This is a genomic window from Thermanaerothrix sp., from assembly GCA_026417795.1.
Taxonomy (GTDB): domain Bacteria; phylum Synergistota; class Synergistia; order Synergistales; family Synergistaceae; genus Thermanaerovibrio.
Window position 1 is genome coordinate 1 of record JAOACP010000016.1, and the last position, 43,675, is coordinate 43,675.

Annotated in this window: 36 protein-coding genes, 1 pseudogene and 1 riboswitch; of the genes and pseudogenes, 15 read left to right on the top strand and 22 right to left on the bottom strand. The window is 62.6% G+C overall.

Going from position 1 to position 43,675, the window contains the following annotated elements; all coding sequences use genetic code 11:
• The 5 genes from N2315_04835 to nadA all read right to left on the bottom strand — a co-directional run.
• Positions 1 to 279: hypothetical protein (locus tag N2315_04835; GenBank protein MCX7828520.1), on the bottom strand; the 279-nt coding region annotated here is incomplete at its 3' end.
• A 310-nt stretch (positions 280 to 589) separates the two neighbouring features.
• A complete protein-coding gene (locus tag N2315_04840) occupies positions 590 to 1,057 on the bottom strand; it encodes a YbjN domain-containing protein (GenBank protein MCX7828521.1) in 468 nt (155 codons plus the stop codon).
• A gap of 138 nt (positions 1,058 to 1,195) precedes the next feature.
• Entirely contained in the window at positions 1,196 to 2,059 is an 864-nt protein-coding gene (nadC, locus tag N2315_04845) for a carboxylating nicotinate-nucleotide diphosphorylase (protein MCX7828522.1), read from the bottom strand.
• Positions 2,060 to 2,078: 19 nt separating this feature from the next.
• Positions 2,079 to 3,605, bottom strand: coding sequence for an L-aspartate oxidase (gene nadB, locus N2315_04850; protein ID MCX7828523.1), 1,527 nt, complete (start codon positions 3,603 to 3,605; stop codon positions 2,079 to 2,081).
• 1 nt (position 3,606) lies between these two features.
• Positions 3,607 to 4,605 carry a quinolinate synthase NadA gene (gene nadA / locus N2315_04855; GenBank protein ID MCX7828524.1) on the bottom strand — a complete coding sequence of 333 codons (999 nt, stop codon included), beginning with the start codon at positions 4,603 to 4,605 and terminating at the stop codon, positions 3,607 to 3,609.
• Between the two features lie 184 nt (positions 4,606 to 4,789).
• On the opposite strand from nadA, the gene N2315_04860 reads away from it, so the two are divergent.
• Positions 4,790 to 6,013 carry an iron-containing alcohol dehydrogenase gene (locus N2315_04860; GenBank protein MCX7828525.1) on the top strand — a complete coding sequence of 408 codons (1,224 nt, stop codon included), beginning with the start codon at positions 4,790 to 4,792 and terminating at the stop codon, positions 6,011 to 6,013.
• 101 nt (positions 6,014 to 6,114) lie between these two features.
• Here N2315_04860 and N2315_04865 read toward each other — a convergent pair whose 3' ends face one another.
• From N2315_04865 to thiD, 10 genes are all read right to left on the bottom strand, one after another.
• A complete protein-coding gene (locus N2315_04865; protein ID MCX7828526.1) occupies positions 6,115 to 7,497 on the bottom strand; it encodes a fructose-specific PTS transporter subunit EIIC in 1,383 nt (460 codons plus the stop codon).
• Between the two features lie 150 nt (positions 7,498 to 7,647).
• On the bottom strand, positions 7,648 to 8,109 hold the full coding sequence (locus tag N2315_04870) for a PTS sugar transporter subunit IIA (GenBank protein MCX7828527.1): 462 nt from the start codon (positions 8,107 to 8,109) through the stop codon (positions 7,648 to 7,650).
• Positions 8,106 to 9,047, bottom strand: a complete 942-nt coding sequence (locus tag N2315_04875; GenBank protein MCX7828528.1) for a 1-phosphofructokinase family hexose kinase — start codon at positions 9,045 to 9,047, stop codon at positions 8,106 to 8,108. Before N2315_04875 ends, N2315_04870 begins: the two co-directional genes overlap by 4 nt.
• On the bottom strand, positions 9,029 to 9,808 hold the full coding sequence (locus tag N2315_04880) for a DeoR/GlpR family DNA-binding transcription regulator (protein ID MCX7828529.1): 780 nt from the start codon (positions 9,806 to 9,808) through the stop codon (positions 9,029 to 9,031). The genes N2315_04875 and N2315_04880 overlap by 19 nt, the downstream gene beginning before the upstream one ends.
• 179 nt (positions 9,809 to 9,987) lie before the next feature.
• A complete protein-coding gene (locus tag N2315_04885) occupies positions 9,988 to 10,851 on the bottom strand; it encodes a DMT family transporter (protein MCX7828530.1) in 864 nt (287 codons plus the stop codon).
• Between the two features lie 101 nt (positions 10,852 to 10,952).
• Positions 10,953 to 12,122 (bottom strand): putative DNA modification/repair radical SAM protein, encoded by a 1,170-nt coding sequence (locus N2315_04890; protein ID MCX7828531.1) that lies wholly within the window; start codon positions 12,120 to 12,122, stop codon positions 10,953 to 10,955.
• Between the two features lie 70 nt (positions 12,123 to 12,192).
• Positions 12,193 to 12,744: an energy coupling factor transporter S component ThiW gene (gene thiW, locus N2315_04895; GenBank protein ID MCX7828532.1), complete on the bottom strand. Its 552-nt coding sequence runs from the start codon at positions 12,742 to 12,744 to the stop codon at positions 12,193 to 12,195.
• A gap of 96 nt (positions 12,745 to 12,840) precedes the next feature.
• On the bottom strand, positions 12,841 to 13,482 hold the full coding sequence (gene thiE, locus N2315_04900; GenBank protein MCX7828533.1) for a thiamine phosphate synthase: 642 nt from the start codon (positions 13,480 to 13,482) through the stop codon (positions 12,841 to 12,843).
• Positions 13,476 to 14,315, bottom strand: a complete 840-nt coding sequence (locus N2315_04905; protein MCX7828534.1) for a hydroxyethylthiazole kinase — start codon at positions 14,313 to 14,315, stop codon at positions 13,476 to 13,478. The genes thiE and N2315_04905 overlap by 7 nt, the downstream gene beginning before the upstream one ends.
• Positions 14,288 to 15,106, bottom strand: coding sequence for a bifunctional hydroxymethylpyrimidine kinase/phosphomethylpyrimidine kinase (thiD, locus tag N2315_04910; protein ID MCX7828535.1), 819 nt, complete (start codon positions 15,104 to 15,106; stop codon positions 14,288 to 14,290). The genes N2315_04905 and thiD overlap by 28 nt, the downstream gene beginning before the upstream one ends.
• A gap of 129 nt (positions 15,107 to 15,235) precedes the next feature.
• Positions 15,236 to 15,341: riboswitch (TPP riboswitch) on the bottom strand.
• Positions 15,342 to 15,503: 162 nt separating this feature from the next.
• Here thiD and gmd point away from each other — a divergent pair.
• The 6 genes from gmd (at position 15,504) to N2315_04940 (ending at position 21,187) form a co-directional block, all read left to right on the top strand.
• Positions 15,504 to 16,604, top strand: coding sequence for a GDP-mannose 4,6-dehydratase (gene gmd, locus N2315_04915; GenBank protein ID MCX7828536.1), 1,101 nt, complete (start codon positions 15,504 to 15,506; stop codon positions 16,602 to 16,604).
• Positions 16,605 to 16,609: 5 nt separating this feature from the next.
• Positions 16,610 to 17,554 carry a GDP-L-fucose synthase gene (locus N2315_04920; protein MCX7828537.1) on the top strand — a complete coding sequence of 315 codons (945 nt, stop codon included), beginning with the start codon at positions 16,610 to 16,612 and terminating at the stop codon, positions 17,552 to 17,554.
• Between the two features lies 1 nt (position 17,555).
• Complete coding sequence (locus N2315_04925) at positions 17,556 to 18,554, top strand: glycosyltransferase family 10 (GenBank protein ID MCX7828538.1); 999 nt, start codon at positions 17,556 to 17,558, stop codon at positions 18,552 to 18,554.
• On the top strand, positions 18,551 to 19,570 hold the full coding sequence (locus N2315_04930; GenBank protein MCX7828539.1) for a glycosyltransferase family 4 protein: 1,020 nt from the start codon (positions 18,551 to 18,553) through the stop codon (positions 19,568 to 19,570). Before N2315_04925 ends, N2315_04930 begins: the two co-directional genes overlap by 4 nt.
• A 115-nt stretch (positions 19,571 to 19,685) precedes the next feature.
• Positions 19,686 to 20,663 (top strand): glycosyltransferase family 9 protein, encoded by a 978-nt coding sequence (locus N2315_04935; GenBank protein MCX7828540.1) that lies wholly within the window; start codon positions 19,686 to 19,688, stop codon positions 20,661 to 20,663.
• Positions 20,660 to 21,187, top strand: a complete 528-nt coding sequence (locus tag N2315_04940) for an HAD family hydrolase (protein ID MCX7828541.1) — start codon at positions 20,660 to 20,662, stop codon at positions 21,185 to 21,187. Before N2315_04935 ends, N2315_04940 begins: the two co-directional genes overlap by 4 nt.
• A gap of 79 nt (positions 21,188 to 21,266) precedes the next feature.
• On the opposite strand, the gene rfaD is transcribed toward N2315_04940, so the two are convergent.
• Positions 21,267 to 22,226, bottom strand: coding sequence for an ADP-glyceromanno-heptose 6-epimerase (rfaD, locus tag N2315_04945; GenBank protein ID MCX7828542.1), 960 nt, complete (start codon positions 22,224 to 22,226; stop codon positions 21,267 to 21,269).
• A 213-nt stretch (positions 22,227 to 22,439) separates the two neighbouring features.
• Between rfaD and N2315_04950 the strand changes: the two genes are divergently transcribed.
• The 3 genes from N2315_04950 to N2315_04960 are packed head-to-tail and all read left to right on the top strand — an operon-like array spanning position 22,440 to position 25,456.
• Positions 22,440 to 23,042: an SIS domain-containing protein gene (locus N2315_04950; GenBank protein MCX7828543.1), complete on the top strand. Its 603-nt coding sequence runs from the start codon at positions 22,440 to 22,442 to the stop codon at positions 23,040 to 23,042.
• Positions 23,026 to 24,489, top strand: a complete 1,464-nt coding sequence (rfaE2, locus tag N2315_04955) for a D-glycero-beta-D-manno-heptose 1-phosphate adenylyltransferase (protein ID MCX7828544.1) — start codon at positions 23,026 to 23,028, stop codon at positions 24,487 to 24,489. Before N2315_04950 ends, rfaE2 begins: the two co-directional genes overlap by 17 nt.
• Positions 24,482 to 25,456 (top strand): glycosyltransferase family 9 protein, encoded by a 975-nt coding sequence (locus N2315_04960; GenBank protein MCX7828545.1) that lies wholly within the window; start codon positions 24,482 to 24,484, stop codon positions 25,454 to 25,456. Before rfaE2 ends, N2315_04960 begins: the two co-directional genes overlap by 8 nt.
• A gap of 73 nt (positions 25,457 to 25,529) precedes the next feature.
• Here N2315_04960 and N2315_04965 read toward each other — a convergent pair whose 3' ends face one another.
• Positions 25,530 to 26,627, bottom strand: a complete 1,098-nt coding sequence (locus tag N2315_04965) for an aminotransferase class V-fold PLP-dependent enzyme (GenBank protein ID MCX7828546.1) — start codon at positions 26,625 to 26,627, stop codon at positions 25,530 to 25,532.
• Between the two features lie 177 nt (positions 26,628 to 26,804).
• Positions 26,805 to 28,238 (bottom strand): hypothetical protein, encoded by a 1,434-nt coding sequence (locus tag N2315_04970; protein ID MCX7828547.1) that lies wholly within the window; start codon positions 28,236 to 28,238, stop codon positions 26,805 to 26,807.
• Positions 28,239 to 28,356: 118 nt separating this feature from the next.
• Here N2315_04970 and N2315_04975 point away from each other — a divergent pair, with 118 nt between their 5' ends.
• The 5 genes and pseudogenes from N2315_04975 to N2315_04995 all read left to right on the top strand — a co-directional run bounded on the left by N2315_04975 (position 28,357) and on the right by N2315_04995 (position 35,427).
• Positions 28,357 to 31,125, top strand: coding sequence for a UPF0182 family protein (locus tag N2315_04975; GenBank protein ID MCX7828548.1), 2,769 nt, complete (start codon positions 28,357 to 28,359; stop codon positions 31,123 to 31,125).
• Positions 31,126 to 31,145: 20 nt separating this feature from the next.
• Positions 31,146 to 31,808, top strand: a complete 663-nt coding sequence (locus N2315_04980) for a protein phosphatase 2C domain-containing protein (GenBank protein MCX7828549.1) — start codon at positions 31,146 to 31,148, stop codon at positions 31,806 to 31,808.
• 92 nt (positions 31,809 to 31,900) lie between these two features.
• A pseudogene (locus tag N2315_04985) lies at positions 31,901 to 32,659 on the top strand (serine/threonine protein kinase).
• Between the two features lie 610 nt (positions 32,660 to 33,269).
• Positions 33,270 to 34,481 (top strand): hypothetical protein, encoded by a 1,212-nt coding sequence (locus N2315_04990; GenBank protein ID MCX7828550.1) that lies wholly within the window; start codon positions 33,270 to 33,272, stop codon positions 34,479 to 34,481.
• Positions 34,482 to 34,554: 73 nt separating this feature from the next.
• Positions 34,555 to 35,427, top strand: coding sequence for a hypothetical protein (locus N2315_04995; protein ID MCX7828551.1), 873 nt, complete (start codon positions 34,555 to 34,557; stop codon positions 35,425 to 35,427).
• Between the two features lie 109 nt (positions 35,428 to 35,536).
• Here N2315_04995 and N2315_05000 read toward each other — a convergent pair whose 3' ends face one another.
• From N2315_05000 to N2315_05015, 4 genes are all read right to left on the bottom strand, one after another.
• Positions 35,537 to 36,454, bottom strand: a complete 918-nt coding sequence (locus N2315_05000) for a hypothetical protein (protein MCX7828552.1) — start codon at positions 36,452 to 36,454, stop codon at positions 35,537 to 35,539.
• A gap of 34 nt (positions 36,455 to 36,488) precedes the next feature.
• Entirely contained in the window at positions 36,489 to 38,228 is a 1,740-nt protein-coding gene (locus N2315_05005) for a diguanylate cyclase (GenBank protein MCX7828553.1), read from the bottom strand.
• Between the two features lie 36 nt (positions 38,229 to 38,264).
• On the bottom strand, positions 38,265 to 41,684 hold the full coding sequence (locus N2315_05010; protein ID MCX7828554.1) for a UvrD-helicase domain-containing protein: 3,420 nt from the start codon (positions 41,682 to 41,684) through the stop codon (positions 38,265 to 38,267).
• The coding region (locus N2315_05015; GenBank protein MCX7828555.1) for a PD-(D/E)XK nuclease family protein at positions 41,674 to 43,675 on the bottom strand (2,002 nt) is incomplete at its 5' end. The genes N2315_05010 and N2315_05015, both read right to left, overlap by 11 nt.

Here is a 43,675-nt window from a genome sequence, read left to right on the forward strand (position 1 = left end):
GGTGTGGTTGAGGTCCTCCCGCTTGAGGTACATCCTACCTCCTCCCGGCGAGAGCCTTGATAGGTTCCGGCATATGGTGAGCGCCGAAGGACGCCCCACGTAGTGCTTGAGCAGCTCCCGGTACTCCCGCTGGAATCCTAGGTCGCCCACCGCCTCCTTGAAGGCCTCCTCCAGCTCCCCAAGACGCTCCGCCACCGACGGGTCCACGAAGGCCCCTCCGTAAGGGCCGAAGTACCCGTCCAAAACCCTGGTCTCCTCCGCCTGGTTCGTCTTCCTCATCTTGCCTTCCTCCTCTCGAACTGGTTTGTTTCCCCGTGGAATCCCTAAAAAAGAGGGGGCCGCCGGGATCTTCCCCCGCGGCCCCCTACTCGAATGAGCTGTTCCTTGGAGCTCAAAAAAGAGGAGGACCGCGGGATCGCCGCGGCCCCCCTCAAGGATTTGCTGGAGCAAAACCCAAGGTGGACGGCGGCCTTAAGGCCACCGCCACCAAAGGGAGTTATTGTCGATGAGAATCAGGTTAAGAGATCTGCGCAACGTGATCATGGGTCGATGATATGCCCCCCTTGGCGTCGTGTCAAGCCTTGAGGGGTTACATTAAAACCTCCTTGTACCAGGTTACGAAGGACTCCCTGCAGGTCTTGAGGAAGTCCCTGATGCGGTCCCTGGTGACCCCTCCCTCCAGGTCCAGGTCGAGCTCAAGGCAGGCCTGTTTCTTTTCGTCCATGTAGCTCCTTGAGTACCGTCGGTTCATGTTCCAGGCGTTTATCTTCTCCATGGTGGCCTTGCTCTCCGCGAAGGCTATGTAGAACTCTATGCTGCTGTCGTTGGGCGTGAGCACCAGGGCGTTGTACCCCTCCAGCTTCCAGATGATGTCCCCGTCCTTGTCGAGGTCCGCGGAGTATCCGTCCTGCTTCATTATCTTGACGAGCTCCTCCCTGGTTATCTTGTAAACCAGGTCCTGGGGGCCGCTCCCCGCCCTGGCGGTGCACGGGATGAGGATTGAAGCCGCCGAAACCAGCAACGCGAGCAAGACCATCGGATAGCGGAGATTTCTCACGTTAAATCGCCCCCCCTGCCGGCGGAACCCATGGGGCTGCCCTTGGGAATCGCCGGGTAGAATGTGTTCCCTGTGGGGCATGATAGCACGTTCCAGCGCTTGGGGATAGGAGGAGTCCTCGTAATGCCGTGAAGCGCCTTAAGGGTTGCCTTGTATTATGCCGGTGATGTTCATGCTTATGTCCATGGCGGCGACCGAGTGGGTGAGGGAGCCTACGGAGATCACGTCCACCCCCGCCATGGCGGCCTTAAGGGCCCTCTCCGCGGTCATGTTCCCCGACGCTTCGATGACGGCCCTGCCCTTGGCGAGCTTCACCGCCTCTGCCATGTCCTCGGGGGTCATGTTGTCCAGCATGATGATGTCCGCCTTGGCCCTTAGGGCCTCCTCCACCTGGGAAAGGGTCTTGACCTCCACCTCTATGGTCATGGTGTGGGGTATCCGTTCCCTTGCCATCCTCACGGCGTTCTCGATCCCCCCCGCCAGGGCTATGTGGTTGTCCTTCAGCATCACCCCGTCGGACAGGGAGAACCGGTGGTTCCGCCCTCCGCCGATCAGCACCGCCGCCTTGTCAAGGCTCCTTAGGCCCGGGGCGGTCTTGCGGGTGTCCGTCACCCTGACGGGGAATCCCGAAAGGGCCTCCACGAAGCGCCTTACCGCGGTGGCTATGCCGCTCATCCGCTGGAGCAGGTTGAGGGCGGTCCTCTCGGCGGATAGCATGGCCCCCCCATGTCCTACGACCTCCATCAGGTCCGTGCCGGGGTTCACGGCGTCCCCGTCGTTCACGAGGAAGCGGATCTTAACGCCCTCGTCCAGGGTTGAGAAGACCCTGGCGGCCACCTCAAGGCCCGCCACCACCCCCTGGGCCTTGGCGGTGAGAAGCGCCCTTGCGGACAGCGGGCCCGTGATCACGCAGGCGGTGCTTATGTCCCCGTTGGGCATGTCCTCCATTAGGGCCCGCCGGATTATACGGTCGACTTCAAACCAGTTGTAATGCGGCTTCAAGGTTTTTATCACTTATCCATCACCCCTCCATCCAGTGGCTTCCAAGGGACTTGGGCCTGCTTAAGGCTCCCTCCACCACCGAAAGGGCCACCTGGATCATGTTCACCACCTCGAAGTGGTCCGTTGAGGACAGCTCCGACCCCATGGCGGAGCTCAGCATCCCCTCCAGCTCCTTGCGGGCTTGGGTAAGCCCTTGGGCGGTGCGTATCACGAAGGCCCCTTCGGTCATGATGCGCCGTATACGCTCCATCGCCTCCTTGGGGTCCCACGGGAAGTCCTTGCCCTGGCAGGCGGCCGCCTTGCCGATGTAGCGGGGAAGGAGGCCCGGCCTTGGGGTGTTGGGTATCACCTCGGCTATTCGTTTGGCGAACACCAGGGCCTCAAGGAGCGAGTTGCTGGCCAGGCGGTTTGCCCCGTGGACGCCGGTCCTGGCGGCCTCTCCGCAGGCGTAGAGGCCTTCCACGGAGGTCCTGCCCCATAGGTCCGTGGATATGCCCCCCATGAGGTAGTGGGCCACGGGACGCACCGGTATCCAGTCCCTCGTCATGTCCACGCCCTCTTCGAGGCATCGGCGGTAGATGTTGGGGAAGCGGGCCTTTATGAATTCAGCCCCCAGGTGGGTGACGTCCAGGTAAACGAAGGGGGAGCGGTGTTTCATCATCTGCCTTGTCACCGCCCGGGCCACTATGTCCCTGGGCGCCAGGTCCTTAAGGGGGTGTTCGTCCCTCATGAAGGGCTCCCCCTTTGGGGATCGCAGTATGCCCCCTTCCCCCCTCACCGCCTCGGATATGAGGAAGCTTTGCTGGGATGAGGGGGAGTAGAGGCCCGTTGGGTGGAACTGGACGAACTCCATGTCCTCCACAAGGGCGCCGGCCCTCATGGCCATGGCTATGCCGTCCCCGGAGGAGTAGCGCATGTTGGTGGTGCGCTCGTAGAGCCTGCCTATGCCGCCGGTGGCCACCACCACGTGCCTTGCGAAGAGGCACCCGGCATTTCCCCCCAGCAGTACCGCCACCCCGGCGCACCCCCACTGGTCGGTGATTATGTCCACCGCGAAGGCGTTGCCGAAGAAGGTGAGGTTCTCCCGGCCCTCCGCGGCCTTGGCCAGGGCCCGCACGATCTCAGCGCCGGTGGAGTCCTTGGCGTGGAGGATCCGGTTTCTTGAGTGCCCCCCTTCCCGGGTGAGCTTCAGGGAGCCGTCGGGGGCCCGGTCGAACTGGACCCCCAAAGCCACGAGATCCTGGGCTATCCGGGAGCTCTCCCGAATCATGAGACGCACCGCCTCAGGGTCGTTGTGGCCGCACCCGGCCCTTAGGGTGTCCTGCACGTGGGACTCCTCGTCCTCTGGGCCCTGGCATATGGCGATGCCCCCCTGGGCTAAGCCGCTGTTGGTGTCCTTCGGCAGGTCGCTCATGACCACCGCGGTCTTCAGGGAGGAAGGCAGGTTCAGGGCGGCGAACAGACCCCCCACGCCGGCGCCTATGACGATGACGTCGAAGCGGTTGCGGTCCGTGGGTTCCCCCTCGAAGGGGGAGAGGTATCTCACGTCATACCACCTCCAGCATCCGCTCCAGCGAGGCCCTGGCCCGGTCTATGGTGTCCTGGGGCAGGATTATCTCCTGGGTCTCCTCCTTGAGGGAACGGAGTATGGAGGAAAGGGTGGTGCGCTTCATGTTGGGGCACACCGGGGCGGGGGAGAGGGTGTGGAAGGTCTTGTGGGGGCAGCGTTTTTTAAGCCCGTGCAGCATCCCCTCCTCGGTGCCCACGATGAACTCCATGGCGTCGGAGGAGGCGGCGAAGTCAAGCATCTGGGATGTGCTTCCCACGAAGTGGGCCATCTGCACCACCTCTTCGGGGCACTCCGGGTGGGCCATGAACAGCGCGGAAGGGTGCTCCGAAAGGGCCGCCTCCACCTGCTCCCGGGTCATGCGCTCATGGGTGGGGCAGAAGCCCTCCCAGGGGATTATCCGCACCTCCGGCACCGCTTTTTGCACGTACCGGGCCAGGTTTCGGTCCGGGGCGAATATGACCTCTCTTGCGTTGAGGGAGCGCACCACCTTGGAGGCGTTGGAGGAGGTGCAGCATACGTGGCACTCCCCCTTGACCTCCGCGGAGGTGTTGACGTAACAGACCACCGGCACGCCGGGGTGTTTCTCCTTGAGGCGCCGCAGGTCCTCTGGCGCCACCATGTCCGCCATGGGGCATCCCGCCGCAGGTTCCGGCAGGAGCACCTTTTTGTTGGGGGAGAGGATCTTGGCGCTCTCCGCCATGAACCTTACGCCGCAGAAGACGATGATCCGGTGGTCCGTTCTGGCGGCCGCCCGGCTCAGCTGAAAGGAATCCCCCACCAGATCCGCCACGTCCTGCACCTGTGGGATCTGATAGTTGTGGGCCAGGATTACAGCCCCCTTCGCCTCCTTGAGGCGAAGGATTTCGGACCTTACTTCGTTGAGATCCATTTCCTCCGGTCTCCTTTTGGATTTTTGAGTTTGAGGCTTTTCCCCCCGCCGCCGCGGTTTCAGCTGCGAGGAGCTTGTGATTTGCATTACAAATGCTAAAAAAAGGCCCATTTTTGCTACATAATAGCACACCCGCCGGGATTGTCGGATACCCCAGGGTGCCCCGGGTGGGATTGACATATTTGAGAAACGGAGTAGAGTATGGCCCGAAGAGAGAGTGAAAAAAGGAACAATGCTTACTATATAAACCAAAAGTTTGGGGGTGTCCGAGTTGTGGGAGAAGAACAACTCCATATATGACGTGAAGGAGATAAGGACCAGGACCACCTGTTACCTGGGCGTGGGGGCCATAGATAAGGTGGACCCCATAATGGAGAGTCTTTCGTCCATGGGGCACCGGAAGGTGCTGGTGGTGTCCGGCAGGTCCTCCTACAGGACCTGTTGGGGGAAGGTGCTCAAGGCCTTTGAGAAGCACGGGATGACCTACGTGCACTACGACCGCATAACCCCCAACCCCACCGTGGACTCGGTGGACGAGGCGGCCCGGATGGCCAGGGAGTTCGGGGCCACCGCGGTGGTGGCCATAGGTGGAGGGAGCCCCATAGACTCCGCCAAGAGCGCCGCCATACTGATGGAGTACAAGGACAGGACCGCTAGGGACCTGTACGAGCTCAAGTTCACCCCGCTGAAGGCGGCGCCGGTGGTGGCCATAAACCTCACCCACGGCACCGGCACCGAGGTGGACCGCTTCGCGGTGGTGAGCATTCCGGAGAAGGAGTACAAGCCCGCCATCGCCTACGACTGCATATATCCCCTGTTCGCCATCGACGACCCGTCCCTCATGACCGGCCTTCCGGAGGACCAGACCCGGTACGTGTCCATCGACGCCCTAAACCACGTGATAGAGGCCTGCACCACCGTGGCGGCGAGCCCTTACTCCATCCTCCTGGCCAAGGAGACCGTGCGGCTGGTGGCGGAGTACCTGCCCAAGGCTCTTGAGGACCCTAAGGACTTGGAGGCTCGCTACTACCTGCTTTACGCCTCCATGATAGCCGGCGTGGCCTTCGACAACGGGCTTCTGCACTACACCCACGCCCTTGAGCATCCCCTGTCGGCGGTGAAGCCGGAGCTTCCCCACGGGCTTGGGCTTGCCATGATAGTGCCCGGGGTGGTGAAGAACATCTACCCCGTAAGGGCCCAGGTGTTGGCGGAGGTGCTCGCCCCCATAGTGCCGGGCCTTGAGGGCGACCCAAGCGAGGCCGTGAAGGCCGCGGAGGGGCTGGAGGAGTGGCTCTTCTCCGTGGGCGTGACCCACAAACTCTCGGACCAGGGATTCGGGGAGGAGCACGTGTCCAAGCTGGTCCACCTGGCCAAGACCACCCCGTCCCTTGATACCCTGCTGAGCCTTGCGCCGGTGAAGGCCACGGACCAGGTGATCGAGGACATCTACCGGTGCTCCTTGAGCCCCTTAAGGTCCTCCTCTGTCTTAAGGTAGCGCAAAAAACGCAAAAAACGCTTAAAGCTCCCTCGTCTCCTCCTTAAAACGCCCAGGGCCCCCGGTCGTCCCGGAGGCCCTGGGCTGTCCTCACCTTTGGGCTACTCCTTTGGGGACTTGAGGACCCCAAGCATCACCGCGGTGAGGCCTGCGCCCAAGGCTATGGAAAGGGCGTACATACCGAGGTTCCCAACCGCTCCTGGTATGGGGAGGACGAAGACGCCTCCGTGGGGGGCCCTCAGCGTGCAGTGGAAGCCCATGGAAAGCGCCCCCGCCAGGGCGGAACCCGCCATTATTGAGGGGATGACCCTTATGGGGTCCGCCGCGGCGAAGGGTATGGCCCCCTCGGTGATGAACGACAGGCCCAGCACCCCCGAGGCCTTCGCGGCCTCCCGCTCCTCCCCCGAGAACTTGCCGGGGAAGATCATGGAGGCCAAGGCTATCCCAAGCGGAGGGGTCATACCCGCCGCCATCACCGCCGCCATGGGCTCGAAGGAGCCGCTCCCTAGAAGCCCCACCGCGAAGGTGTACGCCGCCTTGTTTATGGGGCCCCCCATGTCAAAGGCCATCATGGCCCCAAGGAGCAGTCCCAGCAAGGCGGCGTTGGAGGCGCTCATGCCCTTTAAAGCCCCGGTGGTGGCGTCCATGAGGGCCTTTACGGGGGTCCCAACCACGTAGAGCATGAGCAGTCCGGTGATGAGGGAGGAAATAAGGGGTATCACCAGAACCGGCATCAGCCCCTGAAGACCCTTGGGCAGCCGTACCTTTTGGGATATGAACAGGGCGCTGTAGCCCGCGATGAACCCCGAGGCTATGCCCCCAAGGAAGCCTGAGCCTATCTGGCTTGCCAGCATGCCGCCTATGAAGCCGGGGGCCAGGCCGGGACGGTCCGCGATCGAGTAGGCCATGTACGCGGAGAGCACCGGAACCATGAGGGCGAAGGCCGCGCCGCCGCCTATCTTCATCAGCGCCCACGCCAACGTGCCCTCCTGCTCGAAGGCCTTTATGCCGAAGGCGAACGAAACGGCTATGGAGAGCCCGCCGGCCACCACCAGGGGTATCATGTAGGAAACCCCCGTCATGAGGTGCTTGTATACCCCCTTGGCTGGAGCTTTCGCCGGGGTCTGGGCTTGGGGGGCCTCCTTATGCCCCGCGCCGCCTTTGGCCTTCTCCTCCGGGACCGGTTCCTTCAACAGCCGCTCTATGAGCCCCTTGGAGTCCTTTATGGCCTCCCCGGTTGATACCGACAGCACCCGCTTGCCGTGGAAGCGGTCCTTCTCAACCTTGGTGTCCGCCGCTATGATCACCCCGTCCGACAGGGCTATGTCCTCGGCGCTTAGAAGGTTCTCCGCTCCTGCGGATCCCCGGGTCTCCACCTTTATCTCGTGTCCCATCTCCCTGGCGGCCAGTTTTAACGCCTCCGCCGCCATGTAGGTGTGGGCTATGCCGGTGGGGCAGGAAGTTACCGCCACTATCTTAGCCATGAAAGCCACCTCCCGTTCGTCTTGGGGCTGATAAACAGCCATCTAGTTTGTATTTTTGTATCTTGCGGGCGCCAACCCGGAGGGACTCATGAAACTTAAAGGCCTCGTCCAACCATCGGCTTCGCCGGCGTGGGGCATCTGCCCCTTCCCCTAGTCCAGCTCTCCCTCCATCTGGCAGATCAAACCGTAAGCCTCCTCCGAGGAAGAGGCGGACAGAAGCCCCTCCCGGAAGCGTTGGTGCATGAGAAGCCTTGCTATGCTGGAAAGCGCTTTGAGGTGTTCCCCGTGGTCTTCCTTAGGCACCGCGATGAGGAAGAATATCCTGGCCTTCGTGCCGTCCAGGGATCCCACGTCGACGCCCTCAATGGTTCTGCCCATGGCGATCCCAGGACGCGCCACGTGGGAGGATTTGGCGTGGGGGATAGCCACCCCGTGCCCTACCCCGGTGGTGCCCAGTGCCTCCCGATCTGCCACGTCCGCAAGATACCCCTTAAGATCCGTGACGATCCCGTCCCTCCGCAACGCCTGGCCAAGACGCTCCAGGATCAGGTCCTTCCGGTTCTCCCTAAGGTCCAGGAGAACCCTGCCCGCAGTTAACAGCTCCCCAATCATGCTCCCACCTCCGATATCTTTATCCGCCTTGCGAGCTCCATGGCCCTATGGGGCTCCACCCTCGGCGGGTCCAGCTTGGTTATGGCGCAGATGGCGAAGGCGGCCCCAAGGGAGGCGGTCTCCCTTAAGGTCATCCCCCCAGCCATCCCCAGCGCCATGGCGGCCACCATGGCGTCCCCCGCCCCCACGGTGGTGAGGGCCTCCACCTTGGGGGGCCTTGCGAGCAGGGTCTCGTCCTTTGAGAAGAACAACGCCCCCTCCGCCCCAAGGGACAGGGCCCCCACCGAGATCCCCGCCTCCCGGAGCTCCACCGCCGCCTCCAGGATTTCGCCGGGGCCCTCCTTGAGGCTTAAGACCTCCGACAGCTCCTTAAGGTTGGGCTTTATCCCGTGGGGACGGGCCTCAAGGGCAAGCCGCAGGGGTTCCCCGCTGGTGTCCACGATCACCCTTTTGCCCAGATCCTTTGCGAACCTGGTAAGGTGCGCCCACGTGTCCTTAGGGCACCCAGGAGGCAGGCTCCCGGACAGCACCACCACCGATGCTCCACACCCCCTGATGGCGTCCTCGATGGACCCCAGCATCCAGGGCCGCCAATTGAGGCCCGGAAGGTTGATGTCCGTCACGGCGTGGGTCAGAAGGTCCGACACCTTTATGTTCTCCCGCACCCTGCCCGGAACTACGGTGAAACACCCCCGTACGCCCCGCTTGCGAAGGGACTCCATGAAGAAGCTAAGGTCCTCTTCCCCCATGATCCCCAGCGCAGTGACGTCCCGGTGGCCGTAGTCCCCCAGGAAGGAGGCCACGTTTATGCCCTTCCCGGCGGCCCCCACGTGGTCGCTTTGTGCCCTGTTTACCTCCCCCACCTTGAGGCCATGGACGAAGACGGTCCTGTCCTTGGCGGGGTTGAGGGTAACCGTGGCTATCCCCATCTCTTCCATGTGAGGTCCTCCGCCACCTGGATAACCGGCACGAGGGACGCCAGGTCCCTTACGTCCTCTTCCCTAGCCCCCCAGTCGGTTACAAGACACTCCAGATCCTCCAGGGGAAACATGCGGCACCCGGTCTGAACCTTGAGCTTCGTGTGGTCCGCCAAGAGGTACGAACGGCCCGCCGCCTTCAGCATGAGACGCTTGGTGTTTGCCTCCTCGTGGTTTGGAGTGCTGGCCCCAAATTCGGGATCCACTCCGTTGGCCCCTATGAACGCCGCGTCAAACCGCAGATTCTCAAGGCTCAGGTCCGCCAGGAACCCCACCAGGGACCGGGGGCCCTTCCGCATGATCCCCCCTATCACCCAAAGCTCCACCGCCGGGTCCGCCATGAAGAGCTGCGCCACGTCCAGGGAGTTGGTGGCCACCGTGATCCGCCTGCCCGCAAGGCACCGGGCCGCCTGAAGGGTGGTGGTGCCGGAATCTATGAATACCCGCTCCCCGTCCCGGACCAGCTCCGCCGCCGCCCGGCCTATGGCCCGCTTCTCCTCCAGGTTCCTTATGCGCTTCTCCTTGAAGGACAGCTCCGCCCCGTAGCCCGCGGGCAGCGCCCCTCCGTGGGTGCGCCTTATGAGCCCCCGCTCCTCAAGGTCCCTGAGGTCCCGCCTAACCGTTGCCTCCGATGCCCCTATCTCCCGGGCTATCTGGGCCACCGACGTGGCCCCCAGGTTTACCCGGGCAAGCACCGCCGCCCGGCGCTCCTCCGGCAGCAAGGCGCCACCTCCCTTTGATTGAATTTGATTGATGTTGAACGTTTTTGATTATTTTATCCCCCTCGGGACATAAAGCAAGAGGGGAGGGGGTTTTTCGTGGTTTCGTGGCCCCAGGACCACGTCTTCCCCTTCCCCTTAGGCCTTTGAAGGATACAAATGGAGTGAGTAGAGCTTGACTTTTATTGTTCTTTTCTGGTGTTCCCCGCGGTTGCGGCAAGGGCGAAGATCAGCACCATGGCCCCGCCTACGGCCTCTCCGGTGGATGGCGTCTGCCCAAGAAGCATCATCGCAAGAGCGGTGGCGTAAACCGGCTCCAGGCCGGAGACCAGCGCCGCCTTGGAGGGGCTCACGGTGCCCATGGAGGCTATGAATAGCCCGTGGGCCAGGGCGGTGAAGAGGACCCCCATGGATAGTAGCCCCAAGAGCTTGGGCAGGGTCATCGCCGGCGTTGGGTTTAAGAGAAGCCCCGGGGATAGGAGCAGGAAGGCCCACCACTGTTGGATGCATGCCACCCGGAAGGGGTTGTTGCCCTTCACCAGCCGGGAGTTGAGGACCGCAAGGCCCGCGAAGGTGGCGCTGGACGTAAGGCCCCAGAGGATACCCGCAAGGCTCAACCCCCCCAAGCCCCGGCTCGAGGCCATGACCCCTATGCCCGCCAGGATGCCGCCGCCTAAGATAAGATCCCTGGCGGAGGGCCTTGAGATGCCAAGAAGGGCCTCCAACCCCATGGTGAAGAGCGGAAAGGAGGCGAACGCAAAGGTCCCCACCGCCACGGAAGAGACCCTTATGGATTGGAAGAAGCTCCACCAGTGCAGGGCCAATATGGCCCCGCCCCCGGCGGCCCAAAGGCGGTCCCGTCCTTTTATGGGGGGGATCTTAAGGAGCTTGAGAACCGGAAAGAGGGAAGCGGACGAGATAAGACACCGGCTTATGGTCACGAACCAGGAGGGCATGTCGAGCCAGGAGGACGCCACCCCGCTCATGCCGAAGAGAGCCACCGCCAGGTTGAGCCATACGAGCCCCCGAAGGCCCGGTGATGCCATAAAAATACCCCCCTAACGGGCCCATGGGGCCCCGCTGGTCATCTTGATGTTGGGCTAGTGCACAAGCCCTCGCCCCCTCGTTGGGACCGATTGGGGGGATTCTAAGCCATTTCCTCCTCCGCTGGGAACAACCTGCCCGAGGATGCCTTGGATTCGATTATAAGACGCCGTATGGAGCGAGGATCCTCCAAAGGTGGGGTGCCATCGCGACCCCTAAAGGACAGGAAAAGGGGGGCAAGCCACGAGCGGATCCCAAGCCGCCGTAGGTCCTCCCGCCGCAGAGCTCCGGCTCGCCTTGCCCTTACCATGGCCATGGCCCCCTTGGGGCCTATGCCCGGGACCCGCATGAGCTCCTCCACCTCCGCCCGGTTGGCGTCTAACGGGAAGAGATGATAGTTCCTCAGGGCCCAGCCGGTCTTGGGGTCCAGATCCCTGTCCAGGAACTCCCGGTCCCCCAGTATCTCCTTTGGGGTGAAGCCGTAATCCCGGATGAGGAAGTCCCCCTGATAGGCCCGGAGCTCCCGCAGCCTGTCCGGCGGGCTGTGGGGAAGCCGTTGGTCCTGGATCACCGGCACGTAGGCGGAGTAGTAGACCCGGCGGAGGTTGAAGCGACGGTAAAGGGCGTGTGACACGGAAAGCACCTCCCGGTCCGTCTCGTCCCCCGCCCCTAGGATGATCTGGGTGGTCTGCCCCCCCTTCAACTGCCCCAGGGCCTTCAGCTCCTCCGCCATGGACGCCACCTTCCCCATGGGCCCCAGTATGGCGGGAGCCTCCTTCTGAGGGGCCAGCAGCTTCAGCATGTCGTCCCGCGGCACCTCCAGGTTCACGCTCACCCGGGTGGCCAGGGAACAGAGCTGTCCTATGAGACCCCATGAGGCGCCGGGTATCACCTTGGCGTGCACGTAACCCCCGAAGCCCATCTCACGGCGGATGAGCCTTAAGGCCTCCAGCATCCTCTCCATGGTCCTGTCGGGGGAGATATCCACCGCGGAGCTGAGGAACAGCCCCTCCACCACACCGCCCCTTAACAGATCCTCGAAGATGGACGCCAGCTCCCGGGGCTCGAAGGATGCCCTGGGCACCGGGGCGCTGGCGCGGTTCACGCAGTAGGCGCAGTCGTAGGCACACCGGTTGCTCATCAGCACCTTCAGCACCCGGCACCGGTTGGCGAGCCATACCCCCGGAACGAGGCCCGCCTCGTGCCTCTCCCTCACGGGGGCGCAGGAGGCGTCGAACCGGGCGGACTCGCCTAGGATCTTGAGCTTCTCCATCCTGTCCAGCTTCCTCGAGCCCCCCTTTGTTGGTATCTCTATGTAATTATATTGCCTTTGATGATGTCAATCAATTGGCTTGAGCCCCCTTGTCTTCGTAAGCTCCGCAAGGATCAAGGAAGCCCCTCTTGCGGACCACGTGGGCCGTTAATGCCCCCAGGATGGAGCCCGGCACGCTGCTGGCGGCGAACCCCAGGGCGAGGAATCGAAATGGCACGTCCTTCCCCATGGCGGGCCCCACGAAGGCGGAGGCCAGGTAAGCCCCGGCTATGCATGTGCCCATCATCTCGAAGACGGCCGCCCCGATGGGGCGCCTTAGGAGCCTCGCCCCAATCCCCGCCATGATCGCCCCGGGTATGCTTCCAGGAAAGGCGAAGAGGGTGCCGGTCCCCAAGGCCACCCTGAGCAGGCTCCCAGCGGCGGCGCACCCCGCCGCCCACCAGGGCCCCAGGAGAACTCCCGCCAGCACGTTAATACCATGCTGAAAGGGGTAGCACTTGGCGGGGCCTAAGGGAAACCAAAACCCCGAAAGGGCAACCGCCGTCCCCGCCAGGAGCCCCGCAACGGCAAGGCGCTTTGTGGCGGGGGAACTGAGAACTTTACGCCCCTCATCTACCTTCATGGAACAATCCTCCCCTTGTCTTAATTCTATAGCAGCTCTGAGTCGGGGCTTCCTCTGCCCCTGACCGCAGCGCATAATAGCCCCGGTGGGTTAACATCAGCCCCTTACCGCCGTGAGGGCCCCTTTCACCGCCCCTTCCCTCACGCCAAAAGGCCCGAAGAGCCCTCCGCACATGGCTATCCCCGCAACCCCCGCCCCCTTAAGGGCCGCCACGTTGTCTTCGTTTATCCCCCCTATGGCCACGCAGGGGATCTTAACCGCCCGCGCCACCCGGGCTATGCCTTGGGGCCCTATGACCACCGTGTCGTCCTTGGTGGGGGAGGGGAAGGCGGCGCCGGCTCCGATGTATGAGGCCCCATCTAGTTCCGCCCTTGCGGCGTCCTCCGGGATCCTGGCGGTTGCCCCGATGATGAAACCCTCCGGGGCTATCCGCCGGGCCTCCCCTATGGGGAGGTCCCTCTGCCCCAGGTGCACCCCCTGGGCCCTAGCCGCCAGCGCCACGTCCAGCCGGTCGTTCACCAGGATGAGACAGCCCAGGGGGCCGCAGGCCTCCACGAGGCCTCTGGCGATCCGGTACACGTCCATCCCGTCAAGGCCCTTGCAGCGAAGCTGAAGGGACTTCACCCCCTTGGAGGCGGCCTCAAGGGCTAGGTCCACGATCTTACGGGGCTCCCCCAGGGAGGAGTCCAGGATTCCGTATACCGCCAGCTTCCGGGACAGATCCCACTGGTTTAGCATTCCACCACCTCCAGTCTCTCAAGGGCGCTCTCCACTTCCGACCCTTCCCCGGCCCCGTGATGGCACAGGAAGAGGAAGTCCAGCACGTGCTTAAGGAAACCCTCGGGGCCTGAGGCAGGCGCTGTCCATTGGGCCCACTGGGCGGCGGCCTTGAAGAGGGCGCATCCCCACACCGCCGCCCTGTAGGGCTCTACATTGGCCCCCATGGCGCAGACCATGACGGATCCCAAGGCGCACCCAAGCCCCGGCACCGCGGCCCCCATGGGGCTTCCGCCGCTTATCACCGCCCCCCTCCCATCGAAGGCCACCACGTCGGCTTCGCCGGTGGCCGCCACGCAGCACCGAAACCTATTGGACAGCTCCAGCGCCAGCTTCAGCGCCTCTTGCGCGTCCATCCTACCTTGGGCCGCGTCAACCCCCGAGGGCTCCCAAACCCTGCCACACGCCAGCGCCAGGACCTCCCCGTAATTGCCCTTCACCACCTGCGGCCCCGAGTGGCAAAGGCTAAGCCCCACGCGGAGCCGCCCCTCAAAGGAAGAACACCCCACCGGGTCAAGTAGAAAGGGTTTCCGCTGCCCCTTGAAAAGCTTTGCCGCCAGCTGGTATGCCCTCTCCGAGTGCTCCGCCGGCGTGCCCAGGTTGATTAGCCCCGATTGGGCCATGGCGGAGGCCTCGGGCAGTTCCGCCGGCAGGTCCGTCATGATGGCCCTTCCCTTAAGGGCGTAACAGGCCTTGGCCTGCAGCGCCGAGGCCACCCGGTTGGTGACGTGGTGCACCAGCGGGGACCGCCGGGCCACCTCAAGGGCTATCCCTCTAAGCTCGTTTCCGTCCATGGCATCCTCACATGGTGCCCAAGGCACCCGTGCCCTTTGCCGAAGGCCTTCCCCCAGAGGATCGCGTTCCTCACGTACTCCCGCCCCCTGGTGACCGCGGTCTTCAGATCGCTTCCCGCCGCCAGCTCCGCCGCTATGGCGCTGCTTAAGGCGCAGCCGGTGCCGTGGTCGTTGGCCGAGTCTATCCGCAGGTCCTCGAACATCACCGCCTCTTGCTGCGTAACCAGCACGTCCAGTATCCCGTCCCCCGTAAGGTGTCCTCCCTTAAGCAGAACCCCCTTGGCCCCCAGCTCCATGAGGCGGGACGCCGCCTGGGGCATGTCCCGGCTTGTAAGGGATCCCCTTGGGAGGTTGAGCAGCCGCTCCCCCTCCGGAAGGTTTGGGGTTATGAGGTCCGCCATGGGGATGAGCCGTTCCTTAAGTGCCCTCTCAGCCCCCGCCTCCATGAGGCTGTGTCCGCTCTGGGACACCATTACGGGGTCCAGCACGATGGGCCCCCGGAAACCATGCAGCTCATCCGCCACCGCTTCTATGGTGGTGCTGGAGGACAGCATGCCTATCTTCACCGCCCCCACCGGGAAGTCCTCCAGCACCGCCCGGATCTGCTCCCTCACGGACCTCTCCGACAGGTTCTCCACGTGGAACACCCCCGTGGAGTTCTGGGCGGTAACCGCGGTTATGACGCAGGTGCCGAACACCTTAAGGGCCATGAAGGTCTTGAGGTCCCCCTGGATGCCCGCCCCGCCGCCGGAGTCGCTGCCCGCTATGGTCAAAGCCACTCCTCGAAACAACGAAGATCACCCCTTCAAGACGGATTTGCCGCCTTGCTTCGCCGGGGAACCCTTTTTAAGAAGCCTGAACGCGCCGCTGCGAGCAGGAAAGAGGGAAGAGGCCTTGGGGCTTTCGCCCCCTTGGGTATGTAAGGATCATCCTTCGCTCCCTACGCCGGCATTACCCGGATCAGGTTCTTGGGGTCGAGGGCCCATGCCCTCCTCTCAGCCCCTTGGGGCTCCCCCGGAAAGCTTTTATGAAAGGCATCAGCCTTTGGCTGGCTTAAGTAATTTAATACCCCTTAACCTCAATTAGGTCAAGGCCGGAAGACGAAGCCCAAAGGCGGTTATGGACTTGACTTCCCGTGATGGCGTATCATGGGCGTTGACTTTGCCTTGATCGAATGGAGTGTGGAAGTTGAAACCGAAGAAGGCTTTGATAACCGGCATAACTGGGCAGGACGGGGCTTACCTGGCGGAGTTCCTCCTGTCCAAGGGGTACCAGGTGCACGGCGTAAAGCGCCGGTCCTCCCTTTTCAACACCGGAAGAATAGACCACCTTTACGAGGACCCCCACGTGGAGAACCGGCGCCTCATCCTCCACTACGGGGATCTCACCGACTCGTCCAGCATAATAAGGGTCCTTCAGGAGGTACAGCCCGACGAGATATACAACCTCGGGGCCCAGAGCCACGTAAAGGTGTCCTTCGAGACCCCGGAGTATACCGCCAACGGGGACGGCATAGGGGTCTTGAGGATCCTGGAGGCCATGAGGATACTTGGCATGGAACGTTCCTGCCGGTTCTACCAGGCCTCCACCAGCGAGCTCTACGGCAAGGCCTGCGAGGTGCCCCAGCGGGAGACCACCCCCTTCTACCCTCGAAGCCCTTACGGGGCGGCGAAGCTCTACGGGTACTGGATAACCGTCAACTACCGGGAGGCCTATGGCATCTTCGCCTGCAACGGCATCCTCTTCAACCACGAGTCCCCCCTGCGGGGAGAGACCTTCGTGACCCGGAAGATAACCCGTGCCGCCGCCAGGATAGCCCTGGGCCTTCAGGACAAGCTCTACCTTGGGAACCTGGACGCCAAGAGGGACTGGGGGCACGCCAGGGACTACGTGGAGGCCATGTGGCTCATGCTGCAGCAGGAGAAGCCCGACGACTACGTGATAGCCACCGGCAGGACCCACACGGTGAGGGAGTTCGCCTCCCTTGCCTTCTCCGAGGCGGGGATACCGTTGCGGTGGGAAGGGAAGGGTTTGGAGGAGAAGGGCATCCACGAAAGGACCGGTAAGGTCCTGGTGGAGGTGGATCCCCGCTACTTCCGCCCCACGGAGGTGGACATACTGCAGGGAGACCCCTCAAAGGCCATGAGGGTGCTTGGCTGGCGCCCTAAGACCACCTTGGAGGAGCTGGTCAAGGAGATGGTGGCCCACGACATGGAGGCCTCCCGGCGGGACCTTCTCTGCCGTGATGCGGGTTACTCGGTGAGGCGCTCCGCGGAGGACGTGCTGTGATGGACATGCGGATGCCGGAACCCATATTCGTGGCGGGGCACCGGGGCCTGGTGGGCTCCGCCCTGGTGCGGGCCCTCAAGGCCCGGGGGTATGAAAGCATAATAACTGCGACACGGCAGGAGCTGGACCTCACGGACCAGGGGGCGGTGAGGCGCTTCATGGAGTACCACAGGCCCGGGTCGGTTTTCATGGCCGCCGCCAAGGTGGGGGGCATAATGGCTAACGCCTCGCATCCTGCGGAGTTCATATACGAGAACCTGGCGGTGGAGGTCAACGTGATCCACCAGGCCTGGACCGCGGGGGTGAAGAAGCTTCTGTTCCTGGGGAGTTCGTGCATATACCCCAAGATGGCTCCCCAGCCCATGAGGGAGGAGTACCTGCTGACCGGTCCGCTGGAGCCTACAAACGAGGCCTATGCGGTGGCCAAGATAGCGGGGCTCAAGATGTGCGAGTACTACAACCGGCAGTACGGCGTGCCCTTCATCTCCGTGATGCCCACCAACCTCTACGGCCCGGGGGACAACTTCCACCCGGAGAGCTCCCACGTGATCCCCGGCATGATCCGGAAGTTCCATAAGGCCAAGGAGGAGGGGCGAGGTGAGGTGACCCTGTGGGGAACCGGCGCCCCAAGGCGGGAGTTCCTCCACGTGGACGACCTGGCGTCCGCCTGCGTATTTCTCATGGAACGCTACCAGGAACCTGAGATCGTGAACGTGGGCTCCGGGGAGGACCTACCCATAGCCCAGCTTGCGGAGATGATAAGGCGGGTGGTGGGCTTTGAGGGGGACATCCTGTGGGACCGGTCCAAGCCCGACGGTACCCCAAGGAAGCTCCTCGACGTGTCCAAGATACGCTCCATGGGCTGGAAACCCACCATAACCCTTGAGGATGGCCTTAAGGACACGTATCGATGGTTCTTGGACCACATGGATTCGATTCGGGGGCGCTGACATGAAGGTAAAGGTTACTACCCAATTCCCGGAGTGGCCCCTTAGGCTTCAGAGCCCATCGGGGCTTTGCCAGTGGGACGGGGTTAGGTTCTTCATCGACGACGACACCGACGAGGCGGACGCCTGGGTGGTGTTTGATAACGTAAAGCGCACGGTGTCCGCCCTTTGCCCCCCGGAGAAGGTGGTGCTAATAACCTTCGAGCCTCCGGCCATAAAGAGCTACCCCTCTTCTTACCTTAAGCAGTTTGCCAGGGTAGTGACGTGCCATAACATGGACCACCCGGGGGTGATACGGTGGCAGCAGAGCCTTCCCTGGCACTACGGCCGGAACCTGGCGGGGCAAGGGGAGGATCGGTTCCTTGAGAGCTACGACACCCTTTCGGCGGACGACCCCTTCTCGGCCAAGGAGCGTCTTGCCTCCATAGTGTGTTCCGCCAAGCGCAGCAGGGACTGCCACCGCCGCCGCCATGAGTTCGTGTCCCTCCTTGAGGAGGCCCGCATAGAGGGGTTGGAGTTCTTCGGCCGGGGGCGTCCAGTGGAGGCGCCCTGTAAGCGGGATGCCATAAGGCCCTATAAGTACCACGTGGTGCTTGAGAACTCCTCGTATCCCGACTATTGGTCCGAGAAGCTGGCGGACGCGTACCTGGGGGGCGCCTTCCCCATATATTGGGGCTGTCCAAACTTGGAGGATTACTTCCCGGAGGGGTCCTTCGCCAGGATAGACATCGAAAGACCCAAAGAGGCGGTGGAACGGATAAGGGAGATCCTGGGAAGCTCCCTCTACGAGGACTCCATAGAGGCCTTGCGGAAGGCCAGGGACCTGGTGCTCAACCGCTACAACTTCTTCCCCGCCATGGCGTCATTGCTTAAGGAGATACCCGGCGGCAGCCCCCGGATGGTCATCATAAAGCCGGAGGAGCTCTTCACCCTGAGGGGGATGGTGCGGCGGGTGCGGCTTAAGGTGAAGCGCATGCTGGGGGCGGAGTGTGACCTAAGGTGAGTCTCAACGTGATCCAGGTGCTGCCGGAGTTCGTGGAGGGCGGGGTGGAGCGGCACGTGCTGTACCTTTCGAACGCCCTTCACGCCATGGGGCACCGGGTAACCGTGGTGTCCCACGGCGGCCCGCTGGAGGGCCTTCTAAACGGCCCTTTCCACGTCTCAATGGATGTCCACCGAAAGAACCCGGTTTCAGGGGCCGCCTGTGCCTTGAGGCTTTCCAGGCTGGTGTTGAGGACGGGCGCCATGGTGGTGCACGCCCATTCCAGGGTGCCCGCCTGGATCTCCTGGTGGGCCTCCGCCCTGTCGGGGATCCCCTGGATGGCCACTTGCCACGGCTTCTACAGCAGGAACCTGGGCCTTCTCCCTTACAGGAGGGCGGGACGTCTCATCTGCGTAAGCCGCGCGGTGCGGGACTTCTTCGACGCCGTGGCTCCCAAGGTGCCGAAGGACGTGATATACAACGGCCTTAGCCCCTCACCACTTTCGTGGCAGGGAAGCGGCGAGGCGGTAAAACACCTGGTCTTCGTGGGGCGCCTTACCCCCGTTAAGGGCCTTCAGGTACTGCTGGCCGCCCTCGGGAAGCTTCGGGACTTGGGGTGGTTTTTGCACGTGGTGGGGGACGGGCCCAAGATGGAGGAGTACAGGGCCTTCGCGGAGGAGCTTGGTTTGTCCTCCAGGGTCCGGTTCTTAGGCTTTGTCCAAGAGCCCGAGGAGGTCATGGCAAGGTGCGACTGCCTTGTCTTCCCGTCCCTTGAAGAGGGCATGGGGCTGGTCTTGATGCGGGCCGTATCCATGGGGATGCCGGTTTTAGCCTCCCGCATCCCCGCGGTGATGGAGCTTGCCAGAGATGGGGCTTCTCTCGTACCCCCGGGGGACGTGGACGCCTGGGCAGGGGCGCTGGGGGACTTCATTCGCCACGGCAAGGCCCAGTCCTTTGACCTCTCCGTAATACCATCGGTGGACGAGATGGCGTATAAGGTTGAGGAGTCTTACGTAAGGCTCCTTAGAGGTTTGTAGCCGAAAGGCGTTGGTTGTGTCCCGCGGGGTTTTGCGGTTTTAGGATATGCCGAGGTTGTCCTGCGGCATGGGGTTTTAGCGAGCTTAAAAGCACACCGGCGGGAGGGTGCGTAAATTGAGGATAGATCCTTCGAGGGTCCAGCGGGTTTTGGTGATAGGGCTTTCCTGCCTTGGGGATATGCTGCTGGCCTCCGCGGCCCTTTGGAACCTGCGGCTTTTTTTGCCCAAAAGTGACTTCACCATACTTGTGGGTCCCAGGGCTTTGGAGGCGGTGAAGGAGGATCCCATGTGGAACCGGGTGGTGGTGTACGACCGCCAGCGGGACTTCCCGGGGATAGTAGGCCGGTGGCGTTTCATATCGTACATGAGGAGCTTCTCTCCGGATCTCGTGGTGGACCTGCGATCGGGCCTTAACCCGCTCTTCTCCGGTGCTAGGTACGCTCCCCTGTGGGGAATTAGGGAGCTTATGCTGCCAAAGGGTCTGCACGAGGCGGAGCGGAACCTGTGGTGCATGTCCACCCTTGGGGTGCCGCTGGTGACCAGGGGCATGAGGTTTTACATAACCCCCAAGGCCCATCGGGAGGCGGAGGCCGTCCTTGGGGGCCGCAGCCCGGTGGTGGTCCTTAATCCGGGGGCTAATTCCAGGTTTAATAGATGGCCCGTTGATGGGTTCTTAAGCGTCGCCAGGTGGTTGGCTGGTAGGGGCTTATATGTTGGAGTGATAGGCAAGTCTCAGGATGAGATGGTTCTGGGGGAGACGATACTATCAGGTGTTGGTGATAGGGGAGTGGACCTAAGATCCCTCCCGTCCCTTGGGGTTTTAGGGGCGGTTATTTCCAGGGCTTCCCTGTTCGTGTCCAACGACACGGGGCCCCTGCATCTTGCAAGCGCGGTGGGGACTCCGACGGTTGGCATATACGCTAGGCGTGACCTGGCGCTGCGCTACGGTCCTTGGGGCAACAGGCATGTCTGCGTGCTGCCTACTGAGGACCCCGCCGACGAGGCCGATGGGTCCAGGCTGGAGGCGCTTAAGTCCATAGGTGTGGATTCCGTGTTGGAGGCCTGTTCCCGTGTCCTGGAGGGTAGGGTGTGAACCGAGCGGTGTTCCTGGACCGGGACGGGGTGATCATAAGGGATGTGGGATACCTGGGGGAGCCGGCGGGGGTGGAGCTGCTGCCAGGCGTTCCCAAAGCCTTGGGGCGCCTTAAAGAGGCTGGGTGGATGCTTGTGGTGGTCACCAACCAGTCCGGCATAGGACGAGGGTTCTTCTCCGAGGAGGACCATCTCATGGTGAGAAGGAGGATGGAGGAGCTCCTTTATGACTTCGGGGTGCGGCTGGACGGCTACTTCCACTGCCCCCACGGCCCCATGGAGGGGTGCTTTTGCAGGAAGCCAAGGCCCGGCTTGGTATTAAAAGCCAGTTGGGAGCTTCAGATTGACCCCGCCCGCTCCTTCGTGGTGGGGGATAAGATGAGCGACGTTGAGCTGGCCTGGAACGTTGGGGCCTTGGGTATACTGGTGGGCGATGACGCTCCCTCGGCGGTCTACCATGCCAGAGGACCTATCTTGAGGACCCCTGGGCTTGCCGGTGCGGCGGAGCTCATCTTGGGCCCTTGAAAATCAGCCACGTAAACATGGAAAATCCGCCTCCTGGAGGTGGCCTGCCCGGAAGAGGATCCGCCGGAGGGAAGGGGCGTCAGCCCTTTGAGGCTTCTTTCAAAAAGCGGCAGTAATCCTCAAGGGCCTCCTCTAAGGGGGTGAACTCGTGAGGATACCCGGCCCTTCGTAGGTTGGAGAGGTCCGCTTCCGTATGGTTTTGATACTTGCCCCTAAGGGCCTCTGGAAAGTCCACATAAGTTATTTCCCCGTATCCCAGCGCTTTTATTATCCCGTTGGCGACTTGGTTAAAGCTTTTTGGCGCGCCGGTGCCGCAGTTGTAGATGCCGCTGGGTCCTTGGTTGGCCCAAAACCACAGGTTGACCTTCACCACGTCCTTTACGTACACGAAGTCCCTCCGTTGCTCTCCGTCGACGTACCCATCGGTCCCTTTGAAGAGCCTTGCCTTGCCGGTGGCGGTGATCTGATTGTAGAAGTGGTAGGCCACCGATGCCATGTTGCCCTTGTGGAACTCGTTGGGGCCGAACACGTTAAAATACCTGAGCCCTACCACCGGACTGGATGCGGCCTTAATCTGTTTTCTTACGTGATTGTCGAACACCAGCTTGGACAAACCGTATGGGTTGAGAGGCCGTTCACATCCCGGCTCCTCGCTGAAACCCAGGTCTCCATTGCCGTATACCGCGGCGCTGGAGGCGTATATGAACGGAACCTTATTCTCCAGACAGAAGTTGAGTAGGTCTACGCTGTAGGACGTGTTGTTGTCCATCATGTAGTCCCCATCCATCTCCATGGTGTTAGAGCAGGCCCCTTGATGGAAGACCCCTTGAACGTCCACGCCGTTGAACCTGCCGGACGAAAGCAATTGGCGGAACCGGTCCTTGTGCAGGTAGTCGGTGAACCTGAGGCCTGTCAGGTTCTTGTATTTCTCTGACCTTGCCAGACGGTCCACAACCAGGATGTCGTCCAATCCCATGTCGTTAAGGCCCTTTATCAGGTTGCTGCCGATGAACCCGGCGCCGCCGGTTACTATTATCACGTTGAGTCACTCCCTAAGGTTTGGTCCCTGGCAGTACATGACGGCCATGCAACATAAAAACATATAGACCCTTACGAGACGCGGGTGCTTGTGTGCCTTGCAAGAGGCCCTTTTGTTAACGTGTCGATGTTTTCTATGGGGTTGCGCTTCTTTTGGTATTATAGCCCATGTTAACGGTGCCACCCGCATTTGATGGAAGGAATGGTTCGTACGATGATCGACAGTGTTTTAGAACAGCTCAACGCCACGGCCGGGGAGCTTCACCGCTGGGCTACCAGCGAGGGGGTTAAGAGGCTTGAAGAGGCGGCGGACCTCATCGCCGGGGCGCTTCTCAAGGGGGGCAAGCTGTTGCTTTGCGGCAACGGCGGAAGCGCCGCGGACTGCCAGCATGTGGCGGCGGAGTTCGTCTGCAGGCTCTCCGCCTCCCGCCCAAGGGGGCCCATGGCCGCCCTTGCCCTTACAACCGACACATCCTTCATAACCGCCTGTTCCAACGACTACTCCTTCGACTTGGTCTTCGCAAGGCAGGTGAGGGGGCTGGGCAGGCCTGGGGATGTGCTGATGGCCATAAGCACCAGCGGGTCCTCCAGGAACGTGGTGTTGGCGGCGGAGGAGGCCAAGAAGATTGGGATCCCAGTGGTGTCCCTCACGGGCCCTGGAGGACAGCTGCCACGGATCGCCGATGTGGCCATCATGGTCGACTCCTCGGATACGGCGGTTATACAAAACGTGCATCTTGCGCTGGAGCATGCCCTTTGCCGCATGGTGGAGGAGATGGTGGTCCAGGGAGGTTTTTTCGATGAGCCAAGGGCTTAAGGAACTCCTGTCCCGCTGTTCCCGAAGAAGGGTTTTCGTGATAGGCGACATGATGCTGGACCGGGTGATAAGGGGAGAGGTGGAGCGGATCTCCCCGGAGGCCCCGGTCCCGGTGGTGCGTTACAGGGATGAAGAGTTCCTTCTTGGCGGGGCCTGCAACGTGGCCCATAACATGGCAAGGCTGGGCTGCCTGGTTACGGTGTTAGGGCTTTTGGGGAAGGACCCCCATGGGGATGAGCTTTTAAGGATATTGGGTGAGAAGGGCATCGGCTTTGCGGGTTTTCGCGGCGCAAGGCCCACCACCACGAAAACCAGGGTCGTGGCAAGCCGCCATCAGCTCCTGAGGGTGGACAGGGAGGAAGCTAGATGGCTTTCAGAGGCCGAAGAAAAAGGGCTTTTAGATGCGCTGGAGGGCGAGGTCTTAAGGGAAGCCCCGTCGGTGGTGGTGTTGTCCGATTACGCCAAGGGGGTTTGCTCCCCCGGGCTTTGTCAAAAGGTCATATCCCGTTTCTCCTCCCTGGGAGTTCCCGTGTTGGTGGACCCCAAGGGGTCCGATTGGGAGAGGTACCGCGGGGCCTTCATGGTGACCCCGAATCTCAGGGAGCTGGGCATGGCTTTAGGCAAGGCGCTCCCAAACGAGGACATGGCCGCTGAGGCCGCCGCCAGGGAGTTGATGGAGCGCTTTGATTTGAAACATGTCATGGTCACCAGGTCCGAGATGGGGCTTTCCCTGTTCGGAGGCGGCATCACTCTGCACGAGCGTTCCTGCGCCAGGGAGGTTTACGATGTAACCGGCGCTGGAGACACGGTGGTGGCAGTCTTTGCGGCCCTTTTGGGGGCCGGTGCGGAGGTCTCTAGAGGGGCCCATTGGGCCAACCGGGCGGCGGGGTACGTGGTGGGCAAGGAGGGCACCTACGCCATAGGAGCCGCTGAGCTCCTGTCCCTTTCCCATGGCGCGGAGGATAGCAAGCTGGTGGAGTCCTTCGAGGAAGCGGCGGCGGTGGTTGAGAAGTGGCGTAAGTCGGGGGAGACCGTGGTGTTCACCAACGGATGCTTCGACATACTCCACTTAGGGCACGTCCGTTGCCTTCGGGCCGCCAAGGCCATGGGGGACCGTTTGGTTGTGGGGCTTAACTCCGATGATTCGGTAAGGCGCCTTAAGGGATCCGAGAGGCCGTTGAACCCTCAGTGGATGAGGGGTGAGGTTTTGGCTTCCCTTGAGGCGGTGGACCTGGTGGTGATCTTCCACCAGGACACCCCCCTTGAGCTCATAAAGGCGCTGCGCCCCCACGTGCTGGTCAAGGGAGGCGACTACCGGGAGGACCAGATAGTGGGAGCCCGTGAGGTAAGGTCCTGGGGAGGCCGGGTTGAGGTGGTGCCCCTTCTGGAGGGGGTAAGCACCACTGGGATAATAGGAAAGGCAAGGGGAGATGTTGACAATGGATAAGCCCCTTCCAGTGCCGCAAGATGGAGAGCGGATGCTCTTCGTCCGTTTCAGCTCCCTGGGGGATGTGGTGCTTGCCATGAAGGAGGCGAAGGCCCTTAAGGACCGTTTCCCGGGAATTGAGCTTTGGTGGCTTTGCTGTGATGAGTATTCGGAGCTTGTGACGTCACAGCCCTATGTGGATGGAGTGGTGGGCTGGGACAGGAGCGAAGGCCGAATGAGCGTTTTCAAACTCATAGACCGGATAAAGGGCATGAAATTCCGATGGCTTTTCAGCTGCCAAGACAACGACAGGACCGCCCTTGTGTCGCTGCTCTCGCGCATACCGTTCCGTATAGGCGGACATCGTCTATTCGGTTTCGCGTTCCATGCCTCCCAAGAGGAGGCTTGGGAAGTGTGGGGCGGAAAGACGAGGCCTGCTAAGTCGCTCTACGGGGATCCCAAGCGGTCAGAGGCCCTTCGTTCGATCCTTGGGGATCGAAGGGTGGTGATGTGTATACTGGGCACCAGCAAGCCCTACAAGAACTGGCTGGTGGATCACTGGATCCTCATGCTGTCTAAGCTGCCACATGGATTGACGGCGGTTCTCACCGGCAGCGGCCCGGAAGAGACCCGAATGGCCAATCTCGTAGAGGAGGCAGTGGGCCCCCAAAGGGTCATCAACCTGGCGGATCGTTTGGACCTTATGGACCTGATAGCCCTTTCGGAGATGTCTTCCTGTGCGGTGGGAGGGGATACGGGTCCGCTGCACATGGCACGGGAGGCGGGGATTCCTTGCGTTGGGCTCTTCGCCATAAAGGACCCTGCACAGTGCTCCCATGAAGGACCCAACTTAACGTCCGTTATATCCCCCTTGGCGGTGGACGACTATGAGCCCCTTAAGGTGGACCCAGACCAGCAGAGGGTCATGAGGGCCATTGACCCCGATGTGGTGCTGTCCCTTACGGTTAAGGCTGCTCTTAGAGAGTAGGGTTTAAAAGCGCCCTGAGGCTGAAACTGGGCGTTCCAGCCCCAGGGCGCATCACTATGGGGTTGGGGTTGCGTCACCTCCCCCCGCAAAGGCCGCAAAGGACCTCCGCGAGGGCGTCCAGCGTCCGGCGCACCAGGTGCTCCCGGGCCTGGTTGCCCATGTGGCCTATCCTGAAGACCTTCCCCGCCAAGGGGCCGTAGCTGCCTCCTAAGACCACTCCCATGGCCCTAAGGCGCTGGTCCATCTCCCGCCAGGTTATGCCGTCGGGCACCACTGCGGCGGTGACCGTGGGGGAGCAGTACTCCCGGCGCTCCGGGAATATCTCCAACCCCATCTCCAAAAGCCCCTCCACGCAGAGGGCGGAGCACCTGCGGTGCCTTGATATGACCTCCTCAAGCCCCTCCGCCTCGATGAGCTCCAGGGAGGCCCCAAGGGCCTTAAGTGCCCGCCAGTTGTGGGTGTAGGGGAAGCTCCCCGCCTCCGGGGCGGAGAGGAACGGAAGCAACGCGTCATACCCCTGGTAGTTCCTCTGTCGGATCGCCTTGGCGGCCCTTGGGCTCACGGTGGTTACGCAGAGGTCCGGCGGCAGGGACAGGCACTTCTGGCTTCCCAAAAGGCCTATGTCGATGCCGCTTCCGTCCACGTCAAGCCAGGCTCCGAAGGCGCTGGAGACGAAGTCCGCGCAGAACAGCGCGTCCACCTCCCGGGCTATCTCCCCAAGGGGTTCAAGGGGGGATATGGTGCCGCTGGGGGTTTCGCAGTGCACCGCGGTTATCATCTTGGGCCGAAATCTCAGCGCCCTGTCCCGCACCCTGTCCGGGTCCGGGACGGAGTTGAAGGGGAACTCCAGCAGCTCCACCTCAAGCCCCAGGGCCCTTCCCATCTGGGCGAAGCCGCTGCCGAAGACCCCCGAGGACACCGCAAGCAACCGGTCCCCTGGAGCCATGACGCTGTTCAACGCCCCCCACAGGGCCAGCATGCCCTCCCCGCTCTGGAGGGCCACGGTGCCGCCTACGTTAAGCAGCCTGCCTATGCGGCAGGCGCAGTGCCTGTAAAGGGAAGCGAAATCCTCCTCCAGGTCGGGGCTCCCTACGTCCTCCCCGTAGCATCGCAAAACCTCTTCGGGACAACGCACCGGGCCAGGGACCATGCCCACCGGATACCTCTCCATGGGAACACCTCCAATCGCGGATCTTTCCAAACGCCATTTTAATGGCTCCACGCCCCCATTACAGCCACAACCGCTTAGGCCAAGGGCCCTTATCTGTGTCCGTGGCCGGTTCATCCGGTCCAAACCACGGCGGGAGATTAGATGCCGTAAAGGTAAAGCCCCAAACTCCTAGCTGGGTTACTCGGGCTTCTTGAAGTGCACACGGAACCATTTGGAGGTTTCCTTGGGCAGCACCCGGTAGCCCTTGCGCTCCTTGGTCATCCATATGAAGTAGTCCTGGGAGAAGGACTCCTGCAGCGCCCTTATCCCCTTGTCCCGGTTCTCCTTTATCAGGGCGTAGGAGTCCTTGAGGGTCCTGTCCTCGTCGTTGTCCCACCTGAAAGCCGCCAGGGCGTAGCAGAAGCTCTTGGGCTCCCCCCCGAATGGGGCGAACTGGGGGATCAAGAGCGAGTTGTCGGTCCAGTCGTAGACCCCCAGCCCCCTGCCTGGGGTTAAGAGGACCTTGGGGATCCCGTACATTCGAACCCTTGGAACCCTTAATAGGTCCGGATCCAGGGGGGTGAGGTCCATCATTATCTCCCCCGCCCGCTGGAAGCCTATGGGGCGTCCGGTTTCGGTGTTCAATGGCGATGTGTCCATGCGCCCTATCCGGGCCGCCAACGTCATGAACTCCTTCTTGCGGTTAACGCCGTCCCGGAGCTCCCCTTTGAGGGCCGGCACCCCCTTGCCCTTGAACTTGCGCCGGAACATCTCCACCCGGGTGGCCCAGCGGTGCTCCTCGTTCCTTAAGTGCACCTCCAGGTTGGCGAGGAACTTGGTCCTGTCGTGGAGCCCCAAGATCTTCTGAAGCTCCCCTTCCCCAAACTCCGGCAGCTCCTTCTCCGCTCTGCTGAGGCACCCCATGAGGTCCCTCTCCGCTATCTCGTACCTCTTGTTCTGCTCTATGTAGCCCTCCAGCTCGCTGCCCTGGGCCTCCCTGATGCGGCGGGTCCTCATCTGGAACTCCGTGTGGATCCTAAGGTACGACTCCAGGTTCGAGAGGATATCCTGAACCTCATCGCAGGTGACGAAGCTGCAGCGGCACAGCACCATGGACACCGCCATCCTGCGCCGGCTCTCCGTGGCGGCCAGATCCTCCCCGAACCGGCGGATCTTCTCCTCCAGGCTGCACCCCCCCTGGGGGCCCTCGTAGGGCCTGTCAAACAAAAGGGCGTAGGTCTCGGCGATGAAGTCGGTCATCCTCATGTACTGGTATATGTCCAGGCGGGAGGATGCCTCGAGTTCCTGGGCGAAATGGGGGTTCTCCTCGGTTATCCCCTCCCCAAGGTGGCCGAAGTCTATTACCAGCCTCTCCTCGGGGGAGAAGGAGAGCCTCTCGGGTGGCTCCTTGGAGGCGTCTATCTTGGCCTCCACTATACCCCAGGCGAGGTCCACGTAAAGGCTTGAGGCCCGCTGCCAAAGGGTCCTGTAGGCCTTCCGGTCCTGTGGATCCTCCGAGGCCCCAAGAGAGGACATCTCAGGCCCCATGGCCTTGAGCTCCGCCGCGGGATCCACCACCCCTTGGTTTCCCTTGTAAACCTCCAGAAGATACTTTAACGGCTCGTAGGACACCTCAAATCCCCCTCTTAAAAGATACCCTAATATTGTCGGACCTTCTGGGCCTGGGACTTTAGGCTTATAATAGCATATCTTAATCGGAATTTTTGATCCATACGGAGGTGCATATGGGTTGAGTTTCTTTCATTTTCATTTCGGCCCCTTCCGGGGGTTCAAGAGGCGGGAGTGGATCCCCGGCGATGGGGACAACCAGTGGAATCCCCTGGAGGAGGTCTTAAGATCCCGCCCCACAGGGCCCATCAACCCCATGGGATGGGTGTTAGCCGCTGGGCTGGTCGGAGCTATTGTGCTCCTGCTGGTCATGCCGTGGTTTTTCACGGAGCTTTGGTGGTTCAGGTCCATAGGCCTTGAGGGGGTCTTCGTAAGGCGCGTGCTGGCGAGGGCTGGGATGTTCCTGCTGGGCTTTTTAGCCGCTGGGGCCGTGCTTATGAGGTCCCTGGGCGGGGCCGCTTCGCCGGCCCTTCGGGCGGGGGCGCTGTTGGGGGCCCTGTTCAAGGGGCTGCAGCTTTCGTCCATGTGGCTTACGGTCCTATCGGGGGTCTTTATGGCTCCATTGGGGGTCAAGGACCCCCTGTTCGGTTTGGACGCGGGGTTTTACTTGTTCGCCATGCCGGCGTTGGAGGGGCTTTTAAGGTGGCTTTGGGGCCTTTGGGTTTTTTCGGTCCTAGCGGCGGTGGCGTCGGCGAGGCTTGAAGGGGGGCTTTCTTCCCTTTATTCGAGGCTGCTGTCCCTTAGGTGGCTGCCGTCATTTGGGCTCTTGCTTTGGGCCGCCTCGGTGGCGCTGGAGGCCCTGTCCCTTGTATGGGCGCCGGGCAGGGTGGTGTACGGCGCGTCCTTCGCGGACGCGAAGGTGAAGCTGCCCCTCATGCTGCTGCAGTGTGCGGTCCTGGCCGCCATTTCCTTCGCCCTGGCCCTGGGGCGTATCAAGCTATCGGCGAAGCTTGCCAAGACCCTGCTGGCCCTTTTGGCGGGGCTTTGGTTCATCCGGGGGTTTTTGCCCGGGGTGGTGCATCAGCTGGTGGTGCGCCCAAACGAGTTTCAGATGGAGAGGCCCTACATAGCCGCCCACGTGGACATGACCCTCAAGGCCTATGGGCTGCAGGGTGTAAGGACCGTCCCGGTGGATCCCGCCCCCAGGGTTGCCCCGGAGGACCTCTCGGAGCGCCAGATGAAGAACATAAGGCTTTGGGACTACGAGCCCCTGCTCACCGCCTACAAACAGCTACAGGAGATAAGGTCTTACTACGAGTTTCTAGGCGCCGATGTGGACCGTTACCCCTCCGATGACGGGAGGCTGCGGCAGGTGATGCTGGCGGTACGGGAGCTGGATCACCGGAAGCTCCAAAGCCAGACATGGGTCAACCGCCACCTGGAGTTCACCCATGGCTACGGTCTGGTGATGAACTACGTCAACCAGGTGGCCCCCGGCGGCATGCCGGAGCTGGTGATCAAGGACATCCCTCCCACAGGGGGGCCGGTGGAGCTCAAGACCCCCGCCATTTACTACGGGGAGATGGATTACCCCTATGCCCTGGTAAAGACCAAGGTCCGGGAGTTCGACTATCCCAGCGGAGACTCCAACGTGAGGACCACATACTCCGGCAACGGGGGGGTTAGTGTGGGCTCCTGGGTCAGGCGGCTCGCCTTCGCCCTTAGGTTCATGGATCTGGACCTACTCTTCACCAGGGCCTTGACTGATGATAGCAAGATTATGTTTAATAGGAACATAATTGCCATGGCAAGCCGCGTGGCCCCCTTTCTGGTGTACGATTCGGACCCGTACCCGGTGATCCATGGGGGAAGGGTGGTTTGGATGTTGGACGGGTACGTGGTAAGCCGGCACTTCCCATACTCAAGGCCCATGGAGGCCAGCCTTGGGGGTGGGGGTGTGAGGCTTAACTACGTGCGGAACAGCGTGAAGGTCACGGTGGACGCCTTTGACGGGCAGATCCGTTTTTACGGCGCCGACGACCCGGCGTTGCGGCCCTACCGGAGGATTTTCCCTGGCCTTTTCCGCCCCCTTTCGGAGATGCCGAAGGACCTCAAGGGGCACATGAGGTACCCGAAGGACCTTTTCGCCTTGCAGGCCGGGGCCTTCCGGCTTTATCACATGAGGGACCCCAACACCTTCTACAACCGGGAGGACCTTTGGCAGATATCTCCCCCTGAGTCCCGGCGGCCCATAAGGCCCAACTACGTGACCATGGACATGGGGGATCCGGCGGGAGAGGAGTTCGTCCTCATGGTGCCCTTCATGCCCGTGGGGAGGAACAACCTGGTGGGGTGGATGGCCGCCCGGTGCGACGGCAGCCATTACGGTGAGCTGGTGGTGTACAAGTACCCCAAGCGGAACCTGGTTTTCGGCCCCACACAGGTGGAGGCTTTGATCGACCAGAACCCGGAGATATCCGCCCAACTGTCCCTGTGGAGCCAGAGGGGCTCCGACGTGATAAGGGGTGATCTGTTGGTGCTGCCCATGGGAAGGTCGATCCTCTACGTTCAGCCCCTGTACCTCAAGGCGGAGCGGGGGGAGCTGCCGGAGCTTAAGCGGGTGGTGCTCTCCTCCGGGGGCCGGGTGGTTTGGGGTGAGACCCTGGAGGAGGCCTTGGGGCGCCTTTTGGGGGGCGGATCCGCGGCGTTGGTTGAGAAGCCCGAAAGGGCGCCTGAGTCCCTAGGGGGTGCGGTGAAGGAGGTCATTGCCAACGCCCAGGAGGCCTTGAAGAGGGTCCAGGGGGCCTTTAAGAGGGCCCGGTTGGCCTTGGAGGACTCCAGGGAGGCCCTTAAAAGGTACGATTTCGCCGATTACGGAAGGGCCATGAGGGATTTGGAGGAGGCGTTTGAGGAGATGTCCAGGTATTTGTCCGGTGGTGATGGTCCCTGAGGTGCGCCGGCTCTCAGATCATGGGAGCTCGAAGATTCCAGGAGGATGCCTTCGGATTTGGTGAGGGGCCCAACCTTTACGGGGCCGTGGCGGACGGCATGGGGGGCATGCTCATGGGGGCGGAGGCTTCCAGGATAGCGGTGGAGGCCGCCATGGGGGCCCTTCGGAGCGGCGAAAGCCCTCTTCAGGCGGTGATGCGGGCCCAGAAGGAAGTTCAGATTTGGGCAAAGGGGCTTGGGATCCTGGGCCTTACGGGCACCACCCTTTCGGTGGCCGCCGTGGACTCCTCCCTGGGGCTTCTGGACTGGGCCTCTGTGGGGGACAGCCGGGTATACCTCTACCGAAAGGGCAGGCTGGAGCTGCTCTCAAGGGACCACACGGTGGCGGAGGCGGTCCGGGTCTTAGGGGGGGATCCAGGGGCTTTGGGGCCCCAGGGGGATTTCATAACCAGCTTCATAGGCATAGAGGATCTGTCGGAGGTCTCCCGGCCCGATAAACCGGTTAAACTTGACGAAGGCGACGCGGTGCTGTTGGTGTCCGACGGGGTCTACCGGGCGTTGTCGCCCGCGGAGATGGCGGAGCTTATGACCGGAGATGACCCGGCCTCCGCCATCCTGTGGGCGGTGTCGTCCAAGCAGGTCAAGGGGCAGGACAACGCAACTGTGGTGGTGCTGGCCCTGTGAGACCCAATCGGAGACCGAAGGACGTTGAGAGTGGGGGTGCTTCGCAGGTGGCCCATAGAATGGACATAAGGCTTCCTTCCGGCTCGGTGCTCATGGACCGTTACCGGGTGGGCACCCTTTTGGGCCGTGGGGGCTTCGGCATGACCTACATAGCCTGGGACCGGGTGTTGGAGCTCAAGCTGGCGGTGAAGGAGTACTTCCCCATGGGGCTCGCCTTCCGGGCCCCGGACGGTTCGGTGTACTGTCCCCCCGGCGAGGAGGAGACCTTCGAGGAGGGGCTTGAGCGGTTCCTGGAGGAGGCCAGGACCCTTGCGAGGCTGGACCGCATAGACGGGGTGGTGTCCGTCCGGGACTACTTCAAGGCCAATGGAACCGCCTACATGGTCATGAACTACGTGGAGGGCAAGACCCTGAAGGACTACCTGGAAGAGCGTGGGGGGAAGATGGACTTCGAAGAGGCGGTGGACCTGCTGCTTCCCCTGATGGAGGCCCTCCACAGGGTCCATCGGGAGGGGTGCCTGCACCGGGACGTGAGCCCCGACAACATCCTGGTGTCCCCCGACGGCCGCTGCACCCTGATAGACTTCGGCGCCGCCCGGGGGAGCTTCCGGAGCACCGTCAGCGTATCCGCGGTCTTGAAGCCCGGGTACGCCCCGGAGGAGCAGTACCGAGGAGGAGCGGACCAGGGGCCCTGGACCGACGTCTACGCCATGGGGGCCACCCTTTACCGGTGCGTGGCCGGCTTCCCGCCCCCGGACCCCATGGAGCGCCTCAAGGGCCGAAGGCTCCAGGTTCCCAAGGGGGTGCCCAGGGGGGCCTTCAGGGCCATAGAAAAGGCCTTGGAGGTGAACCGGGAGGAGCGGTTCCAGGACATGATGTCCTTAGTCGAAGCCCTTCACCCCCACTTGGGGATCGGGATCCCGGTGAACATGAGGACTATTAGCGTGGCGCTGCTCTTGGGGCTGTTCTTCGCCCTTGGGGCGGTGACCGCGGTGGGCAGCCGCCTTAGGAGCCTTGGGGTGCCCTCCTTGAGGGATGTGGTCCGATTCGCCTCCCCTACGGACGGCAACGGCGCGTCCAAGAAGGGGGAGGGGGTTTTTCAGGATAGGGAGGCGGCTTCGCCTTCCAATGCCAACGTAGCCATTGGCGCCTCCAATGACCTGTCCGGCTCTTCCAGCAAAGCCCAGGAGAGCCCTTCGGCCCTTGCGGAGGCCCGGGGGATGTTGAACCGGGGGGATTTCGAGGGGGCCTTGCGCCTTGCGGAGGAGGCCCAGCGGGTGAGCCGGGACAAGCGGGGGGCTCTTCTGGTGGGGGCAAGGGCCGCCATGGGGCTTGGCAGGATCGACCTCGCAAGATCCAAGCTGGAGGCCCTGATGGCGCTGGATCCCCTGTACCCCGGCGCCTCTGACCTGGCGGAACAGCTTAAGTTGAAGCTGACAAACTAGATCTTAAGGAGGACTGATGGAGTTGTTTCCCTCTGGTTCAATCGTCATGAGGCGGATAAGGCTTGCGGCCCTTGGGGCCTGGGGCTTGGCGTTTCTCTACTTCCCCGGAGCGGCCTTCGGGGACTTCCGGGGGTATCTTCCCGCCATACCGGCCCTTCCAGGTGCGGTCAACCGGCTGGTGTTCGTGGCCCCCGAGGAAGGGAAGTACGTGCTCTACTGCACCTCTGGGCTTGGGACCTTGGGGGCTAGGGGGGTGAGGGGTGAGGCCCTGGAGATAACCGCCTCCAAGGGGGAGACGTTGGAGGTTTGGTACTGCTACGAGGGGGATGTGCCAGACGGGGTGCTGGAGGAGGCGGTGATAGCCGAGCGGTCCGGCGCGGAGGCCTTCAAGGCCCCCTTCCAGCTCGGCATGCGCCCCGCGGCCAGGAGGATCGAGGTGCCCCTGGCGATCAAGGGGCTCCCCCGGCTCGTAAGGGTTGAAGTGGCGGACCAGCTTCATCCATCCCTGGACGTCAAGGGGGCCTTGAAGTTTCAAGGGGGCTCCATAAACCTGACGGGCTTCGTGGAGCATCTCGGAAAGTCCTATCCCCTGGATCCCGAAGGGTGGGCGGTGCTGCCTCCCGACGCGGTTTCCGGGGACGTAACGGTGCTCTGCGGCCTGGTATCCCGGAACGTGGGAGGGGCCTTGACGCCGGTTCAGTTCCGCCTGAACCTCAAGGAGGCGGACCTGCCCGCCGACTGGGCCTTCCTATATTCCCTGGCGGGACGGTTCGATGACCGGTCCTTGGGTTTTGCGCTTACCATGCTGCCCAAGGGGGCCATGGAGGCGGGGGAGGCCCTGGGCTTAAGGGCCAAAGCGTCGGGGCAGGGGCTCCTGGCCCTGGGGGAGCTCTTTAGGGGCTCGGAGGCCGCCAAGGCCTTCCTCCGGGGCTACCTCAAGGGGGCTGACATGGCCATGGTGGCGGTTGGCCCCGGTGCCAGCGTGCGGGTGAGCTCCCCCGCCGGGGCCTCCATGACTTGGCAGGAGGCCAGGGGCAACGGCTGGACCTACGTGCTATTCCCAAGGAAGGGTCGGGTGCTGCTGGCCCTCAACGGAGACGGGACTTCCCCGGTGGAGATAGCTAAGGTGCTTAAGGAGGGGGAGGTGAGGCGTTCCTATCCGGAGGGGAACTGGAGCCGGAACGTTGAGGTCATAGGAGACAGGCTCAACCCGTCGGCGGGAAACTAAAGGGGGCCGGCCCCCTTTAAGGGGCGCTGAACCCTACGGGCGCTGGGCTTAAACCCTGGAGGGGGGATGTGCGGTGTCCTTGGAGTCGGTCCTGCTGCTTTTCGACTTTAACCACCCGGTGTGGGATTTCTCCACCGTTGAGATGGCGGGGGAGGACCCTTCTTTTCTCATGGAGCTGGTACAATGCGGCCTTGTGGAGGAGCGGGATGGGTGCTTTGTGCTCACCGAATCGGGGGTTCGGGAGTTCGAAACCCTTCGGGATCAGTGTTTCCTGGACAGCCCCCCGGGGCTTCCCCCTTCTGATCCCCCGTTGTGGCTTCGGCGCAACCGGCTGGAGATGGCCTTTAAGGGGGCCTTCGCCGGGAGGTGGGGCAACAAGAGAACCCATCCTGGGGTGAAGCTGTCATTCCTCGCCCCCCCTATGGAGGCGGTGTTTGAGGGACCCCGCTTCACTGGGTGGCGCGTTTCAGGTAAGACGGCCCATGGCGTCCTTGAGCTTGACCTTTTGCTCCTGTTCGACTACGACTTCTCCTGCTACATGGGCTCACCCAGGCACCCGGAGGACCACGAGGGGGTCTTAAACGCGGACCGGGTGCTCATGGTGATGGCGGATGAGCTGGATTTGCGGATGTCCATTGCAAGGCTTGGGGATGCTCACCGGTGGCTTTGGGACCGTAGGCGGGTCTTCGGAAGCTCCTTCGACCTGGACTGTCAGGGGCAGGATTCCGTCACCTGGTGGGCCTGGGTCGCCCAGGAGGAGGGCCATGCCCTGGAGCTGCACCGCCGCCTTGAGCCCTTTGGCGAGGCCCTCTGCGGGCCCTCTAAACCCCTGGACCTTTGGGTCTTGAGCCTGGAGGCGTTGGCGGGGGCCCCCAGGGATGAGACCTTCTACGACCTCTTCCACCAGGTGGGGCACCGGGTCTTCGCCTCCGGCGCGGTGGGATGAAGGGCCGCCCGGTCTGTGGGGCCGCTGGCGCCTTGGGGCCCAAAAACTATAAAAAACTCAAAAAGGGGGGCCATGTGACCCCCCTTTCGAGTATAAGACAGGATCCCCCTCAGTCCCCCAGGATCTCCATGAGCTTCCCTATGGCCCACTGGTCGAGCTCCGATGGTTCGTCTGGCCTTGGGCCGCCGTAGGTCAGCAGATTCCTTATGAGGTCCGACTTCTCCTTGGGGAGGTGGTTCAGCATCTCATCGAGCTCCTCGGTCTCGTCCTCGTCCAGCCGGCCGGTGAGGCGGCCTATGACCAGGGCTGGCAGGTACAGGTAGAAGAGCCGGTCGTCGGACTCGGTCCAGGGCCCCTCCAGATAGGCGGCCTCGTGGAATATCTGGTCGTATTGGAAGTCCTCGTCCTCGTCCTCGTCGGGCAGGGCCTCCAGCCCCAGTATCACGAAGGGCAGATCCGGGGACAGGGAGAAGGCGTCCAGCACCGCCTCCCATATCTCCCCCTCCGGGGCGTCCTTCTCGATCAGGGCTATGGCCCTTCCGTGGGCCCCCGCCGGGCTGTCTAGGGAGTCCTGGTCGTAGGTCTCAAGGATGGAGGAGAAGTCCTTCTTGTCCAGGAGGGCCCTGTAGAGCAGGAGCCGAGCGGGGAAGATCTCCTCGTCGGCATCGAACTCCATGAGCTTCCTGGCGTAGGCCTCGGCGTCGTCAAACCTCCCCAGGGCGTGGGAGGCGGAGGACAGGTGCATGAGCGCCTCCCCGTAGGTCTGAACCAATGTCCGCTCGTCGTAGAGCCCCTTGGGCTCCTCCCCGCCGAGGCGGCGCACCGTCTCCGCAAGGGCCTCCCGCAGGTCCCCGATGCTTCTTAGGGCCTCTTCCTCGTCCTTCAAGGTCCAAAGGGCCACCTTGGCAGCGGGGTTTGATGGGTCCTCCTTCAGCAGCGCCTTCGCCGCCCGCTGTATCTCCTCTTCGTCGGAGGCCTCGTAGAGCCTCTCGAGCAGTTCCTCTATCTTGTCGCCGTTAAACGCCATGTTGAAGTCCCCCTTTAAGGTCTAGGTGGGAGCATTATAGCCTAACGGGCTCCTCCTGGCACCTAAGCAGCAGGTCCCGGATGGCATCCAGGAGGGACGGATCGAAAAGACGGCCCTTGTCCCTTGCCATGAGGCTCCAGGCTGCGCCGGCCTCCATGGCGCCGCCGTCCGGGTTTGTCAGGGACTCGTAACGGTCAAGGACCTGGAACACCCTGACCGGCAGGGGGATGTCGGCGCCCTTAAGGCGCTGGGGATAACCGCTTCCGTCCCACCGCTCGTGGTGGGACAGTATGAGATCCGCCGCGGGCAACAGCTCCGGTATGCTCTTGGCTATCCGGTATCCCGTGATGGGGTGGTCCTGGTCCGTCTCCAATGCGTCCTCGTCCACCGGGGGCTCCCGGTTTATCAGGTCCTTGGAGGAGACTATGCCTATGTCGTGGTAGGCGCACAGGAGCTTGAGGGCCTTGCTGTCCTCCTCCCCCATGCCAAGCTGTCTGTCCAGCATCTCGCATAGGTCCGAAAGGCGCTTGATGTGGAGCCCCATGTGCCCCCCGAAGGCCCGGTGCAGCTTCTCCTCCAGGTGGGCCAGGATCCTGAGCCTCGCCCTTCGGCCCTCCTTCATCTTCATCTTGTACATGAGGTCCTCGGCGGGCTTCAGCATGGCGTCCCGCCAGTCCTCCTCCGGGTGCTCCTTCACCCCGAAGCCCAGGGATATGCTGGGCCGGACCAGCCCCTGCCCCTTCCAGGAGGAGCACATGTGATGGATCCGGTTGATCCGGTCCACAGCCTTTTCCACGCCGGTCTTGGGAAGGAGGAGTATGAACTCGTCCCCGCCCCAGCGGAATATGAGGTCCCCGGGGCGTCCGCTCTCCCGGAGTATCTTGGCTATGGTTGTGAGTAGCAGGTCCCCTTCCGGGTGGCCGAAGGCGTCGTTTGCCAGCTTAAGGCCGTTGACGTCCCCCATTATGAGGCAAAGTGGCATATGCTCCGGGTTGTCCAGCCGCTTGAGCTCCTCGTCGAAACAGCGGCGGTTGAGAAGCCCCGTTAGGGGATCGTGCATGTTGAGGAACCGTATCTGCTCCTCCGCCTCCCGCCTCTCCGATATGTCCTCCACCACGCCCACCACCCCAAGGAACGTGCCCTTAAGGGACGTCATGGGCCGGAACTGGGCCTTTATCCAGGTGGTCCTGTTGCCGGAGAAGGGGGTGTAACGGCCCTCGTACATGCCAGGGGTCCCAGACAGTGCCTGCAGGATCGCCTTCTTCATCCACGGGTCCTTGAGGTTGTCTATCACGTTGATCCCAATGAGCCGCTCCCTGGTGGTGCCCATTATCTCCAGGAAGTGATCGTTCATGTCGGTTATTATCCCGTCGTGGTCTATGTGCACTATGCCCAGGGGCGAGTGGTCGAAGATGGTGTGGTACCGCTCCTCGCTCCTCTCCAGCGTCTCCTCCGCCCGCTTTATGCGGCTTATGTCCCGGCAGGAGAGGACGAAAAGGTCCCTCTCCCCGTCGGAGGTCCTGCCCAGCAGGGCCTCGGTGGGTATCTCGGAGGGACCCTTCTTCAGGGGTATGTCCATCGGGGGGTAGGGGGGCTTGCCGGCGCCCATGAGGTTCCTAAGCCTCCCCCAGTACACCGGGGGTAGGACGTCCTTTACGTGCTGCTTTCCCTTGAGCAAAGCCCAAGCCTTTGGGGAGGACATCAAAACCCGTCCTTCCGGGTCCATCACGAAAATGTAGTCCTCGAATCCTGCCATCAGGCTAACGGCGTCCAAGCGGGCTACCCCCCTGAATGCTTGATATTCCCTACATTATCCTATGATTTTTTTATAGCCGCAACTCTTCCCCCATCGGCAGACGCCGCACATCTGGGTCTTGGGTTCGTATGGACCCAAGGCCTTTCGGGCTATGTCCAGGAGCTGGGATTCCATTTGAGCCCAGTCTGCCGATTCCACCGCTATTTTTTCGTACTTTCCGTTCAAGGGCCTTAGGCGCCAGAGGGCCATGTCCGGCTCCTGGCCGGTGATGAGCCACGCCGCCAGGCCGTAGAAGCGCATCTGGTCATGGTAGAGCTCCTGGATTGGGTTGTCCTCGTGGGTTATCTTGTAGTCCCTTATTATGGGCCCCTCCGAGGCGTGGAGGAACAGGTCCATGGAGCCCACCATGCGGAAGCGCCCCTTAACCGGCACCCGGAAGGGGACCTCCCGCTTGGCCCCCCGCCGCAGGAGGCTCCGGAACTCCTCGCCGGTGTCCGACAGGGCGAAGCCGTGAAGCCACTCCAACAGCGCGTCCTTCCAGCGGGTCTTCCTGAGGGCCATTAGCACCTCCGAGGGCATGGAGGCGGTGTCCTCCATTATCTCAACAAGGCGATCGGGGTTCCCGTCCCAGCGCCTCATGACCCAGTGGGCCAGGCTCCCCAGGTCTGACCCGCCGGGCCCCAGGTCCCCCAGCTCCTTGTCCCATCTTGGCGCCAGCCCCTGCCTGAAGGTTATCCTGTAGGCCACGGGGCAGAACCGGAAGAGGCTGTAGGAGGTGGCGGACATCTGCAGCATCGCCCCTTCCCTCGGGGGAAGCTCCAGGGGACAGGGCGCGGGTGCCTCCTCTTGGGCGGCCCCCTTGGGCCCCTCCGCGGGGCTTATGTAGATCCCCTCCCCCAGGGGCTCCAGGGCCTCCATGGCGTTCCGGGCCCAGGAGTTTGCCCTCCTTTTTGAGGGGGACGCCAGGATGAGCCGGTCCTTTGCCCTGGTGCAGGCCACGTAGAAGACCCGGAGGCTCTCCTCCTCCTGGGCCGATTTCTCAAGCAGCTGGTGGGCCTTGGATAAAACCCCTTTGCCGCCGTGGAGCTCCTTTACGAGGGAGCTGGAGGGCACCGCCCCCAGGTGCTTGGACAGGAGAAGCCTCGACTGGTTTTCCCTCTTGCGTTGGGATGGGGATAGGATCACGGCGGTTATGGGGAACTCAAGCCCCTTGGCGGCGTGAACGGTCATTATGCTTACCGCGTCGGCCTTGGACGTGCTGGGCTCTTCGATGGAGGAGCCGACCATAGCGGACTTCAGGTGCTCCGCCGCCCCTATGAGGCTGTGCCCCATGGTCCTGTGGTAGTCCAGCAGTATCTCCCTGGCCCTTCGGAGGTTGAGTGCCACCCGTTCCCGGTCTTGGGGCCGCACCTCCTCAAGCCAGCTTAGGTCCTTCAGTATGTGGTCCACCACCGCCCAGGCCCCGGCGGCCTTGGCCATGTCCGCCATCTTGGATATCCCAAGGCGCGCTGTCTCGAGGGCGGCTTCAACGCTGTCGGTCCGGATCGGGTTCTTTACGAACCGGCCCAGGAAGGGGGACCCCGCCGCCGAAAGCAGCGTGAGGTCAGACCGGTCGCCCCCTATGGCGGCCAAGAGGGCCGTGAGGTCCCGGATCTCGAAACGGTTCCCGTAATCCTTGGAACTGTGCATCACGTGGGGGATCCCAAGCTCCTGAAAGGCCCCGCTCACCCTGGGGTACTGGGTCCTGGCCGCCACCAGCACCGCGAAGTCCTCCCAGCGGCACCTCCTTAAGATGCCGCCGTCCAATACCTCAAAGCCCTGGTCCATCATCCGCAGGAACTCCATCCCAAGGATGCGGCTTGCCTTAAGCACATGCTCCTCCTGTTTCTCCTTCTTCCCTTCCGGTTCCTCCTCCGGCGCTATGAGGACCCTTGAGGGGATTTGATCTAGGTGCTCCGGATGCGTAAGGGGCTCATACCCCTCCTCTATGCCGGTGCCGATTGAGCCCCCGAAGGCGTGGGAGAAGATCCGGTTCACCGCCCCTATGACCTCCGGGGAGCTCCGCCGGGACTCCGTGAGGCTCACCACGCCTCCCAGGGGACGTGCCTCCGATATGAGCCGCTGGAACAGCCCAAGGTCCGTGTCCCGGAAGCGGTATATGGACTGCTTGAGGTCCCCCACCACGAACACCGAGGCCCCGCCCTCCGCGAAGGACTTCACCAGCTCGAACTGAAGCCAGTCGGTGTCCTGGAACTCGTCCACAAGCACGTGCCTGAAACGGCTCTTGAGGGGCTCCCGCCTCACCGCTTCCCCCGCCAGGTCTATGAGGTCCTGAAAGGACAGCTGCCCCGAAGATAGCCTGCGGCGGTTCCATGCCTCCCACCCCACGGCGCACACCCGGTTGCACAGCCCCAGCAGCTCCCCTTCGGCGGGGGCATTCCCCGCCCTTTGCCCCTCCAGCAGCTTCTTTACGCCAAGCAGGGGGGCCGATGACTTTTTAACCGCATTGCGGACCTCGCTGACCGACGGTTCCTTGGGGTTAAGCCATTGAAGATCCAATGACTTAAGCAGTTCGTCAAGGGCGTCCTTCCGCTTGCTCCTCGTGTTGTTGAATTTTTCTATGAACTTGCCGATTAAGTCCAGCATCCCATCGATGTCCGATGCGTCGGGAACCGGCACGCGTTCCGGCTCCTTGGGGTCCGCGGCTAGAAGCTCCACCGCCAGGCTTGAGGCCATCTCAAGCCACCGGCCCATGGAGGCGGCCATCTTGCTTAAGAGCTCATCAAGCCACCCCTCCCGGCCGGTGAAGCTCCAAAGGCTTTCCGGCGAGAAGCCCTCGGTTTTCGCAAGCTTGTCGGCGGCGCTCACCGCCATGTCCGCCAGCTGCTGGGCCCCCACCCGGTTCACCAGCTCCCGGACCTTTTCCGCATGGGCCTCGAAGAGATCCTTGGCCCTTAGGACCCACGGATCTGCCGCATCGCCCCCAAGGCGGCGGACGAACCACTTAGCGTCGGGCCCCTCCAGGGCCATGGCCAGCTCCCGGCGGAACTCATCGACGTGGAAGGGCGAAAGGATGGAGGGGTTGAGGGGTATCCCCAGCTCCATGGAGGACTCCCGGATCAGCCGAAGCGCGAAGGAGTGTATGGTGGATATGTATGCCTCCCCGACGCGGTTGGACATCTCCACAAGGCGCGGGTCCTTAAGCTCCTCCCCCCAGACCCTTAAGATGTGCTCTATCCGCTCCCGCATCTCCTGGGCCGCCTTCTCGGTGAAGGTGAGAACCGCCAGCTGGTCCAGCGAAAGGTCCTCTTGGCTTGCCAGCAGGTACGCCACCCTTCCGCTCAGGGTATGGGTCTTGCCGGTCCCCGCCCCGGCCTTGACGGCGGTTATCTTTGAGTCGGAGGTTATGGCCCGCCGCTGGTTGGGCGAGTAGCGGGAGCTTAAGATCCCCTCCATGGCCTCCCTATTGGTCATCCCACTCACCCCCCTCGTCTTCCTCCTCCTCAAAGTCCCACGCCTCCAGCCTGCGGCAGACGCCCCCGTAGGGACAGGTGGGGCAGACATGTTTCCTTACGTTATCGTCCGTGTGGTTGGCCCTGAACTCCCCGGTCCCAAGGGCCCTGTCGAGATCCTCCAGTGCCTTTGAGGCCCTTAAGATCACGTCCTCCGCGGAGTTCCCATCTCCAGTCCCGTCCTCATCCTGGCCGGACTTTCCCTTGTTGGAGCCCTTGGGTTGGTACAGCCCGTAGGCTTGGGCCACGCCGCCTGCGTCGAAGCGGCTCCCGCCGGAGGTCCACATGACGCCTATGCGGTTTGATTTATTGAACTTGACGGGGGCCTCCCGGGATCCCCATATCTCCCAGCGGGACCTACCCAGCATGTCCCGCAGCGACACGAACCCGAAGCCCCACAGCTCCGCCCCCCGCAGCGCCGAGGGCTCCTCCAGGGGGCCGCCCTTAAGGGCCCTGGCGTACGCCGCCAGCTGCAGCGAGTCCTCGTACCGGTGGGTGCCGCCGGTCTTGAAGTCCAGTATCACGTACCCCCTGCCCTCGGGACCTTCTATCACGTCCACCAGGTCCGCCCGGCCGGTGCCCGTGTAGTTCTCCATCTCCACCTTTGGCAGCGGCACCTCCGTGAGAGTGGCCGCGAGTCTTAACCCCTTGGCTTCAAGCTCTGACCTCCGCTCCCGAAGCCAGGATACGCCCCGGCATATCATCTGGTCCAGCTCCATCTGGTACCTCTCCCTGCCTGGCTCAAGGATGGGCCCCGCGGAGGGAAGTTTTAGCACCTCCCGCATCAGGTCCTCGTGGGATATGCCGGGGTTTGTGACGGCGATCTCCATGGCCTCGTGGGCCAGGCTGCCCATGAGGTAATGGGGAACCGGGTCCACCTCCGGCGCCCGGAGCTTCAAGATCCGCTCGCAGGCGAACCGGAATGGGCATTTGACGAAGGAGTCAATGCCGCTCAACGGCAGGCTGGGCTTAGCTTCCAGGTTCTTAATGGACACATTGACCTTGTAGGGCCCGCCAAGAGCCCTTGAGGCATCGTCCGCCGCCCTTGCGGGGAACTCTACGCCCCGTACGAAGCTTTCGGAGTGGAACAGCGACGGGGACCCGTTAAGCTCCTCCACCTTAGCCCCCATGGACAGGAGGGACTTTTCGAAGGGGGTGGGGGAGGAAGGCCTTCCGTCCCGGTCCTCCGCCCCCTGGGTCATGACGAAGGCCTCCCTGCCCGCCAGGGCCATGCGGATGAACAGGGCCTCCCTGGCCTTGCGCCTTTCGTGTAGGTCCACCAGGTGGGTGGGGGTAAGGTCCGACCGCTCAAGGAATGAGTTGTTGACCCTGTGCCTGGAGGCTTCGTCCATGAGGGGGGACTCGTTGAGCTTCCCGGGCCAGCGGGACTGGTCCGTCCCGCACAGCACGAAGAGCCCGTGTTCCGCCAGCACCGGCGGGGCGTCCCGGTATATCCGAACCGCCCCCTCCAAGGGCTGGTCCTGGGCGGTGTAGGACGAGTTCCCCCACGCCTTAAGAAACCCCATGGCGTCCCGGAGCTTAAGTGGTTCCTGGAACGCGGGCCCCAGGTTTTCTACCTCCTCCGAAAGGGAGAAGAGCTTCTTCTCCATCTCCTCTATGGCGGAGGTGACTCCCCTCACGGTCCAGTCCAGGTCATGCCGGTCCCCTACGGCCCTGGAGATCCGCTCCGGGTCCGCCAGCTTCATCACCCCAAGGGCCTCCTCAAGGAGCCTCTTCGGGGTTGCCCCCTTCAGCAACAGCTGGCCGAACTCCGCCAGCTTAAGGAGCTTGCGCTCCCACTCCTCGCCGTGCTGGGACCTTACGAAATCCCGCCATTGGTCCAGTCCCCTGGGGCGTCGGGTCATGAGGGCCTCCATGTCGAGGTCCAGCACCGACGAAACCAGCCGCATGGCGGGGAAGAACTCCCATCCCGAGTTCGCCGCCTCCCCGCAC

Bases quoted from the DNA above. Each gene is read 5' to 3' on its own strand.
- N2315_04885 (MCX7828530.1), bottom strand. From the start codon at position 10,851: ATGGCATCACCGGGCCTTCGGGGGCTCGTATGGCTCAACCTGGCGGTG.
- N2315_04960 (MCX7828545.1), top strand. From the start codon at position 24,482: ATGGATAAGCCCCTTCCAGTGCCGCAAGATGGAGAGCGGATGCTCTTC.
- N2315_04980 (MCX7828549.1), top strand. From the start codon at position 31,146: ATGGGAGCTCGAAGATTCCAGGAGGATGCCTTCGGATTTGGTGAGGGG.
- N2315_04965 (MCX7828546.1), bottom strand. From the start codon at position 26,627: ATGGAGAGGTATCCGGTGGGCATGGTCCCTGGCCCGGTGCGTTGTCCC.
- N2315_04890 (MCX7828531.1), bottom strand. From the start codon at position 12,122: ATGGAGAAGCTCAAGATCCTAGGCGAGTCCGCCCGGTTCGACGCCTCC.
- N2315_05000 (MCX7828552.1), bottom strand. From the start codon at position 36,454: ATGGCGTTTAACGGCGACAAGATAGAGGAACTGCTCGAGAGGCTCTAC.
- N2315_04950 (MCX7828543.1), top strand. From the start codon at position 22,440: ATGATCGACAGTGTTTTAGAACAGCTCAACGCCACGGCCGGGGAGCTT.
- rfaE2 (MCX7828544.1), top strand. From the start codon at position 23,026: ATGAGCCAAGGGCTTAAGGAACTCCTGTCCCGCTGTTCCCGAAGAAGG.
- N2315_04905 (MCX7828534.1), bottom strand. From the start codon at position 14,315: ATGGACGGAAACGAGCTTAGAGGGATAGCCCTTGAGGTGGCCCGGCGG.
- N2315_05010 (MCX7828554.1), bottom strand. From the start codon at position 41,684: ATGACCAATAGGGAGGCCATGGAGGGGATCTTAAGCTCCCGCTACTCG.
- N2315_04920 (MCX7828537.1), top strand. From the start codon at position 16,610: ATGCGGATGCCGGAACCCATATTCGTGGCGGGGCACCGGGGCCTGGTG.
- N2315_04990 (MCX7828550.1), top strand. From the start codon at position 33,270: ATGGAGTTGTTTCCCTCTGGTTCAATCGTCATGAGGCGGATAAGGCTT.
- N2315_04865 (MCX7828526.1), bottom strand. From the start codon at position 7,497: ATGGCTAAGATAGTGGCGGTAACTTCCTGCCCCACCGGCATAGCCCAC.
- N2315_04925 (MCX7828538.1), top strand. From the start codon at position 17,556: ATGAAGGTAAAGGTTACTACCCAATTCCCGGAGTGGCCCCTTAGGCTT.
- thiW (MCX7828532.1), bottom strand. From the start codon at position 12,744: ATGAAGGTAGATGAGGGGCGTAAAGTTCTCAGTTCCCCCGCCACAAAG.
- thiE (MCX7828533.1), bottom strand. From the start codon at position 13,482: ATGCTAAACCAGTGGGATCTGTCCCGGAAGCTGGCGGTATACGGAATC.
- N2315_04870 (MCX7828527.1), bottom strand. From the start codon at position 8,109: ATGATTGGGGAGCTGTTAACTGCGGGCAGGGTTCTCCTGGACCTTAGG.
- N2315_04875 (MCX7828528.1), bottom strand. From the start codon at position 9,047: ATGGAAGAGATGGGGATAGCCACGGTTACCCTCAACCCCGCCAAGGAC.
- nadA (MCX7828524.1), bottom strand. From the start codon at position 4,605: ATGCAAATCACAAGCTCCTCGCAGCTGAAACCGCGGCGGCGGGGGGAA.